Raw genomic sequence first — 57671 nt, 5'->3', positions numbered from 1 at the left:
TGGCCATCTGTTCGATGGCCTCCATCGGCCGAGTCTCGCCCTGAGCTGTGTAAACCACGCAGTCGGCACCGCGACCGACCAGGGCATCGATGTCGTCGGTGGCGATTATGCCGGTGGGTTCGTCCAGCCCGCACAGCCGCGCGGCGTCCTGGCCGATCTTCTGGCTGCTTGCGGCGTGGACGCCGACCAGCTCGAGATCGGGTCTGCCGATGATCGCTCGCAACGAATGCCGGCCCACGTTACCGGTGGAGAATTGGATGACTCTGCGCATGGTTACCCTCGTCCTTCCGGCTGTGGGCGATGACCCATCATGGCGTGCGCACTCGCGGCGCAGGTCAGTAATCGGGTATCGGCAGTGGCGAATTGTTCGAGTCGATGCCGCCATCGACGTGGAACGTCGCGTTGGTCGCATAGCAGTCGCGCGTGCACAGGTACACCGCGAGCCGTCCGAGATCCTCGACGTCGCCCAGCCGATGCAGCGGTGTGGCCTCCTGCATCTTCTCCAGCGAGCCGGGCATGAGATCCAGGCTGCCCTTGAGACCGTCGGTGGCGAAGGACCCCAGGGCGATGGCGTTGACGCGAATCTTCGGGGCGAGTTCCTGTGCCATGGCGCGGGTGAGCGCTTCCAGGCCGCCCTTGGCAACGCAATAGGCGGCCAGCGCCCGTATGCCGAATCGCGCCGAGCCCGACGAGATATTGATGATGGAGCCGTGTCCCGCGCTGAGCATGTGTGGCGCCACAAGCTGACTCATGATGAAGGCGGACGTCACACACCAGTCGAACGTGTGCCGAAAGTCTTCGTCGGTGATGTCGAGGAATCGCGCGTAGGTCGACCCGCCGACATTGTTGACCAGAATGTCGATGCGGCCGAGGCGCTCCATGGCCGTGCGCACGACCCGCTCAGAATCCGGACGTCTCATCGCGTCCGCGACGAGCGCCAGCCCCTTGCCACCCGCGGCGTCGATACCCTCAATCGTGCCAACGATATCCGCCTCGGTCCGCGCGGTCCCGATCACGGTGGCGCCCGCCTCCGCCAACACCCGGGCGATGCCCGCTCCCACACCCTTCCCGGCGCCGGTGACGATCGCGACCTGTCCGTCCAGCCTGAACTGCTCCAATGCCATGCTGGCTCCTCCGATGTGCGGTGTGGTGCGCGTTCAATCTATGAATGATGCTGACTAAAGTCAACGAATCGATGGGGTCGATATCCGACGAGGTCTGCGGCGCCCGACAATGACGGTTTAGGCAAGCCTTTTTCACGCAAACGCGGCATACTGGTTGGGTTAGCCTCGAAACCCTGACATGAGTCAGGTCAACCGTGAGGAAAGCAATGGCTGTGACGGACCGGCTGTCGGCACGAGAAGCTAAGCGCCTGCAGACGCGGGAGCGATTGATGGGCGCCGCGATCGGTGAGTTCGCCCGGGCCGGGATGGCCGAGGCCGACGTGGGGGCCATTGTGGCCGCAGCGGGCGTCGCCCACGGGACCTTCTTCTTTCACTTCCCCACCAAGGAGCATGTGCTGCTGGAGTTGGAGCGCCGCGAAGAAGACCGCATCGCCAAGCAGTTCGCGCAATTCCTCAAATCAACACACGACCTCGCTGCGGCGTTGAACGAGGCGGTCCGATTGGTCGTCGGATTGGAACGCCGCCTGGGCGATCGGCTCTTCAACGACTTTCTCGCACTGCACTTCTCCCAAACCCGTCCGCAAACGGAAGACGGCAGGGATCACCCGCTGATCGTTTTGGTCGCCCAGGAGATCGCGCAGGCCCAAGAGCGCGGCGAGACGGACGCGGACGTCAATCCCATGAACAGTGCGGTGTTCTTCCTGCTGGGCCTGTACGCGCTGTTGATCACCACCAACCACTGGCCGACTGGCAACACGCTGCTCGAAGACTATGTCGCGAGGACGTTGCGGAGCCTACAACCATGACACGCCGGCGTCAGGGCCGTATGACGCCACGCAGCGGCATCAGCCCGAGTTCGTTGTGGGACATGAACCCAGGCGGAGCGTCGCAGACCGGGGAATGGCGTTCGCGGGACCCATCGCGGTCCAGGTGTAGCCGGGCAGCGCGTATCCGCCATTCGGATCCTGTGCACCCTGCAGGATCAGCTCGGTAGACGAGTCACCCTCGATCACGATGCGGTAGTGGTAATGCTGAGGCCAATCCTCCTGCGGTTCAATGGCATCGAACGTGTCCATCGTGTATATCTCATGAAAGATCATCAGGGGCCTACCCTCCACCCAAGCCGTCCACTTGTGATGCTGGCGGGCGACGGTGCCCTTCGTGATCACGCCCTTGAAGCCCGGCATGTCGCTGGTCTTTCCCCCTTCGAAGGGAATGTCGCGCGTGGCGTACCCTAGCTCCACCTCAGTCGTATATTTTTCGACCGTCTTACCCATTCCCTCCACAACCATTGCCATCGACTGTGCGAACAACGGCCATGCCTGTCCCAACAGGTTCGGGCCGTCCTCGAACTTGGCCGGATCGCTGCCCATTCCCATCTCGTACAGGTACTTCAACGTGTCCCGGCCGAAATTCACCACCTCGTAGATGTGAATGGTGTCGATCTGACTGACTATTCGGGCCAACGTCAGCACGAGTAGGTCTCCGGCAAAGCCGGGGTTCACACCGCCCGCATGAAACGAGGTCCCACCCGCGTGGCAGGCGGCGTCAATCTTGTCGATGTCCGCCTTGCTGTGTTCGGTTCGATACCACCAAGCGCCGCCGGAGGCGACGACGTTTTTGCCCCCGCGCAGCAAGCGGCACACCTCATCGGGGTCGGACCACAGCGGGGCATAGAACACGCAATCGGCGTCGAGCGCCTCAATGGCGGCCTTGTCGGTGGTCGCCCGCACCCCGGCCGGCGCTTTGCCGCAGAGCTCCCCGGCGTCCTTGCCCACCTTCTCCGGACGATTGCACAGCACCCCGACCAGTTCATAGGCAGGGTTGTGCACGAAATGACGAAGCGCTATGGTGCCGACATTTCCTACGCCCCACTGGATTACGCGATACTTCTCGGCCGGCGGCTTTGGCGTCATTGCTACTCCTTTGCATGCACCGACATCGCTTGGGACGAGCGAACCGTTTTCCGCCGCCGGCACACGATGCCGCACGTCTGAGCGCTCGCTGAGCGTGGCAGTCCCCGGATGGCGTGTCAACGCTTTACAGCTGACTTATGTCAGTAATATCCAGCGGGTGTCGGCAACGGAGGCTGCCACGCCACAGGCGGATTGTCCTGTTCCACCGCGATTTAGCACTGCGAGGCGGCAGAGCTGTGGCGAACCGCGTCGACACCAGTCAAAACCCTTTCGGTACCTTATGCTGACTAGAGTCAGCCTGTTATAGTGCACGGGCCGACCGAATCAGCAGACGGGGAGGGCTCGTGAATCTGCCGAGGCTGCATCAGCGCAACGGCGGCAGCCAGGGCGCCGCCGCCGGGGCAAGCAACGCTCTTCCAACGGGTCTGAGCATCGACGAACACCTGGAACGGTCGCACCTCGCGCAACGCCGGGCGGACAACTGGCTCATCTCCGGCAGTCTGCTGATCGGCACCGCTGCCCTGGGCGTCTTCGGATTGCCGCTGTTCCTCTGGGGTGTGCGGTTGCTGCGCCAGGCCCAGCGCGATGGCCTCTCCGTTCGGCCGATGCTGGTCACGCTGCTCGGCTATCTCGTCATCATCGACGCCGCCATCAACACCGTCGGATGGGCCCTTGACCTGGTGGCGAACCACACGATTCTGGCCCGGGTGCTTCTCAACGGGTGGGGCAACATGTTCGACGCCGGCTACTTCTGGCACTACAACGAGCTGTGGGTCGGCGGCGCTGCCGGCCCGGGCGAAAAGGCCCTCGAAGTCGGCCTCATTCTGACCGTCTTCACCATGCGCATCGCGGCGGCCATCGGTTTTCTGCAGATGAAGCGCTGGGGCCACCAGTGGATGGTCGTCACCTGCTGGATGGGCGTGGTCATCTGGATCACCTACGTCTTCAACATGACCATGTTCGCCGACGTGCGTTTTGCCGGCGTAGTGTTGCCGGTCGTCGGCTGGTGGCTCTACGACATCTTCTACATCACCCCGTTCCTCGCCATCCCCTATCTGCACACCGTCAACCGCGAACTCTTCTCCGATTGACATGCGCGAGCCGAAACCCACTACGCCACCGAGGAAGTCACATCATGGGCTATCTATGGGAAATACTTCGCTACGTCGCCGCCTGGGGCGGCACCGGACTGATCATCTGGTTCTGGTACTGGCTGTTCTCCAACATCGGCACGTTCTGAACCGCTGCCCGGACAACCGGAACACACGGAATTCGGCCCATGATTGACCATTCCGACGGCCACGCGATGGCGCTGGAACGGAGCTGCTCCGTGACGGCGGTCGCGCTCAGTGAGCAACGTCGCGAAGGCGTGCGGCTGGTCACCGGCGAACGACGCGGCTTCGGAGTGAACGCGGCCCTGACGTTCGTTCATGTCCCCTACCCCGCAATGGCCGACTGGACACGCAGAACCCTGACATGCGGCGTGGCCCTGCAGTGTTCGCCGTCGAAAGAACGCGTCACGCAATATCGCCTCAACGAGCTCTCCGCCCGCGAACTGCGTGCGCTCACCCTGGTCGAGGCCGGCGTCGCCCTTGGCTGGATCGCGTCGCAATGGCCGGGACTGCTCCCCGAGGTCCGGCGGCTACTTCCCGAAGTCCGCACCGAGGCCGGCGACATGGCTGCCGTCGAAATGCTCAATAGGGCAATCGCATTGGCGGCCACGAGCCAGGAATTGACGGTTCACCCGCTGCTAGGCTCGTTGCCGCTGGCACACACGGCGCCGCACGGATTGGCCGACAAGTTGCGCCGCGGCTTCGGCAGGATGCCATGGACCACAACGCAGAGGCGTCTGCCGCGCCCGTACTCGGTTCCGGTCGGCGGCGACGGCGGAGTCCGCAACCCCAACCTGCCGCCCCCGAGCCGGCCACAAGACAACGATCTCGACGTCACCCCGCAACACCGGCCCGGCATTCCCTACCCCGAATGGAACATGTGGACACAGCAATTCATGCGGGACCACGTCGCCCTGATAGAGCGGGCCGAGCGTACCGACGGCCGGCACACCCGCCGGCCGGTGCCGATCGCCGTCGACGTGCGTAAGTGGTTCGAAAAACACACCCACCGTGCGATGACCAACCGCCTCGAAGACGGCTCCGACCTCGATATCGACCAATACGTCAACCACTACATCGATCTGGTGACCGGCGAGGCGAAGGAACCGAAGGTGTTCCGCGACCTGCTGCCCAGCAGCCGCGACGTCACCACCGCCTTGCTGCTCGACGGCAGTTCGTCGCTGGGGGTGCACGGTGGCCGCGTGTTCGGGCTGGAGTTGTCTTGTGCCGATGCACTTTCGCGCGCCATGACGCTGGCGCGCGAGCGTCATGGCGTCTTCGTATTCACCGGCAACACCCGTCATCGAGTCGAAGTCCGTTGCCTGAAGGACTTTGACGATCGCCGATTCGTACCACCGAGTGGCCTGGGATTGTCCGCCCGCGGATACACCAGACTGGGTGCGCCCCTTCGCCATCTGACGAGCCGACTGCTGGAGCAGGCCTCCGAGCGCCGCCTGCTGATCGTCATCGGTGACGGACTGATCTCCGATGAAGGCTACGAGGGCCGGTATGCCTGGGCGGACGCCGCGCACGCCGTGGAGGAGGCCGACGAGGCCGGGGTGTCGATGTACTACGTGGGGGTGGGACCGACCCGCATCGATCCCCTCCCCGAGGTGTTCGGGCCCCGCCGGTCGCAACGGATTCGGCGCATAGAGGAGCTGCCCCGGGTACTGGCCCACGTCCATCGCGAACTGGTCGCGGCATGAACGCGTCCCGCTGAGGAAGAGATGACCACCGAGACATATTTCGCCAACGGCAACGAAGTTCGCCTGTTCGAGCAGGCCTTCCACCGGCACATCCCGGTGATGCTCACCGGCCCAACCGGGTGCGGCAAGACCCGATTCGTCGAGCACATGGGCTCACTGCTGCAGCGGCCCGTGGTCACCATCAGCTGCCACGACGACCTCACCAGCTCCGATCTCGTCGGCCGCTTCATGGTGTCCGGCGGCGACGTGGTCTGGACCGATGGCCCGCTGACCCGGGCGGTCAAAGCCGGTGCGATCTGCTATCTCGACGAGGTCGTCGAGGCCCGCCATGACTCCTTGGCCATCCTGCATTCGCTCACCGATCACCGCCGGTCGCTGTATCTCGATCGCGCCGGTGAGGTGGTGAAAGCGCCCGAGGAGTTCATGCTGGTGTGTTCGTACAACCCCGCCTATCGCAGCTCGCTCAAGGAGCTCAAACCGTCGTTCCGTCAGCGGTTCGCGACGCTGACGATGCAGTATCTGCCGCCGGACCGGGAGGCCGAGGTGATCGTCGACGAATCCGGAATTCCGTTGGCCACGGCGAGGCGGCTGGTCGGATGCGCGGTCGCCATCCGCACCGCGGACCGAGCCTTCCATTTTGAGCCGCCCTCGACCAGGGTGCTGGTCACCGCCGCCCACCTGATCGCCGCGGGCGCAACCGAATTGGATGCCGCCGACGCGTGCATACTCGCGCCACTGAGCACCGACGGCGCCGTCACCGACGGCCTGCGCGAGGTCGCGGCCGCCAGCCTCGGGACCTCGGATACCTCCGCCGCATCGAGTAGTTCTTAGAAAGGAGCCACGGCATGGACCGACAAGAGGAGAAGCGCAAGAGAGCGCTCATCGTCTTCCAGATCTTCATCTACGGCTACTTGCTGGCGATGTTCGGGATCCAGCTCTACATGTCGTTCGCGCGGGGGTGGTGGGACCTGTGAATCTTCCTTCCCTGAAACGACATTCGGACTGCGCCGAGGCACCGGTCAGCCTCGAGGACCACCACGACGAATCCCGCCGGGCGCAGCGTCACGCCGACAAGTGGATGATCGTCGGCGCGGCGCTGATGGGCATGTGGGCGCCGGGACTGATCGGATTCCCCATCTTCATGCGCGGAGTATGGCTGCAGCGCCGGGCCCTGCGTGCCGGCCTGTCGGTTCGGCCCATGATCGTCACGCTGATCGGCTATCTGGTGCTGATCGACGGAATGCTCAACAGCCTGGGGTGGGCGTTGGACTTGGTCGCCAACCACACCCTGATCAACCGCGTGCTGATGGTCGGCTGGGGCAACATGTTCGACGCCGGTTATTTCTGGCACTACAACGAGCTTTGGATCGGCGGCGCGGCGGGGCCGGGCGAAAAGGCCTATGTGGCCGGCCTGATCCTCACCGTGTTCTCCATGCGGGTGGCCGCGGCCATCGGCTTCCTCCAGATGAAGCGGTGGGGGCATCAGTGGATGGTGGTCACCTGCTGGATGGGCGTGGTCATCTGGTCGGCCTACGTGTTCAACATGACGATGTTCGCCGACGTTCGTTATGCCGGGGTCGTCTTCCCGGTCATCGGCTGGTGGCTCTACGACATCTTCTACATCACCCCCTTCCTCGCCATCCCCTACCTACACACCGTCAACCGCGAAATCTTCTCCGACTAACAAGGAGTGGGACCATGAACAGTCTGTCTGCCGCTTCGGCCACCGATGACCAGGACCCGGCCACCGATCTCGAACCGGGGACGACGCCGTACTACGCCCGGATGCACAAATGGATCAAGCGTGCGGTGTTGGTGTGCCTGGTGGCCCTGGTGATCGAGGGTGCTTTCACGTTGCCGTTCATGGCGATCTACTACGGCTACCCCACCCTGAGTCTCACCCAGATCTGCAGCGAGCTACTGAAGATCCGTTATTCCAACGACACGTTGGAGTGCAAGTACCCCTATCCGCCGTTCGGGCCGCCCGAGGGCGCCGAAGGCAAAGCCACCGCGCAGGACGTCTGGGGCATTCAACCGATACCGAAGTATCACCGGCTGGGGTTCCGCGAACTCGTCAAGATCCACAACGACAGGCTGGCCCGCCAAGCCCAGCCGGCGCCCCACCCATGAACGGACCGAACCGTTGATCCATCGTGTCGTTCAGTGGACGACGGGCAACGTCGGCAAGAGTTCGGTCAAGGCCGTGGTCGCCAACCCGACACTACAGCTCGTCGGGTGCTACGCCTGGTCACCAGAGAAGGCCGGACGTGATGTCGGTGAGCTGTGCGGGATCGAACCGCTCAATGTCAAGGCGACCAACGATATTGAGGCGCTGCTCGCGCTCCAGCCGGACTGTGTGATCTACAACCCGATGTTCGCCGACGTCGACGAGCTGGTGCGCATCCTCGGCGCGGGCATCAATGTGGTGGGCACCGCCGGGTTTATCACCGGGCACTACCTCGGTGCCGGACGCGAACGCATCGAACGGGCCTGCGCGGCCGGCGGATCAACCATCTTCGGCAGCGGCATCAACCCCGGCTTCATCCAACTCTTCGCCATCGTGTCGGCGGGGCTTTCGGACCGGGTGGACAAGGTTTCCATGCTGGAATCCGTCGACACCACGATCTACAACTCGCCGGCGACCGAGATACCCATGGGCTTCGGCTATCCCATCGATCATCCGGACCTTCCGGCCATAACGGAGAAAGGCTCCGGCATCTTCGCCGACGGCGTGTTGCTGATTGCCGATGCTTTGGGCGCCGAGCTCGACGACGTGTGCTGCGAAGTCGAATACGCCCACACCATTGAGGATCTGCACCTGCCCGGCGACTGGACGATCCAAAAGGGATGCGTCGCCGGTGTCGATGTCCGCTGGAAAGGGATCGTTGACGGCCGAGAGGTCGTCGAAATCCGGGGGCGCTGGCGCAAGGGCCGATCGCTGGACCCGGATTGGCCGCTGGACATGGGTTACACGATCGAGGTGCAGGGCCAACCGACGATCAAGACCACGCTGAGTTTCCTTCCGCCACCCGACTTTACGGGCCAGACATTGGACGACTACATCATGTTGGGACTGACCATCACCGCGATGCCGGCGATCACCGCGATACCCGCCGTCGTCGCCGCCCCTCCTGGCATCGTCACCTACAACGATCTGCCGCTGCTACTGCCGCGCGGCGTGCTGCGCGCCGATTCTCGATAGGAGACACCAGATGCTTGAAGAACCCGCGCTTCATCACGTCGTGTTCGCCGTGGCGCCGGAACGTCATGCCGCAGCGGCGCAAATGTTCATTGATCTCGGATTTTTCTTCGAGCCCCTGCAACTGGCCGAGCTGGGCCTTGACATCCACCTCGACTGGAATCGGGGTATCGAATTGATCAGCCCGATTCCCGGGTCGACCGGCGAGGTCGCCGTCTCGGTGACGGAGTTCCTCGAGCGTCACGGCGACGGCGTGTTCACCGTGGTGATCGGAGTTCCGGAAGCCGCCAAGTCCGACGCCGTCGCCGAGCGCTACGGCGCGACAACGCGATTCCGGCAACGCATGGAGGGCCAGGGTACTTACCTCGATGAGAACGACGTGTCGATCCTGGGACTGCCACTGACTTTCCTGGCGACCAACATCCCGTGATTGCAGAAGGCATGGCTCGGCTCAAGGAGACACGATGACCGTCGACACCGCATCACCCGGCGTCTTCGACGCCGACCTCCCGACGCTGCACTACGACATCGCCGACACCGTGCACGAGGTCGGTCCGCGCATCCACGAGGTGCGCACGCGGTCGCCGATAGCCATCGGACCGCTAGGACCCGAGGTGCTCGGCTACGAACTCGCCCGCGGGATACTTCGCGACCCCCGGTTCGTTTTCCCGCCCGGGCTGCACATGACCGCTCGCGGGATAACGTCCGGCCCGCTCTATGAGCGGGTCCTCGGCACCATCCTGGGCATGGAAGGAGAGGAACATCGACGGCTGCGCGGTCTGGTATCCAAGGCCTTCACGCCGCGAGCGTCGGCGCGCATGGAAGACACCGTCGAAACGGTGATCAACGAACTGATCGACCGGGTCGCCGATACCGGCCGATGCGATTTCGTCACCGACATCGCTCGGCCGTACCCGATCCCGATCATCTGCGCGCTGTTGGGCGCGCCTCCCGAGGACTGGGAGCAGTTTTCCCTATGGGCCGAGGACATCTTTGAAATCGTCAGGTTTGACGCCGACCTGGCGAACGAGCAGCACATGGTGATGCGGGCGTGGGACGAGTTCGACGCCTACATCGACGACATGATCATTGAACGGCGGAGCCGGTTGACCGACGACTTGATCTCCGAACTGATCCGCGCCCAGGACGACGGCGACCGGCTGAGCAACGCGGAGATGCGCATGCTGGCGTTCAGCATCCTCAGCGCCGGGACGGACACCACTCGCAATCAATTGTCGGCGTGCATGCACGCGCTGTGTGATCATCCGGATCAGCTGGCGATGCTGCGCGATGATTCCGGCCTCGCTGTGCGAGCCGTCGAGGAATGCATGCGCCATTCGCCGGCGGTCTGTACCACCCTGCGCACCGTCCTGGACGACGTCACGTTCGCGCAGTACACGTTTCCGGCCGGCACCTTCATTTCGGTGAATACTTTTGCGGCCAACTGCGATCCAGAGGTGTATCCGGAACCGGACCGGTTCGACATCACCCGGAAGGACCCGCCGCCCATTTTGACGTTCGGCGGGGGCGCCCACTATTGCCTTGGCGCCAATCTCGCCCGAACGGAACTCGCTGGAGCCCTCAAAGTCATCGCCCGGCGCATGATCAATCCGCGCCGTGTGGCAACGGCGCGCTGGAAGCCGATGCTCGGACTGAGCGGGCCGGTGGAGCTGCAGATGGAATTCGACTAGCTCAGCGCGTCGTGCGAGGCCGGCCCGAGCAACCGGATCTCGCCGGTGGCACCGTCGACCTCCACCATGGCTCCCTGGGGCAGCGCCCTGGTGGCGCCCTGAACGTCGACGACGCACGGAAACCCGAATTCGCGGGCCACCACCGCGGCGTGCGACATCGGGCCGCCGAGTTCGGTGATGACGGCGGCGGCGTAGCAGAACGCCGCGGTGTATCCGACGTCGGTCACCTCTGCGACAAGGATCTCACCGGGTTGCAGGTCATCGATCGTCTCGGGCCGCACGATCCGCACCCGCCCGCGCACCCGTCCCCCGCATACGCCGACCCCACGCATGGTGTCCCCGCTGACCAGCCCGTCCGATGAGGTCGCGGTCGGCCGCCAGCTTCCGCTGAAGACCGTCGGCGGCGCCACGGCGACCAGGCGGCGTTGTTCGGAGCGGCGCCGGGCCACCAGCGCGCCCACCTCGGCGGGGAGGGCGTCGAGTTCGTCGATGAGTAGATAGAAGACGTCATCGGCGGTGGCGAAGAGCCCGGCCTCCACCGATCTACGTCCATATTCGCGAAGCAGCGTGCGGAGCACCCAGTTAGCCCGCACCACCTTGTCGCGGCGGACCTCGCGGTCGCGCAGTTGCCGGGTGGCCAGGGCCGCAATAGGCTTGGCATGCAATGGAATTCGGGGCTGCCGCGGCTGCGGCGCGGATGTCGCGGTCATAGCCCTGGTGACCATCCGCACGAGCAGCTCGGGATCGTCGGCGTAACTCGTCGAACGCATTTCGAGCTCCGCCGGACCACGGTGTCCGATGAGCGTCAGCTCGTCGCGCAGGGCGGCATAAAACTCCGGCGCCTCGACGGCGAGCTTGTCCAGCCGGTCGCCTGGTTCGCTCAGCAGCGCCGTCGCTTTCGGGTCCCGCTGCGCGGCGACCACCAGCCGCTGCATCGCCTCGACGGAACGCGCGCTGACCAATTCCGGTCCGCCGGGCGCGACGACGTCTCGCCCGCATAAACCGCGCAGCAGCACGTTGAACGCCGCGCACAGCAAAAATGATCCCGCCGCCAGCACCCAGCCGTGCACCACCTGGTCGCGCGCCAGCGAGATCAGGCTCAGCAGCCGACGATCGTCCAGCCCGGAGAGGTCACCGTCGGTCAGGCGTTCCAGGCGATCGACATCGGCGACGAACTCGCGGGTGTCCAGGGGCGCGCCGGCGGACAGGCCGATCAGGTTGACGCCGAATACCCCGATATTGCGGACGGTCCGCAGTTGCTTGCGAATTCGGCCGGTGTCGGAGTGCGGATGTTCCTCATTGAAGATCGGCAGGGCGGCCATGCTCGGGCCGAAGAACCCGCTGTTGCTCACTACCGTCGTGGGCTTGACGAACGGCACCGTCTCGGCCATGAAGTGCGCGGTCGTGATGGCGCCGTAGAGGCGGTGAGCAAAGACCGCGACCATGCGCATCGCGATTTCACGCTGAATCGTCCCGCCGGGCCGCAACCGCTCGGCGACGCACACGGCGCTGGCCCGCAGTCCGCGAACCGTCGCCGACGCCGACGCCGGCGAAAAGGGGCCAGGCAGCGCCTCAGACAGATTCGTGGCCAGGAAGGTGGGAAATCGCGGATCGATCGGCGTGTCGAATTCCCCGTTATCGCCCTCTGCGCCCGCCCAGATGGGCTTGACCCCGTCGCTGCTGGGCGCGTCGACCGCGGGTAGGTCCCCGATGTTGGCCAGCCGCCACGGCAGCGATACCAGCCGATTGCCCACGGTCACCCGGCCGCGCACGGCCAGCGCGAAATCCTGGACACATTCGCCGGCTTCCCACGCCGGCTGGAATGCCCATTCGTCTGTCAGCCGCGAGATCTCCATAAGCGCGGCCCCCCGCACCAGTCGCAGCTCCGCCCGCTCGCGGCCCAGGCGCACGACTGGGCGGCGCAGCGCAGCGGCAAGTTGCCGGAAGGTCAGGTCGCCCGAAGCGGCGAGATTCACCGGACCACCCGGGGTTTCGGCATCGACGATGGCGCGGTTGAACAGCCGAAGCGCGTCGTCGAGGTGGACGACCTGCATCTGGCGATCGGCCGACCGGTCGGGGAACGCCGGCGATGCCAGCAGGCGACGCACCCAGTTATCGACGCTTCGCCCCAAGATCAGCGCGGAGCGGACCGCAACCCATTCCGCGCCGGATTCGGCGAGCATCTGTTCGACTCGGGCCTTGAACCGGCCTTCGGCAGTGACCGGAGTCGTGACCTCGTGTTCGGCCTTCGGCACGGCCGCCCCGCCGTACACATGGGCCGACGACGCGAAAACGATCCGCCTGGAACCGGTCTCGGCCATCGCGTCGAGCACGTTGCGGGTGCCACCGATGTTCACCTGGTCGTCGTGCCCGGAACCCTTCGCCCATGCGAAGTGCGCGACGACGTCCGCGCCGGCCAGGGCGCGGCGGACGGCGTCGGCATCACGGATGTCGGCTGCGACGAAATCCGCTGCACTCGGCCAGCTTTCGGGACGATGGCGGGCAATCCCCGCGACGTCGTGGCCCTGGCTGAGCAGCCGTGCGGCGAGGCCGCGGCCGAGCACGCCGCTGGCCCCCGTGACCGCGATTCTCACGTCACGCCTACTCGTCGTCGTCGCGTAATGCCGCGTTGACCAGAGCGTCGAGATCCATGTCCGCGATGTCCTTTTCGGTGGTCACCGTGGCGGCCCGCGCTGCGCCGTCAGACTCGCTCGCCAACGCCAGCAACAACTCCAGCACACCGGCCTGCCGAAGGCGCTTGACGGGAATGGACCCGACGACGCGCTGGATCTCGGCTTCGCCCGGCGCGGCCGCCGCCGCGGGTTGGTCCGACGATCCGACCAATTCGCGGTACATATAGCCGGCCAGCGCGGCGGAGTTCGGGTAGTCGAAGATCAGCGTCGGCGAAAGCGCCAGTCCCGTAGCGGCTTTGAGTCGGTTGCGCATCTCGACGGCCGTCAGCGAGTCGAAACCGAGTTCCTGGAACGCCCGGTCCGGGGGGATCGCCTCCGGGCTGGAGCTGCCCAGCACGGTGGCGATGTTGGCCCGCACCAGGTCCAGCAGGACCGCCTGCTGCTCGTCCTCGGGGAGACCTTCGAGGCGTTGCAGCAAAGCGGATTTCGACTTGGCGGCGGCCAACGAGTCATCGACCTGGCGCCGCGTCGGGGCGTTGATCAGATCGACGAACATCGGTGGCAACGTGCCTGCATCGAACTTGACCCGCAACGCCGCGAGGTCGATGTGGGCGGGCAGCATGAACGGCTCATCGACGATGAGCGCGGTGTCCATCAGCTCCAGCGCCTGGTCCGAGGACATGGCGACGATTCCGTCACGCCCGAACCGCGCGCGGTCGGCGGCGCCCAACCCACCGGTCATGGCGCTGGCCTGATCCCACAGACCCCAACCCAGCGAGATCGCCGGCAGCCCGTGTGCCCGTCGATGGGCGGCCAACCCGTCCAGGAACGAGTTGCCGGCCGCGTAGTTTGCCTGACCCGACGCGCCCGCGAGCCCCGCGATCGACGAAAACATCACGAAGGCAGACACGTCCAGCTCACGGGTCAACTCATGCAGGTTCCATGCCGCGTCGACCTTGGACCGCAACACCGATTCGATCCGGTCGGGGGTAAGCGACGTCACGACCGCGTCGTGCAGGACGCCGGCGGCGTGGATCACCCCGGTCAGCGGACGCTGCATCGGGATTTCGGCGATCACCTTGGCCAGGGCCTCGCGATCAGCGGCATCACAGGCCACCGCCTCCACTCGCGCACCAGCCGCGCTCAGCTCGGCGACCAACTCCGCGGCACCCGGTGCATCCAGGCCACGGCGACTGAGCAGCACCAGATTCCGTGCACCGTGGCGGGTCACCACGTGTCGCGCGACCGCTGAACCGGCCATGCCGGTGGCTCCGGTGATCAACACGGTGCCGGCCGTCCACGCGTCGGGCATGGTCATCACGACCTTGCCGACGTGACGGGCCTGGCTCACGTAGCGCAGCGCCGCGGGCGCGCGTCGCACGTCGAACCTGGTGACCGGCAATGGCTGTAGCACATCCTCGCCGAACATGGCGGCTAATTCGTCAAGCATCTGGGCGATGCGATCCGGTCCCGCCTCAAACAGGTCGAAGGCGCGGTAACGCACGCCCGGGTGGTCCCGGGCGACGACCTCGGGGTCACGGATGTCGGTTTTGCCCATCTCCAAGAACACGCCACCGGGCGCCGTCAAGCGCAGCGACGCGTCGACGAAATCACCGGACAGCGAGTCGAGCACCACGTCCATGCCCCGCCCACCGGTGACCGCCCGGAATTTTTCCTCGAACTCGAGGCTGCGCGAGTCGCCGATGTGGTTGTCATCAAAGCCCATGTCGCGCAACGTATCCCACTTGCCGCGGCTGGCGGTCGCGAACACTTCCAGGCCGATGTGGCGGGCCAGCTGGACCGCGGCCATGCCCACTCCACCGGTGGCGGCGTGCACCAGCACCCGCTGGCCCGGCCTGGCGCCGGCCAGGTCCACCAGCGCGTAAGACGCCGTGGCGAACACCACCGACGCCGTCGCGGCGCCGGTTTGTGACCAGCCGGGTGGCACCTTGACGAGCAGGCGCTGGTCGGTCTTGGCGATGGTCCCGGTTCCGTCCGGGAACAGTCCCATGACGCGGTCTCCGACGGTGAAACGCCCGTCTGGCGCAGCGGTTTCGATTACCACACCGGACGCCTCGATGCCCATGATCGCCTCGGGGTCGGGATAGAGGCCCAGCGCGATCATGACGTCGCGGAAGTTGGCCGCGATGGCCGACAGCGCGACGCGCACCTGACCGGGGCCCAGCGGCGCATCGGCGTCGGAAATGGGCTCTATCCGCAGATTTTCGATCGTGCCGTAGCTGCTCATGTCGAGGCGCCACGGTCCCTCGTCCGGGGGCAGCAGCAGGCCGCCGACGGCGCGGCTGCCGAGCACTCGGGCGGTGTGGACCGTGCCGTTGCGCAGTATCGCCTGGGGTTCGCCGAGCGCCAGCACCGCCGCTATCGCGTCGGAGTCCGGCGGGGCGTCCGTGTCGACGAGCACGATTCGCCCGGGGTGCTCGGTCTGCGCCGACCGCACCAGCCCCCAGACCGCCGCGCCGGCCAAATCGGCGACGTCCTCGCCCGGTAGGGTCATCGCGCCCCGGGTCGCCACCACCAGGGTGCCGGCGCCGTCGCGGGACAACCACGACTGCAGCACGGGCAGCACCGCGCGGGTCGCCGCGTACACGTCGGTGATCACGTCGCCGGACACCGGCGCCGATTCGAACAGCACCGCTGATCGCTCGGCCGCGGGATCATCCAATTCCGTTGCACCCCAGGCCGACACCGACACCGGCTGTGCCGCCTGCGGCAGCTGAGCGGACCAGATGACCTCGAACAGCCGGTCCGGCCCGGAATTCGACACGGCGGCCAGGAGCTGCTTGTCGGTGACCGGGCGGGCCACCATCGACTCCACCGACAGCACCGGAAGCCCCAGCCCGTCGGCCAATTCGATCGACACCGCCGACGGGCTCACCCGCACGATCCGCGCGCGCACCGCCCCCGCCCCCGCGGCGTGCAACGACACCCGCTGCCAGGAGAACGGGACCAACATCGAGCCCTCGGGCAGTTCGTCGCCGTCGGACGCCAACATGACCGCGTGCAGCGCGGCGTCGAGCATCGCCGGATGGACGCCGAACCCGGTCGGCGATACCCCGGCGTCGGCGGGCAGCGACACCTCGGCGAAGACCTCGTCGCCGCGGCGCCACATCGACGTCAGGCCCCGGAACGCGGGCCCGTAGCCGTAGCCCCGCTCGGCCAGTTGCTCGTATCCGTCGCCGACATCCACCGGGACCGCACCCACCGGCGGCCACGCCGACAGGTCCGCGCCGGGCTGCACCGAGCCGGCCCGCAGCACGCCCTCGGCGTGCAAGGCCCAGCCCGAGCCCGCTTCGGCGCGCGAAAACACCGACACCGCACGGGCACCCGAGTCGTCCGGGCCACCCACGACGACCTGAACCGCGACCGATCCGTCGGCCGGCAACACCAACGGCGCGGCCAGATTCAGCTCGTCGACCACTCCGCAACCCACCTCGTCGCCAGCGCGGATCGCCAACTCGACGAATCCTGCGCCCGGGAACAGCACGACACCGCCGATGGCGTGATCGCTCAACCAGCCCTGCCTGCCCGGCGACAGCCGGCCGGTCAACACCACTCCGCCGGTCGCCGGCAGTTCCACGACCGCGCCCAGCAGCGCGTGTTCACTCGCGGCCAGGCCCAGGCCCGCCGCGTCGGCCGGGGCGCCGTCGCCGGCAAGCCAAAAGCGGCGCCGGTCAAAGGCATACGTAGGCAGCTCGACCAGAGCGGCATTGAAACTAGGACTTCCGAGTGCGCCGCGCCAATCCACGTCCATCCCGGCGACGAATCCCTGCGCGACGGCGTTGAGCAGGGCGACCGGCTCCGGTCGATCCTTGCGCAGCGCCGACATCGTGGTCACCTGGCCTGCCGACGGGTCGAAGGCCAGCGATTCTTCGATCGATGCCGTCAGGCCGCTGCTCGGTCCGACCTCGAGAAAACGGTTTGCGCCGGCCGAGTGCACGAACTGGACGCTGTCGGCGAACCGCACCGCCTCACGCACGTGTCGCTTCCAGTACGCCGCCGAAGCGAAGTCTTCACCGGCCAGCTGACCGGTCACGTTGGACACGATCGGGATGGTCGGCTTGCCGACAGCCAACCCGGCCGCGACGGTGCCGAATTCGTCGATCATCGGATCCATCAACGGGGAGTGGAAGGCGTGCGAAACCGAGAGCCGATGCACGCGGTGGCCGTCGGCGCGGAGCCGGTCCGCGATCGCGATCACCGCGTCTTGGGCGCCCGAAATGACCACCGAGGTAGGCCCGTTGACCGCGGCGATGCCGACGCCGGCTTGTTCGGAGGACGTCAGCAGCGGCCGCACTGCGTCTTCGGTGGCCTGCACCGCGACCATCGCGCCGCCTTCGGGCAGCGCCTGCATGAATCGACCGCGGGCCGCCACCAGCACCGCGGCGTTCTCCAACGACAGCACGCCGGCGACATGGGCGGCCGACAGCTCCCCAATCGAGTGGCCCATCACGAAGTCGGGGCGCACGCCCCAAGATTCCAGCAGCCGAAACAGGGCGACTTCCACCGCGAACAGCGCGGGTTGCGCGAATTCGGTGCTGTTGAGCAGGTTTTCGTCGTGCCCCCACATCACCTCGCGCAGCGGGCGAAGCAGGTGCCGGTCCAGTTCGGCGACTACGGTGTTGAACGCCTCGGCGAAGACCGGATAGCCGGCGTGCAATCCCATCCCCATACCCAGGATTTGGGACCCCTGGCCCGGGAACACGAAGACGGTCTTGCCTGGGGTCGCGGTGCCCCGGATGACCGATCCGGTCGGGTCGTCGTTCGCCAGCTCGTCCAGCCCGGCCAGCAACCGGTCGCGATCTTCGCCCACCACGACGGCCCGGTGCTCGAAGGCCGACCGGCCCGCCAGCGTCCACCCCACATCGGCGATGTCCGACTCCGGTCGGGCGCGCAGGTGGGCCGCCAACCGGATGGCTTGAGAGTTCAACGCCGACAACGATTTCGCCGACACCGGCCACGGCACCACCGGCGCCTTGGGTCCAGCCTCGCACGGCGGTTCGGCCGGGGCGGCCTCGACGATGACGTGCGCGTTGGTGCCGCTGATGCCAAACGACGACACCCCCGCCCGCCGCGGCCGCTCGGCCCGCCAGGGCCGCGCCTCGGTCAACAACGACACCGCACCCGCCGACCAGTCAACATGCGGACTCGGCTCATCAACATGCAACGTCGCCGGCAACAATCCGTGGCGCATCGCCAGCACCATCTTGATCACGCCGGCCACCCCCGCGGCCGCCTGCGTGTGACCCATGTTCGACTTGATCGACCCCAACCACAACGGCTCACCACGATCCTGCCCATAGGTCGCCAACAACGCCTGCGCCTCGATCGGATCACCCAACGTGGTTCCCGTGCCATGCCCCTCAACCACGTCCACGTCGGCCGCGCCCAACCCGGCATTGGCCAACGCCGCCCGCACCACCCGCTGCTGCGAGGGACCATTGGGCGCGGTCAACCCATTCGAGGCACCGTCCTGATTGACCGCCGACCCCCGCACCACCGCCAACACCGGATGCCCCAACCGCCGCGCATCCGACAACCGCTCCACCACCAGCATGCCGCCGCCCTCCGAGAACCCGGTGCCGTCGGCCGCGCCCGCGTAGGCCTTGCACCGCCCGTCGGCGGACAGCCCGCGCATGCGGCTGAACTCCACGAAGATATCGGGGGTGGCGTTGACGGTGACGCCGCCGGCCAGCGCCAGGTCGCACTCCCCCGAGCGCAGCGACTGCACGGCCATGTGCAACGCCACCAACGACGACGAACACGCCGTGTCCACCGACACCGCCGGGCCCTCCAGCCCCAACACATACGACACCCGTCCCGACGCCACGCTCGACGACTGCCCGGTCAACCGGAAGCCCTCGGCGGCCGGCGCGGCGCCCATGCCGTAGCCCTGCGTGTATATGCCGGCGAACATTCCGGTGGCGCTGCCGCGGAGCTTGCCGGGTTCAATTCCTGCCCGCTCCAACGCTTCCCAGGACAACTCCAGGAACATGCGCTGCTGCGGATCCATCGACAGCGCCTCGCTCGGCGTGATCCCGAAGAAGGCGGGATCGAAGTCGGCGACACCGTCAACGAAGCCGCCGGTGCGGGTGTAGCAGGTGCCCGGCACGTCGGGATCCGGGTTGTACACGCCGGCCAGGTCCCAGCCGCGATCGGTCGGGAAATCCGAGAGCACGTCGCGGCCCTCGGCCAACATGTCCCACAGGTCGTCCGGCGAATTCACCCCACCCGGATAGCGGCATGCCATGCCGACGATCACGATCGGGTCGTCGCCGGTGGCACGCGCCACCGGCGCCTGCCTGACCTCTTCCGGAACCCCGGCGAGCTGGGTGCGGATGTAGCCGGCCAGTCCGTTGGGCGTCGGGTAGTCGAAGATCAGGGTCGGTGAAAGCGCAAGGCCGGTAGCGGTTTTGAGCCGGTTGCGCATCTCGACCGCGGTCAGCGAGTCGAACCCTAACTCTTGGAACGCCTTGTCCGGATCGATCGCCTCGGCGGTGGTCTTGCCCAGCACGGTGGCGATGTGCGATCGCACCAGGTCCAGCAGCACGGCGTGCTGCTCGGCCGCGGACAGCCCGTCCAGGCGATGCGCCAGAGCCGATTTCGATTTCGCGGCGGCCAGCGAGTCGTCGACCCGGCGGCGCGTCGTGGCATTGACCAGATCGGTGAACATCGGCGGCACCGCGACCGCATGGGCCCGCAGCGCACCGAGGTCAATGCGGGCCGGTGCCAAGAACGGCTCGTCGACGATCAATGCGGTGTCGAAGAGCTCCATCGCCTCGTCAGAAGACAGCGCCAAGACCCCGTCGCGACCCAGCCGGGCGAGGTCGGCGGCGTCCAGCCCGCCGGTCATGGCGCTGGCCTGATCCCAGAGACCCCACGCCAGGGAGACCGCCGGCAGCCCGTGCGCCCGCCGGTGTGCGGCCAACCCGTCCAGGAACGCGTTCGCCGCCCCGTAGTTGCCCTGGCCCGACGAACCCACCAGCCCGGCGAGCGACGAAAACATCACGAACGCCGACAGATTCAGGTCGCGGGTCAACTGGTGCAAATTCCACGCCGCGTCGACCTTGGCGCGCAAAACCGCGTCGATGCGCTCCGGTGTCAGCGACGTTATCGTCGCGTCGTCCAGCACGCCGGTCGCGTGAATCACGCCCGACAGCGGCCGCTGCGCCGAAACGTCGGCAATCACCTGCGCCAGTGCCGCCCGATCGGCTGCGTCGCACGCGACCACGCGCGCGCGGGCTCCGGCGGCTTGCAGCTCGGCGATCAACTCGGCGGACCCGGGAGCGTCCGGACCGCGCCGGCTCAGGAGCACCAGGTCTTCCACGCCGTGGCCGGCCACCAGGTGGCGCGCCAGCGTCGAACCCGCCATGCCGGTGCCGCCGGTGATGAGCACGGTGCCGGACGCGAGTCCGCAAGGCAGGGTCAACACGACCTTGCCGACGTGGCGGGCCTGGCTCAGGTAGCGCAACGCGGTGCGGGCGCGTCGCACGTCAAAGGTCGTGACGGGCAACGGTTCCAGCACCCCGGCATCGAACAGCCCGGCGAGCTCCCGCATCCACTGATGCATCCGCGGACGGCCGGGCTCGAACAGGTCGAAGGCGCGGTAGCGGACACCCGGGTAATCGTGGGCCACCACGCCCGGGTCGCGGATGTCGGTCTTGCCCATCTCCAGGAACACGCCGCCGGGAGCGACGAGGCGCAGTGAGGCATCGACGAATTCGCCCGCCAGCGAGTCCAGCACCACGTCCATGCCCCGCCCACCGGTGACCGCCCGGAACTTCTCCTCGAACTCGCAACTACGCGAATCCGAGATGTGATCGTCGTCGAAACCCATGGCCCGCAACGTGTCCCACTTGCCGCGGCTCGCGGTCGCGAACACCTCCAGGCCCAGGTGCCGGCCCAGCTGAACCGCGGCCATGCCCACACCACCGGCGGCGGCGTGCACCAGCACCCGCTGCCCGGGCCTGACGGCGGCCAGGTGGATGAAGGCCATGTAGGCGGTGGTGAAAACCGCTGAGATGCCGGCCGCTTGGGCATAAGACCAGTCGGCGGGCTTGCGCTGCAACAGGCGGACGTCGCCAGGCACCAACGTGCCGCTGCCGTCGGGGAAGAAGCCGTACACCGAATCACCGACCGCGAATTCGGTGACCCCCGGCCCGACTTCGACCACCACGCCGGCGCCTTCGCCGCCGAGTAGGGCGTCGTGGGTGAACATGCCCAGGGTGATCATGACGTCGCGGAAGTTGGTGGCGATGGCACGCAGTGCCACCCGAACCTGCCCCGGTTCCAGCGCGGCACCGGCGTTGGGAACGGGCTCCAGTTGCAGGTTTTCAAAGGTGCCCGCGCTGCTGATGCCGAGCCGCCAGGGCCCGTCTGCCGGGGGCGTCATGATGGCGTCGACCGCGCGGCTGCCGCGCACCCGCGCGGTGTACGCCTTGCCGTCGCGCAGCAACACCGCGGGCTCGCCGACGGCGAGAACGGTCGTTATCGCGCTATCGTCAAGCGCCGCATCCGAATCCACCAGCACGATGCGGCCGGGATGCTCTGTCTGCGCCGAGCGCACCAGCCCCCACACGGCCGCGCCGGCCAGATCGGGGACATCCTCCCCCGCCAATCCCATCGCACCACGGGTCGCGACGATCAGCACCCCGGAGTCATGCTCGGTCAGCCACGACTGCACGGCCGCCAGGGCCCGATGCGTGCGTTCATACGTTCCGGAGACCGGATCGTCGTCGGCCGCAACGGATTCGAAAACCTCGTGGACCGGCGGCTCGGCATCACCGGCCGTGACCGCGGCCGGTGACCACACGGCCTCGAACAGCCGGTCCGGGCCCGTCGCCGACACGGCCGCGCGGAGCTGCCGCTCGCTCACCGGCCGCGCGACCATCGCGCGCACCGACAGCACCGGCAAGCCCAATCCGTCGGCCAGCTCGATCGAGACCGCCCTGGAGAGTGCCCCTGCCGCCTGCGGTGCCGATGCCGGGGCGATGCGCGCGCGCACCGCGGACGCGCCCGCGGCATGTAGCGAGACGCCCTGCCAGGAGAACGGCAGCACCACTTCATCGGACTGGCCGGCTATCTGGTGGCTGACCACCAGCGCGTGCATGGCCGCGTCCAGCAACGCCGGGTGGACGCCGAACCCGTTGACGCCGCCGGCGGCATCGGGCAGACGCACCTCGGCGAACACCTCGTCGTCACGGACCCACGTCGCGGTCAGGCCCTGAAAGGCCGGGCCGTAGCCATAGCCGCGCGCCGCCAACTGCTCGTAAGCGTCGGCCGCGTCGACCTTGACGGCTCCCGCCGGCGGCCATGCCGACAGGTCCGCGCCCGGCTCGACCGAGCCGGTGCTCAGCGTTCCTTCGGCATGGCACATCCAGCCTGAGCCGGTGTTGTGCCGCGAGAAGATCGACACCGCACGGTGGCCGGATTCTTCGGAGGGACCCACCACCACTTGCACGGCAACCGATCCCGAGCCGGAATCCTTGGCCGGCAACATCAACGGCGCCTGCAGCGTGAGTTCGTCGACCGTCGAACAGCCGACTTCGTCGCCGGCGCGAATCGCCAGCTCCACGAAGCCGGATCCGGGGAACACGACCGTCCCGGACACGGCGTGATCGGTCAGCCAGCCCTGCAGGCTGGGCGACAAGCGGCCCGTCAGGACCACCCCGCCCGAGGCCGGCAGCTCGACGACCGCGCTCAACAGGGGATGCTCGCTGGTGTCGAGCCCCAGGCCCGACGCGTCCGCCGAGATGCCCTCGCCGGAGAGCCAAAACCGCCGCCGATCGAAGGCATACGTCGGCAGCTCGACGAAGCCCGCGCCGTCCAGCGCGCCGCGCCATTGCACGCTGACCCCCGCGGCGAACGCGGTGGCGGCCGAAGTCAGGAATCGCATCAGTCCCCCGTCCTCGCGGCCCAGGGTGGGGATGACGATGGCCTCGGTGTCACCCGGCAGGCTGTCGTTGGCGGTGTCCTCGATGCCGGCGACCAGGGCCGGATGGGGACTGGATTCGATGAACGTCCGGTATCCGTGCTCGCAGGCGCTGCGGACCGCCTGGTCGAACTGCACGGTCTGCCGGATGTTGCGGTACCAGTATTCGGCGTCCAATCCGGCCGTATCCAAACGGTTTCCGGTCACCGTGGAAAAGAACGCGATGCGGCTGGAACGCGGTTCGATGCCGGACAGCACCTGCGCGAGATCGGTGCGGATCGCCTCGACCTCGACCGAGTGCGAGGCATAGTCCACGTCGATGCGCCGGGTCCGCAGCTCGAGGTCGGCGCAGAAGCCGACGAGCTCGTCGAGCGCGGCCCTCTCACCCGACACCACGACGGCCGAGCGACCGTTGACGGCGGCGATGCTGACTCGATTCCCGTACGGCGCCAACAACTCGCGCGCCCGTTCGGTGCTGCAGGCGATAGACAGCATCCCGCCTGGGCCGGCCAGTGACGTCAGCAGCTTGCTGCGCAGCGTTACCACCCGGGCGGCGTCGTGCAGCGACAGCGCGCCGGCGACGTAGGCGGCAGCGATTTCCCCTTGCGAATGGCCGATCACCGCGTCGGGGTTCACCCCGACCGACTTCCACAGCTCGGCAAGCGACACCATCACCGCGAAGAGCACCGGCTGCACGACGTCGACGCGGTCGAGTCCCGGAGCGCCGGGCGCGCCGCGCAGCACGTCGGTCAGCGACCAGTCGACGAATTCGCCGAACGCCTCTTCGCATTCCTGGATCTGTCGTGCGAATACCGGTGCGGTGTCCAGCATTTCGATCGCCATGCCCAGCCATTGGGAGCCCTGGCCGGGGAAGACGAACACGGTCTTGCCCGCCGGTGTCGCGGTGCCCCGGATGACCGATCCGGTCGGGTCGTCGTCGGCCAGCTCGTCCAGCCCGGCCAGCAACCGGTCGCGATCTTCGCCCACCACGACGGCCCGGTGCTCAAAGTTCGCGCGGCCCGCCAATGACCACCCGATGTCGGCGACGTCCAGGTGGTCGTGCGCGCGCACGTATTCGGCCAACCGGGCCGCCTGCGCCGCCAACGCCGAGGGGGACTTCGCCGACACCGGCCACGGCACCACCGGCGCCTTGGGTCCAGCCTCGCGCGGCGGTTCGGCCGGGGCGGCCTCGACGATGACGTGCGCGTTGGTGCCGCTGATGCCAAACGACGACACCCCCGCCCGCCGCGGCCGCTCGGCCCGCCAGGGCCGCGCCTCGGTCAACAACGACACCGCACCCGCCGACCAGTCAACATGCGGACTCGGCTCATCAACATGCAACGTCGCCGGCAACAATCCGTGGCGCATCGCCAGCACCATCTTGATCACGCCGGCCACCCCCGCGGCCGCCTGCGTGTGACCCATGTTCGACTTGATCGACCCCAACCACAACGGCTCACCACGATCCTGCCCATAGGTCGCCAACAACGCCTGCGCCTCGATCGGATCACCCAACGTGGTTCCCGTGCCATGCCCCTCAACCACGTCCACGTCGGCCGCGCCCAACCCGGCATTGGCCAACGCCGCCCGCACCACCCGCTGCTGCGAGGGACCATTGGGCGCGGTCAACCCATTCGAGGCACCGTCCTGATTGACCGCCGACCCCCGCACCACCGCCAACACCGGATGCCCCAACCGCCGCGCATCCGACAACCGCTCCACCACCAGCATGCCCCCGCCCTCGGACCAGCCGAGGCCGTCGGCCGCGCCCGCGTAGGCCTTGCACCGCCCGTCCGGCGCCAATCCGCGGTGCCGGCTGAACTCCACGAAGACGGTCGGGGTGGCGTTGACGGTCGCGCCGCCGGCGAGCGCCAGGTCGCACTCCCCCGAGCGCAGCGACTGCACGGCCATGTGCAACGCCACCAACGACGACGAACACGCCGTGTCCACCGACACCGCCGGGCCCTCCAGCCCCAACACATACGACACCCGTCCCGACGCCACGCTGGAGGTCATGCCGGTCAACCGGTAACCCTCGATCTCCTCGGCGAGCATGCCGTAGCCCTGAACGATGAGCCCGGCGAACACCCCGGTGGCGCTGCCACGTAGTCCGCTGGGGTCGATCCCGGCTCGCTCCAACGCCTCCCACGACAGTTCGAGCAGCATCCGATGCTGGGGATCCATCGCCAGCGCCTCGCTCGGCGTGATGCCGAAGAATCCCGGATCGAAGTCAGCGACACCGTCGACGAAGCCGCCGGTGTTCACATAGCACTTGTGCCGGGCGTCGGGGTCCGGGTCGTACAGGGCCGCCACGTCCCAGCCGCGGTCGGTGGGAAACTCCGAGATGACGTCGCGGCCCTCGGCGACCATTTGCCACAGCGCCTCCGGGCTGTCCACGCCGCCCGGGAAGCGGCAGGACATACCGACGATCGCGATCGGCTCGTTGGACCGCTCCAGCAGAGCGCGGTTGGTGCGCTTCAGGCGCTCAACCTGGACCAGCGCTTTACGCAGCGCTTCGGTCGCATGCTGGAGTTGATCAACCATCACAAACCTCGCCTAACCTTCACCTGACGACGTGCGGCCGTCTTCCACCGCCGGATGCGGTTCTCGCCGAGTCATGGAATTTGCTGCACGAGGCGACGCCGTTTCCCGTCCGACCAGCGTCGTGCCGCTCTCCGACCCAAGAATGTTGCTGGTGAGTATGGCCAACTCCGACAGGATTTCAAAACGTCCGCTGCTCCCGGCCGCTACGCCAGGACCGGCCTGGACAGTGGCGCCGCGCCGCGCAGAAAACATGTGACACGAGCTGCCCGGTGTGCACGCCGGACTTCGGTGCGCTGAAGACGCGGCCCGAGGTCCATGGCGTGACTGTACCCGGCCCGCCATAGCCGGTGGTCAGGCCCATGTCGGAAACGTCCGGTGCAGCGTCGAACACGGCCGGTCCGGTGCGGACGACGCGGTCACACACCCGCTCGGCGCCAGCCGTCGGCGACCCTGACGGCCTGGATCAGCGTGTCGCATAACTGGCGCAGCTCGGTGGCGCCGGCGCCTTCGTCGACGGCCGTTGCGACGTCCTCGGCCGCGCAGCGCACCTGGTAGACGCGATCGGACAGGTCGGCCGCTTCGTCGGCCGACAGCACCACCGCGTCAGGAGCCAACGCCGACGAGAACTCAGTGCCGTTCCGGTTCAGCAAGGCCCGTTGCTCGTACGCCCGCTGCCGGCACGACTGCCGGCAGTATTGGCGTCGACGGCCCATTCCCACGTCGGTGACGTCTCGACCGCACCAGCGACAAGGTTGCGGGCGGCGGGTACGGCGGCTCACGCCTGCCGACTTTAGTCGGGTTTTCCCGGAGACCCCGGTATCATTGAAGGTCGCGTCGCGTATGCCCGGCTTCGGCTGGGGAACTGCGCAGATGGCCGCAGCGTTTGCTAGATGAAGAGTGCACTGATTGCAGTAAGGGAGCCGAGGAGCTCCGCGAAGACCTGAAGGAGTAGCAGCCATGGCTGATCGCGTACTGAGAGGCAGCCGCCTCGGGGCCGTGAGCTACGAGACGGACCGCAACCACGACCTGGCCCCGCGTCAGCTCGCTAAGTACCGCACCGAGAACGGCGAAGAGTTCGAGGTTCCCTTCGCCGACGACGCCGAAATCCCCGGCACCTGGCTGTGCCGCAACGGCCTGGAAGGCACCCTGATCGAGGGCGACCTGCCCGAGCCGAAGAAGGTGAAGCCGCCGCGGACGCACTGGGACATGCTGCTGGAGCGCCGCTCGGTCGAGGAACTCGAAGAGTTGCTCAAGGAGCGCCTCGAGATCATCAAGACCCGCCGTCGCGGCTGATCCGGCGACTCAGCCGGGCGACTAGCTGGGTTTGTCGGCCCTGCTCGTCCGGGCGCCCGACCGTCGGCCCTCGATACCCCAGCGGGTGACTTTGACCAGGGCCTCGCGGATGTTCGATCCACTCATCTTGGACACGCCGAGTTCGCGCTCGGTGAAGGTGATGGGGACCTCGGCGATGGTGAAGCCGTTGCAAATGGTGCGCCAGGTCAGATCGATCTGGAAGCAGTAGCCCTTGGAGTCGACGCCGTCGAGGTCGATCGCTTCGAGCACTTCGCGGCGGTAGGCGCGGTAGCCGGCGGTGATGTCGTGCACGCCGATGCCGAGCGCCAGCCGGGCATAGGTGTTCGCCGTCCAGGACAACGCCCAGCGCCGCCACGGCCAGTTGCGCACCGTCCCGCCGTCCACATAGCGCGACCCGATGGCCAGATCGGCCCCGGCGTCGACGGCGTCCAGTAGGCGGTGCAGCTGTTCGGGCGCATGGCTGCCGTCGGCGTCCATCTCGACCAGCACCGAATAGTCACGGCTCAATCCCCAGGCGAAGCCCGCCAGGTACGCCGCGCCCAGGCCGTCCTTGGCGGTGCGGTGCATGACGTGCGTGCGGCCCGCGTCGCCGGCCGCCAGCTCCTCGGCGAGCCGGCCGGTGCCGTCCGGGCTGCTGTCGTCCACCACGAGCAGGTGCACGTGCGGGCACGCCTCTTTGAGCCGCCGGTGGATCACCGGGAGGTTCTCCAGCTCGTTGTAGGTGGGGATGATCACCAAGACGCGCTGGCTGGGACGGTTGCCCGAAACCTGGGGCGCCGGCTGGCCGGTGGTCATGTAGCTCCTCTGTGTCGCCCGAATCCGAAGAAGTCGGCCGTCCTGGTCGGACGGAGTGTCATCAGTCGCCGTCGTCTGCCGGCGTGCGGTCCCGGGAGTCGGGCGCAGTGTCTGAGTCGTGCTGGTCGGGCGGGGGTTTGCCCGGGATGGCGCCGGACCCTGTCGATCGACGTGTGGACCGCAGACGTATCGAACGCGGGAACCATCCATTGTGCCGTATCCCGACCAGGATGACCGCTCCGGCCGCCAGGGCCATGGCCCATTGCACCAGCGGTCCCCACCGGGTCGCCGGCGTCAGCCTGGTCTTGAGGCGCACCTGCATGTCCAGATACGCGGGCTGGAAGAAGTCGGTGCGTGCCAGTTCGCCGCCGTCGGGGGCGACCGCGGCGCTGATCCCGGTGGTGCCGGCGACCACCACGTATCTATCGTGTTCGACGGCCCGGACCTTGGCGAACGCCAGCTGCTGCTCACTCATCGTCTTGTTGAAGGTGGCGTTGTTGGCCGGCACGGCCAGCAGTTGGGCACCGTCGAGCACCGCGTGTCGCGGCACCCGGTCGAAGATCACTTCCCAGCAGGTGGCGACGCCCAGGGGCACCCCGGCGATGTGCACCACACCGGATCCCCGGCGGGGCACGAAGCTTCCGGCGCGGTCGGCGTAGCCGGACAGGTGCTTGAACAGCCACGGCATCGGCAGATACTCGCCGAACGGCTGCACGATTTCCTTGTCATGGCGATCGGCCGGGCCGGTGGCCGGATTCCACACGATCATCGTGTTGGTGTAGTTCGAATCCTGCGGTGAACGTCCCGGGACCTCGAGCACGCTGCCGATCAGGATCGGCGCGCCGATGGCCGCCGCAGCCTTGGAGATCTGCAGGGCGGCGTCGCCGTTGACCAGCGGGTCGATGTCCGACGAGTCCTCCGGCCAGATCACGAATTGCGGTTGCGGAGCGGCCCCGGCGCGCACGTCATCGGCCAGCCGCAGAGTCTCCAGGACGTGGTTGTCCAGCACCGCCCGCCGCTGTTCGTTGAACTCGAAGCCCAGCCGCGGCACGTTGCCCTGCACGGCCGCGACCGTGACCGGCGGCTCGCCACCCGACCCGGTACCGGCGTGGCGCACCTGCGGCCAGACGATGAGCGACGCGAAGAGCACCAGGCAGATGCAGACGCCGGGCAGCACCACCGCCGGCGGCGCGGCAGCGGGCTGCGCGGGATCTTCGGCGCCGCTGCCGCCCCCAGCGCGAGGGGCGGGGTGACCGGACTGCCACCACTTCACGATTTCGAGCGCGATGGCCGTCGCGCTGAAGCCCATCATCATGATCGCCATGGACAGCAGCGCCACGCCGCCGAGCTGGACCAGCGGCAGGAACGGACCGTGCGTCTGACCGAAGGCCACCGAGCCCCAGGGAAAGCCGCCGAACGGGACGCTCGACTTGAGCCACTCCTGAGCCGCCCAGATCAGCGCGAACCAGATGGGCCAGCCGGGCAACCGGCGCACGATGACGGCGCACAGGCCGAACAGGGCGGGAAACAACGCCGAGACGGTCGCGAGCGCGATCCATGGGATGGGGCCGACCAGCAGCCCGACCCACGGCAGCAGCGGCAGGTAGAACGCCAGCCCGAATAGGAACGCGTAACCCAGGCCGCCCGCCGGTGTGGTCGCGGGGTGCGTCAGCACCCACGCCAGCAACGCAGCGGCCAGTACGGCGCCCCACCACCAGTTCAGCGACGGAAAGCTGGCGCAGAGCAGGAGGCCGCCCACGATGACGCAACTGAGTCGGGTCAGGCGGGGCAGCATGACGGCCTGGGCACCGGGCAGCCGCGCGATCACCGCGGCCCCCAGTCCGGTCAGCGCACCGCGCGCCGCCGTCCCCAGCCCATCGGCCAGGGTGGGCCCGGAGGGCCGGCGGTCGTCGCCCGTTTCCGATTCCATGGAGCCTTCGTCGCGGTCGCAGGCGTTTGGCTCGGGGTGCACTTCTGCGGGCTGCTCTTCGCGGTCCGATTCGGCCTCGTCGCTGATGGGGTCGGTGTCAGGCCGCCGGGGCGGGTCGTCGTCCACCGCGTCGGCCGCACCGGCGCGGTCGGCGGGCTCGTCGTCGCCCGGCCGGTTCCTAATCATGGATGACAGCGCCCCGATGCACCGTCCGCCGGCACCGCGGGAGGGGGTCGTCCGGGCCCAATCGGGGCAACGCGGGCACCCGGGAACGCGGGTCGGTCGACCAACGCTGGACGGTGTCTTGCGGGGCGTGCACCTCGAGGTCCCCGGCATCCCAGATGGCGTACGAGGCGGGCGCGCCGGGCACCAGGGTGCCCGTCTTGCCGTCGCGGACACCGGCCGCCCGCCAGCCCCCGCGGGTGCCCGCAGCAAACGCGGCCCGCGCCGAGACCCCGCTGCCGGGGGTGCGGTGATTGACCGCCGCCCGCACGCTCAACCACGGGTCGAAGCCCGTGACCGGGGCGTCGGAACCTAGCGCGAGGGGCACGCCTTGGGATGCTAACAGCGCAAAGGGATTGAGCCGACTGCCTCGCCGGGCACCGAGCCGCTGCGCGTACATGCCGTCGGCGCCGCCCCAGAGCGCGTCGAAGTTGGGCTGCACGCTGGCGATGATCCCCCACCGGCCCAGCTTGCCAGCTTGATCGGCGCTGACCATCTCGACGTGCTCAAGCCGGTGTCCGCAGCGCGCGACGGCGACGGGCCCGAGGTCGGCGACGACGCGCTCGAGGGCATCCACCACGGTGGCCACCGCGGCGTCTCCGATGACATGGAATCCGGCGGTTACCTCGGCCCGCGTGCAGGCCAGCAGGTGTGCCTGCACGGCCTCGGGTTCCAGGTAGCAGGTTCCGGTGCGGTCGGGCGCATCCGCGTACGGCTCGTGCAGCCAGGCGGTGCGTGACCCCAGCGCCCCGTCGACGAACAGGTCGCCGGCCAGCCCATGGGCGCCGGTCGCCGCCATCAGTTCTTGTGCCTGGGCGGGGCTGCTGACCGGCTCACCCCAATAACCGACCACCTCGACACCCTGATCGAGGGCGCGCAACTGCAACCACTCGTCGATCCCGCCGATGTCGGGCCCGGCGCATTCGTGCACCGCGACGATGCCGGCCGCCGCGGCCGCCCGCAGAGCCGTGGCGCGGGCTTCGGCGAGCTGTTCGGCCGTCAACAGGTTCCGCGCCGCGGCGCGCACCCGATGGTGTGCGTCCCCGACCAGCGGTCCCTCGGCGCTGTAACCGGTCGCCGCCGGAAGTTCGGCGACCAGCCGCCGCAGGCCCGTCGACGCGAGCGCGGAGTGCACGTCCACGCGGGCCAGGTACGCGGGCCGGTCGGCGACGACGGCATCCAGGTCGGCGGTGCTGGGCGGGCGGTTTTCCGGCCACGACGTTTCGTCCCAGCCATGTCCCCACACCGGCTGGCGGGGATGGGCGGCGGCGTAGTCGGCGACCATCTGCAGGCACTGGGCGCGCGAGGCGGCGCCGCGCAGGTCCAGCCCGCTCAGCGTCAGCCCGGTGGCGGTGAGATGGATGTGGCTGTCGACGAATCCCGGGGTGACGAACCCGCCGTCGAGGTCGTCGACGACAGCATCGGGGAACATGCGACGGCCGACGTCGTCGCCGCCCAGCCATGCCACCACGCCGTCGCGGACGGCCATCGCGGTCGCGTCGGGTTGGGCCGGGCTGTGCACCCGGCCATTGATCAGCAGGGTCACCGGTGCGGAACTAACGGTCACGATCGGTCACGTCCCGCGACGATGCAGGCCGTGCAACGGCCTGAGGAGGAGTGGGACCATCGGTCACGTCCCGCGACGATGCAGGCCGTGCAACGGCCTGAGGAGGAGTGGGACCATCGGTCACAGACCAAAGCTACGTTGAACTGTCCGGGCGGCAATAACGGTCGGCGGGTTCCCGCGTCAGCGTCCGTCGAATGGGTGCGGCCGCGCCGGCGCCTCGACAGCGTGGACATCGATGACCTCACCGTCGATGTAGTCGCCACGGCCGCGGCCGGCATCCGGGTAGTAGCCGCTAGCCGGGCGGGGCTGCGGGCGAAGGGCGTTCGCATAGCCGAGTCCGGGCATCTGGCGCTGCAGTTTGCGCACCGCCAGTGCGGTCAGCCCGGGGCCGACGGCCGACCGCACCGGCGGGATCAACAGCAGCAGGCCCAGCGCGGTGCTGACCAGTCCGGGGACCAGAACCAGCAGCGCGGCCAGGCTGACCAGCGCACCGTCGCCGGCCGCGGAGCGTTGCTCGGCCAGGCCGGAGCGCAGTCGCCCGATCCGGCGGATGAGGTGCGAACCCGCCATCGGGGCGACGAGGCCCCAACCGAGCAAGACGGTCGCCAACAGCACCAGCAGGGTCCAGCCCCATCCAATCGTCGACACCAGTGCGAAGATCACCGCGAGTTCGACGACGGCGTAGATCAATAACAGCCGCGACACCATGCCAGACCAACGTCCGCGGGCCGCACCGAAGTTCCCGTGGTGTTCGGCGGTGCGATTGCAGTTAGATGACGCTATGACGACGATTCAGATCGACACCCCCGACGGACCGATCGATGCGTTACTGAGCACGCCCTCGGGGCACGACCCGTGGCCTGGTGTGGTGGTGATCCACGATGCGATCGGCTACGGACGAGACAAGCAATCGATCAACGACCGCATCGCCGCGGCGGGTTATCTGGCGCTGACCCCGAACTTGTATGCACGCGGTGGCCGCATCCGCTGCATCACGCGCGTCATGAAGGAGCTGCAGACGCAGCGCGGCCGCGCCTTGGACGACATCCTGGCCGCGCGGGACCACCTGAAGGCCATGCCGGAGTGTTCCGGCCAGGTCGGTATCGCGGGCTTCTGCATGGGCGGCCAGTTCGCTCTTGTCATGTCTCCCAGAGGTTTTGGTGCCTCCGCACCGTTCTACGGCGCTCCCCTGCCGCGCAACCTCGACAAGACGCTCGACGGCGCGTGCCCGGTGGTGGCGAGCTTCGGCGGCCGGGACCCGCTGGGGCGGGGGGCGCCCGAAAAGCTGAGCAAGACCATCGCCGCAAAGAACATCACCGCCGATGTGAAGACCTACCCGGGCGTCGGGCACAGCTTCGCCAACGAGCTGCCCGGCCAACCGCTGCTTCGCATCGCGGGTTTCGGCTACGACCGCGACGCCACCGAAGACGCGTGGCGGCGGGTATTCGCGTTCTTCGGCGAGCATCTGGGGACCGGCGCCGCGACGTAGTCGTCAGCGGGTCGAAGTCGCTTCGAATCAGGCCACTTTCAGCTCGAGGCCAACGTTGTTCTGCATGCCGCCGCGCAGCTTGCTGAAGAGGTTGAACACCTTGCCCACGATGCCGTAACGCTTGCCGATCGCGTCGTAGACCGCCGCCGTTTCCGACTTGTCCAGGATGGCCGCGGTCGCCTCGACGGCCTCGCTGGTGGGGCGACCGTTCATGGTGCAGGTGGCCAACGTGACCCGCGGGGTGTTGCGGATTCGCTTGACCTTCCACGACTTTTCCTGCGTGATGACCAGGAGGCGGTCGCCGCGCTGTGTGTCCACGGCCGCCCAGATCGGCGTCGGCTTGGGCCTGCCGTCCTTGGTGAATGTGGTCAGCAGGAGGTACTGGGCCCTGGCGAGGTCGGCGAAAGTCGGCGTCACGGTGTCAACCTACGCCGGGCGGGGGCGGAAGTCAGCCTTCCAGATCGCCCTCGGTTTCCAGCAGCGCCTGCCGCAGCCCGTCCAGGGTCTCCGGGCGCGGCTCCGCCCACATGCCGCGCCGGCCCGCCTCCAGCAGCCGCTCGGCCATGCCGTGCAGCGCCCAGGGATTCGACTCCGACATGAACTTGCGATTCTCGGGGTCCAGCACGTAGCGCTCGGTGAGTTGTTCGTACATCCAATCGGCCATCACCGCAGCGGTGGCGTCGTAGCCGAACAGGTAATCGACGGTCGCCGCCATCTCGAACGCGCCCTTGTATCCGTGCCGGCGCATCGCCGCCATCCAGCGCGGATTGACCACGCGCGCCCGAAACACCCGGGTGGTCTCCTCCGACAGGGTGCGGGTGCGGATGGCGTCGGGGCGGGTGTTGTCGCCGATGTAGGCGGCCGGCGCGCGGCCGGTCAGCGCGCGCACCGCGGCCACCATGCCGCCGTGGTACTGGAAGTAGTCGTCGGAGTCGGCGATGTCGTGTTCGCGGGTGTCGGTGTTCTTGGCGGCCACCGCGATGCGCCGGTACTGGCGGTTCATGTCGTCGACGGCCTCGCGGCCGTCCAGGTCGCGGCCGTAGGCGAAGCCGCCCCACGCGGTGTACACCGCGGCCAGGTCGGCGTCGTCGCGCCAGTTGCGGCTGTCGATCAGCTGCAGCAACCCGGCGCCGTAGGTGCCCGGCTTGGATCCGAAAAGCCTTGTGGTGGAACGTCGTTGATCGCCATGCTGGGCCAGGTCGGCTTGGGCGTGGGCACGCACGTAGTTATCCCCGGCGGGCTCGTCCAGGTCGGCGACCAGCCGCACCGCGTCATCGAGCATGGTCACGACATGCGGGAAGGCGTCGCGGAAAAAGCCGGAGATGCGCACCGTCACGTCGATGCGCGGGCGGCCCAGCTCGGTCAACGGAATCGGTGCCAGCTCGACGACGCGCCGCGACGCGTCGTCCCACACCGGCCGAACGCCCAGCAGGGCAAGGACTTCGGCGATGTCGTCACCGGCGGTGCGCATGGCCGAGGTGCCCCAGACCGACAGCCCGACCGACTGTGGCCAGCGCCCGTGGTCGTCTCGATAGCGGGTGAGCAGCGAATCGGCCAGCGCCACACCGGCTTCCCAGGCCAGACGAGACGGCACCGCCTTGGGGTCGACGGAGTAGAAGTTGCGGCCGGTGGGCAGCACGTTGACCAGGCCGCGCAGCGGTGAGCCCGACGGGCCGGCCGGGATGAAGCGGCCGTTTAGGGCGCGCAGCACCTGCTCGATTTCGGCGGAGGTGCCGGCAAGCCGTGGCACCACTTCGGTGGCCGCGAAGCGCAGCACCGCGGCCACGTCGGCATTGTCGGTGATCCGTTCGGCCGCATCGGCGTCCCAGTCCGTCGCCTGTAGCGCGGCAACGAGCTCGCGGGCCGCGGCCTCGGTTCGATCGACCGCGGTGCGGTCATCGGTGCCGTCCTCGGCCAGGCCGAGGGTCTGCCGCAATCCGGGCAGGGTGCGCTCGCCACCGAACAGTTGGCGTGCCCGCAGGATCGCCAGCACCAGGTCCAGTTCCGCTTCCCCCGTGGGCTTTTGGCCCAGGATGTGCAGGCCGTCGCGGATCTGGACATCCTTGATCTCGCACAGCCAGCCGTCGACGTGCAGCAGCATGTCGTCGAAGGAGTCTTCTTCGGGCCGTTCGGTCAGGCCCAGATCGTGGTCCATCTTCGCGGCCCGCATCAGCGTCCAGATCTGCTGGCGGATGGCGGGCAGCTTGCCGGGATCCAGTGCCGCGACGTTGGCGTGCTCGTCGAGCAGCTGCTCCAAACGTGCGATGTCACCGTAGGATTCGGCGCGGGCCATCGGCGGGATGAGATGGTCGACCAGGACGGCATGCGCGCGCCGCTTGGCCTGGGTGCCCTCGCCGGGGTCGTTGACCAGGAACGGGTAGATCATCGGCAGGTTGCCCAGCGCGGCGTCGGGCCCGCACGCCGCCGACATGCCCAGCGTCTTACCGGGCAACCATTCCAGATTGCCGTGCTTGCCCAGGTGCACCACCGCGTGCGAGCCGAAACCGGTGTCCAGCCAGTGGTAGGCGGCCAGGTAATGGTGGCTGGGCGGCAAATCCGGGTCGTGGTAGATGGACACGGGGTTCTCCCCGAAGCCGCGAGGCGGCTGCACCATCAGCACCAGGTTGTCCGATTGCAGTGCGGCGATCACGATTTCACCGTCGGGGTCGTTGCTGCGGTCCACGAACAGATTCCCCGGCGCCGGGCCCCAATGCTCGGTGACGGCGTCGGTGAATTCGGCGGGCAGGGTGGCGAACCATGCACGGTAGTCCTTGGCGGACACCCGGATCGGGTTGCCGGCCAGCTGGCCTTCGGTGAGCCAATCGGGGTCCTGGCCGCCCCGCTCGATCAGCGCGTGGATCAGGGCGTCGCCGTCATTGGCATCGACGCCGGGCAACTCACCGATCCGGTAGCCGTGCTCGCGCATCGCTTGCAGCAGCGCGACGGCGCTCGCCGGCGTATCCAGGCCGACGGCGTTGCCGATGCGGGCGTGCTTGGTGGGATAGGCCGAGAACACCAGGGCCACCCGCTTGTCCGCCGGTGCGACATGTCGCAGCTGCGCATGGCGTACCGCCAGTCCCGCGACGCGGGCGCAGCGTTCCGCGTCGGCGACATAGGAGATCAGCCCGTCCTCGTCAATTTCCTTGAAGGAGAACGGCACCGTGATGATGCGGCCGTCGAACTCCGGCACCGCAACCTGACTGGCCACGTCGAGCGGGCTCAGGCCGTCATCGTTCTCGCGCCACGAGGAGCGCGCGCTGGTCAGGCACAACCCCTGCAGGATCGGAATGTCCAAGGCGGCAAGGTGTTCGACGTTCCAGCTGTCGTCATCGCCGCCGGCGGACACCGTGGCCGGCTTCAGTCCCCCGGCCGCCAGCACGGTGACCACCATGGCGTCGGCGTCACCCAACCGTTGCAGCAGTTCGGGTTCGGCGGTGCGCAACGACGCGCAGTAGATCGGCATCGGGCGTGCGCCGGCCTCCTCGATGGCCCGACACAGCGACTCGACGTAGCCGGTGTTGCCGGCCAGGTGCTGCGCGCGGTAATACAGCACGGCGATCGTGGGGCCGTCGGCATTTTTGGCGTTCGGTCGCGACAGCTCACCCCATGTCGGCGTCACCACCGGTGGGGTGAACCCGAACCCGGTCATCAGCACCGTGTCCGACAGGAACGCGTGCAGCTGACGCAGGTTGTCGACGCCGCCGTGGGCGAGATAGATGTGTGCCTGCACCGCTATGCCGGCCGACAGCGTGGACAGGCCGGTCAGCTCGGCGTCGGCGGCCTGCTCGCCGCTGACCAATACCGAGGGCACCCCACTGGCGATCACCGCGTCGATACCGCTCTGCCAGGCGCGGTAGCCGCCGAGGATGCGCACCACCACGATGGCGGCATCGGTCAGCAGGTCGGGCAGTTCGGCTTCGGACAGCCGAGACGGGTTGGCCCAGCGATAGTTTTTCCCGCTGGATCGGGCGCTGATCAGGTCCGTATCGGAGGTCGACAGCAGCAGGATGGTCGGCTCAGCCACTTACCATTCGTACCGCAGCGGGCCGCGGCCGCGCTTACTGGGCCGCGCCGCACCGCTCAACCGCCCAGCATCGCCGCGATCCGGTCGGCAACCTGTTGGGCCACGATCCGGGCCGGCCCGTCCTTGGCCGGTTCGTAGCGGTCCGCGACGGCGTCGTAGTCGGCACCCGCGATCGAGCCGTGATCGGCCGCCAGCTCAACCATTTCCACCGGCCAGCCGGCCCGTTTTAGGCGGGCGGCGAAGTCTCTGCTCGCGTCGACGGGGACGACGTCGTCATCGACTCCGTGCAGCAACGTGAACGGTGAACCGACTTCGGCACCGTTCAGAACGTCGGCCGGGGGCGCCCCGAAGATCGGGTCGGGGACCATGAAGGCTCCGGCGAGGCAAACCGTGTGTGCGGGGACGAAGTCGAGCCGCCCCGCGTGCAGCGTGACGCCGGCGGCGGCGGCACCCCCCATCGACCACCCGACGAGCAGGATGCGCTCGGCGTCGGTGGCCAGGTTGCGGACGAACTCCAGCGACGCTAACAGGTCCGCGCGTCCGCCGTCCTCGGCATGGGAGTTCCAGTCGGGCGCGACCACCACCGCGGCGCGACCGGCCAGCATGCCGGCCAGCGGGCCGACGGCCGCGCGGGCGTCGGTTTGCGCCCCGTGCCAGAGCAGGATCGTGGATGGCGCCGGCTCACCGAAGACGTCGGCCAGCCGGCCCGGGGCATACTCCACCGTTCTCACGGGCACCAGGATGCCCATACTGTCGCGTGTTCAATCCTCTCGGGCGCGAGGGCTTGGCGCAGCGCCGTCACGGCCGCCGGTGGCGGCTTGGCCCCAAACTTTCGGTGCGCGAAGCCCATTCCGGTAGCCAGCACTGCGACCGTGGCGGCCGGCGCGACGAAACCGCTTGCTCAAAGCCGCACGCCAAGACGGTTCAACAGCTCCGCGCGGTGCCGCTCGGTGTGGGGGCCGGGGTCACCGGGTGCGCGGCGCGGCTCGTCGATGGCCAGCGTCTGGATGATGCGGCCTTCCTCGAGCACCAGCACGCGATCGGCGAGCGCCACCGCTTCGTCGACGTCGTGCGTGATCAGCAGCACCCCGAAACCGTGCCGGCGCCACAGATCTAGCAACAGTGTGTGCATGGTCAACCGGGTCAGCGCGTCGAGCGCGCCGAACGGTTCGTCGAGCAGCAGCAGTTGCGGTTCGGCGACCAGTGCCCGGGCCAGCGAAACACGTTGCGCCTGACCGCCGGACAGGGTCAGGGGCCACGCGCCGGCGCGGTCGGCCAGCCCGACGTCGGCCAGGGCGCGCTCGGCGCGCTCCCGCACCTGCTGTCGCGGGAGGCGGCTGCGGGTCAGGCCGTAGCCGACGTTGGTGCGCACATCGCGCCACGGAAAAAGGCGCGGCTCCTGGAATGCCAGCGCCGGGGCGCCGGACACCACGCGCTGCCCGCTGTGGTCGCGCGACAGACCGGCCAGCACCCGCAGCACCGTCGATTTGCCCGAGCCGCTGCGTCCGAGCAGTGCGACGATCTCGCCGCGTTTCACGCGCACCGATACGTCGTTGAGCACCAATCGGTTTCCATACCACTTATCGACGTGGCGCAGCTCGCCGGCGACGTCGGTCCGCCCGCGGGTGGCGGCGTCCGATTCAGCGATGAGAGTCAAACCGGAACCTTTCACTGTCGGTAGCGCAGTGTGCGCCGCTCGATGAGTCGGACGATCGCATCGGTGATGATGCCGAGCAGGGCGTAGATGGTCAGCCCGAAGATGATGATGTCGATCCGCAGGAAATCGCGGGCATTGTTGATCAAAAACCCGATCCCCTTGTCGGCGTTGATCTGCTCGGCGACGATCAACGTCAACCACGCGATGGCCAGCGACTGCCGGAGACCGACGAGCACCTGCGGCGCGGTGCTCGGCACGATGATCCGGGCGAACCGCTGAGTAAACGAAAAGCCCAGCACCTGAGCGGTCTCCAGCATCTTAGGGTCGACCTGGCGGATGGCCGAGAAAGTGTTGAGGTAGAGCGGGAAGACCACGCCCAGCGCCACGAGCAACACCTTGGGCAGCTCGCCGATCCCGAACCAGAGGATGAACAGCGGGATCAGCCCCAGGTGCGGCAGCGCCCGGACCATCTGCATGGGCGGGTCCACTGTCGATTCGACCCAACGGGACAGGCCGACCGCCGCGCCCGCCACGATCCCGATGACCCCGCCCAGCAGCAGCCCCTCGACGACGCGGACGGTGGAGATGTGCAGCGCGTCGCCGAGCTGACCGTTGCGGGTCACCTCCACGCCGGCCTCGAGGATCAACGAGGGCGCCGGCAGCACGTCGGCGGGAATGATGCCGATCGCGCTGCCCAGCTGCCACAGCGCCAACAACGCCAGCGGCGACACGACGCGCACGATTTCCCATTTGCGGCGCCCCCACAGCCCGCTCGCCCCGGCGGCCGCGGCGTTGGCCGGCTTGCTCGACGCAGCGTCGAGCGCGGTGGCAATGCTCACTGTGCCGACGCTAAGGCGCCGGCGGGGGTTGGGGTAAGGGTTTGCGTCTGGCTGAAGGCAACCCCGGCCGGCGCGTGGCGCCGGGGCCGTACCGTGGACGGGTGGCCAGGACGCGCGACACCGACGCATGCCCGGGTGCGCTGCAGGTGCACCAGGCCGCCGATGGCGCGTTGGCCCGGGTCCGGCTGCCCGGCGGCGTGATCACGGCCGCCCAACTGGCCGCGCTGGCCGCCGTCTCCACCGCGTCGGGTTCGGGAACGCTCGAGCTGACCGCTCGGGGCAATGTGCAGTTGCGCCGGCTGACGGACGTCACCGCGGTCGGTGAGGCGCTCGCCGCTGCGGGCCTGTTGCCGTCGACGACGCACGAGCGGGTCCGCAATGTCGTGGCCTCACCGCTGTCGGGGCGATCCGGCGGTCACCTCGATGTGCGGCGCTGGGTCGGCGAGCTCGACGCGGCGATCTGCGGCGAGCCCAGGCTCGCCGAGCTGGGCGGTCGATTCTGGTTCGGCCTGGACGACGGGCGCGCCGACGTATCGGGGCTGCGCGCCGACGTCGGCGTGCACGCGTTTCCCGACGGCTGCGCGCTGCTGCTGGCCGGACGCGACACCGGCGTCCGGGTGGCGGCCGATGAGGTGGTCGAGACGCTCGTCGCTCTCGCGATGCGGTTCGTCGATATCCGCGGAACCGCTTGGCGCGTCCAGGAATTGGACGACGTGCGGCTGCTGCTACCCGATGCCGAACCGCGCGCCGCCTCGTTTCCTGCCGTCACCAAGGCGCCGGTGGGCTGGATCGATCAGGATGACGGCCGGGTGACGCTGGGTGCCGCGGTGCCGTTGGGCGTGCTGCCGGCGCGCGTCGCGGAGTACCTCGCGGCGATCGAGGCGCCGCTGGTGATCACGCCGTGGCGCTCGGTGCTGGTGTGTGACCTTTCCGAAGAGGTCGCCGACGTTGCGTTGCGCGTCCTGGCGCCCCTGGGCCTGGTGTTCGACGAGAACTCGCCCTGGCTGACCGTCAGCGCCTGCACCGGCAGCCCCGGCTGCGCGCGCTCGGCCGCCGATGTGCGGGCCGACGCCGCGCGGTCGCTGGATCCCGATTCGACGGTGCACCGTCACTTCGTCGGCTGCGACCGGGCGTGCGGCAGTCCGCTCGCCGGTGAGGTGCTGGTGGCCGGCCCGGAGGGATACCGGCGCCTGTAGCCGGGTGCGGCGGGTCGCCGCGCGGGAGAGCCTTATGGTGGGCGGGTGCTCGACTACATCCGCGACGCGGCGGAGATCTATCGCCAGTCGTTCGCGACGATCCGCGCCGAAGCCGATCTGGCGCGATTCCCCGCCGACGTGGCACGGGTGGTGGTCCGGCTGATTCACACCTGCGGGCAGGTCGACGTGGCCGAGCACGTCGCCTTCACCGACGACGTCGTCGACCGGGTCGGCGCCGCCCTACGCGGTGGCGCCCCCGTGCTGTGCGATTCGTCGATGGTGGCGGCCGGGATCACCGCCGCGCGATTGCCGGCCGACAACCGGGTGGTGTCCCTGGTGGCCGATCCCCGGGCTGCCGAACTGGCCGCGCGCCGCCAGACCACTCGCTCGGCGGCCGCCGTGGAGCTGTGGGCGGACCGGCTGCCCGGCGCGGTGCTGGCCATCGGCAACGCCCCGACCGCGCTGTTCCGGTTGCTCGAGCTGATCGATGACGGGCTGGCCCCGCCGGCCGGGGTGCTGGGCGGGCCGGTGGGTTTCGTCGGGTCGGCGCAGTCCAAGCAGGAACTCATCGACAACCCCCGGGGGACGTCGTATCTGGTGGTGCGCGGCCGCCGGGGCGGCAGTGCCATGGCCGCCGCCGCCGTCAACGCGATCGCGAGCGACCGCGAGTGAGCGCAGGGGGCACCGCGCAAAGCGCCTACAGGGGGACGCTGTGGGGCGTCGGGCTGGGCCCGGGTGACCCGGAATTGGTGACCGTCAAGGCCGCACGGGTAATCGGCGAGGCCGACGTGGTGGCCTACCACAGCGCCCGGCACGGCCGCAGCATCGCGCGCGGCATCGCCGAACCGTACCTGCGGCCGGGTCAGATCGAAGAGCACCTGGTCTATCCCGTCACCACCGAGACGACCGACCATCCCGGCGGTTATGCCGGTGCGATTGAAGACTTCTACGTCGAGGCCACCGAGCGCATCGCGGCGCACCTCGACGCCGGTCGCAATGTGGCTTTGCTGGCCGAGGGCGATCCGCTGTTCTACAGCTCCTACATGCATCTGCACACGCGGCTGACGGAACGGTTCGACGCGGTCATCGTGCCGGGCGTGACGTCGGTGAGCGCCGCCTCGGCGGCCATCGCGACCCCGTTGGTGGCGGGCGACGAGGTGTTGTCGGTATTGCCTGGCACCCTGCCGGTCGAAGAGCTGACCGGTCGGCTCACCGACGCCGACGCCGCAGTAGTGCTCAAGCTCGGGCGTTCGTATCATGCTGTGCGGGAAGCTCTTTCGGCATCGGGACAACTTGACGACGCGTTCTACGTGGAGCGAGCCAGCACCGCCACGCAACGCATACTGCCCGCCGCCGACGTCGACGAGGCCGACGTTCCGTACTTCTCGCTGGCCATCCTGCCGGGCGGCCAGCGCGGACGGCGCGCCCCGGCCGCCGGCAGCGTCACCGTGGTGGGTCTGGGCCCCGGCGACATGGATTGGATGACGCCGCAGACCCGACGCGAGCTGGCCGCCGCGACCGACCTGATCGGCTACGGCGGCTATCTGAACCGCGTCCCGGTGCGCGACGGACAGCAGCGTCACCCCAGCGATAACCGCGACGAGCCCGAACGGGCCCGGTTGGCGTGCGCACTGGCCGAACAGGGTCGCGCCGTGGCGGTGGTGTCGTCGGGCGACCCGGGCGTGTTCGCGATGGCGACGGCGGTGCTGGAAGAGGCCAAGGAGTGGCCGGGTGTGCAGGTGCGGGTGATTCCGGCGATGACGGCGGCCCAGGCCGTCGCCAGCCGGGTCGGTGCGCCCTTGGGGCACGACTACGCGGTGATCTCGCTGTCCGACCGCCTCAAGCCGTGGGAGGTGATCTCCGCGCGACTGCAGGCCGCCGCGGCCGCCGACCTGGTGCTGGCGATTTACAACCCAGCCTCCAAATCGCGAACTTGGCAGGTGGGGGCAATGCGCGACATATTGCTGGCCCACCGCGAACCCGGCACCCCGGTGGTGGTCGGCCGCAACGTGTCCGGCCCCGACGAGGACGTCCGCGTGGTCAGGTTGGCCGATCTCGAGCCTACCGAGATCGACATGCGCTGCCTGCTGATCGTCGGGTCGTCCCAAACCCAGTGGTACTCACACGATTCCACCGACCGAGTGTTCACCCCCCGGCGCTACCAGGGCTGAGCCCGATTGCCCTACTCCTCCTCACCCCGCTGCGCGGGCTGCATCGTCGTAGGGCTGAACCCGGTTGCCCTACTAGTCGCTGTCCCAGGTGCTCGGCATCATCGGCAGGGTGGGGCCGTCACCGCTCAACCCGTCGCGGGTCAGCGTCGCCAGCCCGGCAGCTTGCGCGGCATCGGATTTGGTTGCGACACCGGCGAACCCGAGCGGACCCGCACTCTCCTCAGACGGGCGGGCGCCGTACGGGTCTTCGGCGTCACCGGCGGCAGTAGTCCCCTCGTCGAAGTCCATGAATTCGTAGCGGTAGGCGCGCTCGGTGGCGGTACCGCCGCGACGCCGGCGGGCCCGCGCCCTCTTCTTTGCGTCGGCGGCCGCGGCCGCGGCGGCGGGCGTGTCGAGGTCGTCAGACGACGGTTCCTCGGACTTGCGCCGCGACCGGCTGCTCGCGCTGCCGCGCGCCGATAGTCCCGAAAGACCCACGGCATAAAGGGAGTTGGACAGATTCGCCCCGATTCCGTCGGTTGCCGTGGGACCGAAGCCGACACCGGGTCCACCACCGACCGGTCCGCCGCCCGCCGACCCGGCGACGGTCGTCGCGGGCGCGGTGGATGTTGTGGGCACGTGACTTACACTCGCGGGCGCGGTGGCGATTGCCGGGGCCGGGGCGACCACCGGCGCGGGCGCCGCCGCGACCGCCGGCAGGGGCGCGGGCGTGGAGAGCGGGACCGCGACGCTGATCGCGGTGACCGCCGCGGCCGCCCCGCCCGCCGCGGCCGCGCCGACTGCGGCCACAACGACAGGCGCCAGCACCACCGCCATTTGGATCGCGAGCTGAATGAACGGCCAGAAGATCATCAGCGTGTGGAAGATGGCCCAGCCCAGCGCGGTCGACAGGGCCGGCGAAAAGCCCAACTGGCTGAAGAACGAAGCGAGGCCATTGACGAAAGGCGCCGGCGGGAAGGGCCACCCGCCGGGGTTGAGGTCCTTGGAGACCGGCCAGGCGAAATTCTGGGTGTACTGCTGCAGCCACTGGGTGAGCTGGTCCATCCAGGATGGATAGGTCTGCGTCGTCGCCTGCTGCTGGGCGCTCGAGGTGTCGGCGTTGTTGAGGTTGGAGCCGGAATCCGCGGCCGGCGCGACCGCGGCCGCCTGCACCGCCGCGACGCCGGCCGTGCCGGCCTCGGAACCCGGCGCGACGATCGTCGGCGCGGGGGTGGTCGCCGGGACCGCCGCCAGTGCGGATTCGCTGACGGCCTGGTAGGTGGTCATCGTCGTGGCGGCCTGGACCCACATCCGCGCGTAGTCGGCCTCGTTGACGGCGATCGGAATTGTGTTGATGCCGAAGAAGTTCGTGGCGACCAATGCGCCGTGCACCGCGTGGTTGGCCGCGAGTTCGCCCAGCGTCGGCATGGCGGCCAGCGCGGTGGTGTAGGCGGTGGCCGCGGTCTCGTGCAGGGCCGCGGCCGTCGTGCTCTTGGCCGCGCTTTCCAGCAACCAGGCCTGGTAAGGGGCGTGTGCGGCAACATACTGATCCGCGCTCGGGCCGTCCCACGAACCCGCCTGCACCGCGCCCAATACTCCGCTGAGCTCGGCCGCCGCGGTGGCATAGTCGGTGCTCAGCGATGACCATGCCGTGGCGGCGGCCAACAGCGGCGCGGGGCCGGGGCCGCTGCTGAGCAGCGTCGAGTGCACTTCGGGCGGAAACGCGATCCAGATCGGGGCGGTCATCGTCGGGGGCCTTCAAGCGCGAACACGAACACCTCTTCGGAGCATCTCGTGGGTGGGCTGGCGATGCGTACGACCAGAGGTCGGTTGTCGGCGCGGTTTAGTTCCCGGCAATTTCGTCCCGAGCCAAATGTGGCGAGTCTTTGCGCGGGGCCGGGCCATGCGCAACGATGCAGGGATGCGGTGTGAGATTGCGCGCGAAGCGCTGTCGGCTCGATTGGACGGCGAGCGTCCCCAGGTGCTCGCGCAGCAAGTCGATGCCCACCTCGAATCGTGCCGCAGCTGCCGCTCCTGGTTGATCGGAGCGGCGGTGCAGACGCGCCGCCTGGCCTCGGTGACGCCCAGCGAGGGACCCGATCTGGTCGACAAAATCATGGCCAGCATCGGCGACCAGGCCACCGGCCACCAGGCCCGGATGCGTTGGCTGCGGTCGCACTACCGGCGCTGGGGCCTGATCGCCGTCGGCCTTTTCCAGGTGGCGATCGCCGCCGCCCAGATCAGCGGAATCGATTTCGGCATGGTGTCCGGCCACATGCACGGCGCGACGTCGGGCGAGCACCTGATGCACGAGTCCACGGCATGGTTGCTGGCGTTGGGCCTGGCGATGATTGCGGCGGGTGTCTGGCCCGCCTCGGCCTCGGGGGTGGCGGCCATCACCGGGGTCTATTCCGTTGCGCTGCTCGGTTATGTCATCGTCGACGCCTTCGACGGCGAGGTGACCGCCACGCGCATCGCCAGCCACATGCCCCTGCTGTTGGGCGTGGCGTTCGCGTTGCTGGTGGCGCGGGAACGGATGGGCCCGCACCGACGGCGGGGCTCGGACGCCTCGGACGATGCCGACTTTCCCGCCTGGGGCGCGGACGCGCCCGGTGGTCGGAGGCGTGGGCATCTGCGGCCCATCAACCATGCGGCCCTCCACCCCACCGCACCGTCTACGACGGGGCGTCGTAGAATCGAAAAGTTCGCACAACAAAGGTGGTTGGGCATGATCGCGCCGAGCGATGACGAGGCCGTGACCGAGCTCGCGTTGTCAGCCGCGCGCGGAAACGCGCGAGCGCTCGAGGCGTTCATCAAGGCCACTCAGCAAGACGTGTGGCGGTTCGTCGCCTATCTGTCGGACGCGGGCAGCGCCGACGATCTGACGCAAGAGACTTTTCTGCGCGCCATCGGCGCCATCGAGCGGTTCTCCGGGCGTTCGGGCGCCCGGACCTGGCTGCTCTCGATCGCGCGCCGCGTGGTGGCCGACCACATTCGTCATCTGCAGTCGCGGCCCCGCGCCGCCCTGGGCGCCGATCCCGAGCACGTGGTGCGCGGGGACCGGCACGCCCGTGGGTTCGAGGACTTGGTCGAAGTCACGACGATGATCGCCAACCTGAACGCCGAACAGCGCGAAGCGCTTTTGCTCACCCAATTGCTCGGCTTGCCCTACGCCGACGCCGCCGCGGTGTGCGGTTGTCCGGTGGGCACCATCCGCTCCCGCGTTGCCCGCGCCCGCGACGCGCTGCTGGCGGATGGCGAGCGCGGCCACCTAACCGGCTAACGCGCCAACCCATTCGGCGGCCTCGGCCACCGTGTCAACGGTCAGCACGCCGGCCGGTAGCGGCGGCCGCGCCACCATCACGACCGCAACGTTGAGCGCCGCGGCGGCATCCAGCTTCGCGCGCGTCATGTCCCCGCCGCTGTTCTTGGTGACCAGCGCGTCGATGCGATGGTCACGCAACAGGGCGAACTCGTCGTCGTAGCCATACGGTCCGCGGGAGAGCATCACCCGATGATGGCGCGGCAATACCGACGGGTCAGGGTCGGTGACCGCGCGAATCAGAAACCACGCGTCGCTGCCGGTGAAGGCCCGCACGCCCGAACGCCCGGTGGTGAGAAACACCCGCGAATAGCCCTGCCGGGCAACGGTTTCAGCGGCCTCGGTGTTGGAGTCGACGACGATGGCGGTGCCTGGGTCCCAGGCGGGACGCGCCAGGATCAGATGAGGAATCTGCAACTCGGCGCAGGCGGCGGCGGCATGCGCCGTCATGGTGGCCGCGAACGGGTGGGTGGCGTCAACGACGGCCTCGATGCGCTCATCGTGCAGCCAGCGCCGTAATCCGTCGACGCCGCCGAAGCCCCCGATGCGCACGGGGCCGACCGGCAGGGCAGGGTCGGGCACCCGGCCGGCCAGGGAGCTGACGATGTCGATGCGCGGATGCAGCGCTTTCGCCAATGCGCGCGCCTCACCGGTGCCGCCAAGCAGCAGGACCCGCATCAGTGCCGGCTCCCCCGCGCCCGCCCGGTCGAGTACAGGTAGCTGTCGGTGAATCCCCCGGCGGTCAGCGCGTCACCGACCACGATGACGGCGGTTTTAGTGATGCCGGCCCGATGCATCTGCTCGGCGATGTCGGCCAGAGTGCCACGCAGCACCGCCTCTTGCGGCCAGCTGGCGAAAGCCACCACGGCTGCGGGTGTTTCGGCACGGTAGCCGCCTTCGACGAGTTGCGGAACGATGGCATCGATCTGCGCGGCGGCCAGGTGCAGGACCAACGTCGCGCCGGAGTGGGCCAGGGTCTTCAGATCTTCGCCGGGCGGCATGGCGGTGGACAGCGTGGCCACCCGGGTCAGTGTCACCGTCTGTGCCACGCCGGGGACGGTGAGCTCGCGCTTCAGTGCGGCCGCGGCGGCGGCGAAAGCCGGGACCCCGGGCACGATTTCGTAGTCGACCCCCAGGGCGTCGAGCCGGCGGCACTGCTCGGCCAGCGCGCTGTACAGCGACGGGTCACCGGAATGCAAGCGCGCGACGTCGTGGCCGGCGGCGTGCGCCTCGCTGATCTCGGTGATGATCTGCTCCAGCGTCAGCGGCCCGGTGTCAACGACTTTCGCGCCCGGCGGGCACAGCGCGAGCAGGTCGTCGGGCATGATCGATCCGGCGTACAAGCACACCGGGCAGGATTGCAGGAGCCGCTGGCCGCGCACCGTGATGAGGTCGGCGGCACCCGGCCCGGCCCCGATGAAATATACCGTCATTTGGTCACCACCCATTGGGTGACCGGATACTGCGGGCGCCAGCCGGTGAAGGCGCCCAGCGGCTCGCCGTGATAGTGCTGGAAGCGCCGCAGGTGACCCCCCAGGCGCTGATGCGCGTGCGCCAGAACGGCTTCCGATTCGATGGTCACCACGTTGACGACGAGCCGTCCGCCCGCGGGCAGGTTGTCCAGGCATGCGTCGAGCAGACCGGGCTGGGTCAGCCCGCCGCCGATGAAGATCGCCGACGGCGGCTCGGCACCGGCAAATGCTTCGGGGGCCTCGCCACGCACCTCGATGTCGACCCCGAAGGCCGCGGCATTGAGTTCGAGGTTGCGCCGGCGCCGCTCGTCGCGCTCGAAAACCACTGCGCTGCAACCGCGCCCACTCATGCACCACTCGACAGTGATGCTGCCCGAGCCGGCGCCGACGTCCCACAACCGCTCTCCCGGCCGCGGCGCCAGGGCGGCCAGCGTCACCGCGCGGATTCCCTGTTTGGTGATCTGCCCGTCGTGGGTGAACGCGTCGTCGGGCAGGGGCGAGACGCGGTCGTCGGGCAGGTAGCGCACGGCGATCACGTTGAGATCGTCGAGGTCTCGGTCGCCGGCCCACTCGCGGGCGGTGGAACCACGACGGCGCTCGTCTGGGCCGCCGAGGCGTTCGAGAACGGTGAATTCGGAATCTCCCCGGCCATGCGCGGTGAGCAGGGCGGCGAGTTCGGTTGGGGTGGACTTGTTCTGTGACAGCACGATCGCTTGGCCGCCGCGGCGCACCGCGGTGCGCGACTGCGCGGTGACCAGGCTGATCACCTCGGTGTCGTGGACGTTCCAACCCATCCGCGCGCACGCCAGCGTCACCGAGGACACGTGCGGCAACACCCTGACGTTGTCGCGGCCGTGCAGGCGGATCAGGGTGCCCCCGATGCCGTGCAGCAACGGATCGCCGCTGGCCACGACGTGGACGTCGCCCGTGTGCTCGTCGAGCAACGTTTGCAGCGCGGGCAGCATCGGTGACGGCCATTGCCGCCGCGGCGCCGACACCGTGTCGTCGAGGAGGTCGAGTTGCCGCTTAGAACCGTAAATAACTGCGGCACCGCGGAGTTCGACGCGTGACGCCTCGCCGAGTCCGGGCATGCCGTCGGCGCCGATGCCCACCACGATGATCATGAGCGCCGCTCCTCATCACGGCGCTCGTCGTGAGCGCCGCGGATCATCGCGGCATCCTGCGCCAGAGGAACTGCGGCAGCAGTCGCATCACAACCGCCGCGGGCCCGAGCGCGCCTGGGATCCACACCGTGCGTCGGCCCTTTGCGAGCGCACGCGCGGTCGCGGCGGCCACCTGCGCGGGTGTGCTCGCCAGCGGTGCGGGCGTCATTCCTTCCGTCATGCGCCCGATGACGAATCCCGGGCGGGCGATCAGCAGCCGGACCCCGGTATTGTGCAGCGCGTCGGCCAAGCCGCTGGCGAATCCGTCCAGGCCGGCCTTGGCCGAGCCGTAGACGTAGTTGGCGCGGCGCACGCGGGCGCCGGCGATCGAGGAGAACACCACCAACTGGCCTTCGCCGGCCTTGCGCATGGCGGTGGCCAAATGGGTGAGCAGGCTGACCTGGGCGAGATAGTCGGTGTGCACGACGGCGACCGCGTGCGCGGCATCGGTTTCGGCACGGGCCTGATCGCCCAGGATTCCGAACGCCAACACCGCGGTGCCGATGGGACCGTGCTCGGCGATGATCGAGTCGACCAGCGGCCCGTGCGCGGCCAGGTCGTCGGCGTCGAATTCCCGGGTATCGACCGCCGTGGCTCCGGCGACTTTGAGCGCATCGACCTGCTCATCGAGTTGATCGGAGTGGCGGGCGGCCAGCACGACCGTCGCGCCCGGCGCCAGAAGCCGCGCCAATTCGATCCCGATCTCGCTGCGACCGCCCAGGATCAGTACTGGACCTGCGCCCGTGTCGTCCACGGCTGCGATTATCTCCTGCGCTAGCGTGGGCGGTGATGGCGAATACCACTACCCGGCTCACCGACGACGCGCTGGCGTTCCTGTCGGAACGGCATCTGGCCATGCTGACCACGCTGCGAGCCGACAATTCGCCGCACGTGGTGGCGGTCGGATTCACCTTCGACCCCAAGACGCACATCGCGCGGGTCATCACCACCGGGGGTTCGCAGAAGGCGGTCAACGCCGATCGCGGCGGGCTGGCCGTGCTCAGCCAGGTGGACGGCGCGCGGTGGCTGTCGCTGGAGGGCCGGTCGAAGGTCAACAACGACCCCGATGCCGTGCGCGACGCCGAGCTGCGATACGCCCAGCGTTACCGCACGCCGCGCCCCAACCCGCGACGCGTGGTCATCGAGGTTCAGATCGAGCGGGTGCTCGGGTCGTCGGGTCTTTTGGATCGTGGCGCGTAGTAAGGCGACGGAGCTTTCCGTCCTGTCTTGGTGCGCTTGCTCACCGCTAAGGCTTGTCGGTTAACGAAGGTTCCATCCGACGCATCGACCGATCTCGTGCAATGCTTCTCCGGACAAGTCTTGATGTTTCTCGCGGAATCGCCGCACGAGGTCGTTCACGCTCCCAACTACCGTCGTGTCGCCCCATTCGATTGCCATACTGGCCGCCTCTTGCACCAGATCGGAAACGCGCAGTGCGAGCGCTTCGGCTTGCGATGGCCCGTATACCTCTCGCATCTTCTGCACATCCACATGAGGAATAGCAGTGCCACCGATAGCTACGACGATGGCGGCATTGATGGTTGCCGGATTCATGCTCGTTACTCCATCGCTTCGGAAGATGTTGTCTCAGTGATCATTTCGGGCCAAGTGGTTGCCCACCTTGGCGACAGTGGAATGTGCGTTGGTCGTGGAGATTCGACCGACTTTCAAACGGGCGTTCCGCGATTATTTCCGGGTTGCTGCAAAAGTAGATCGTCGTGCTCATGCCGACGGCAGGTTTCAATGAAGTCGACCGCCGCTTGTCTGTCGGCAAGGAACCGGTGGTATTGGTCAGGTGTAAGTTCGTAATATTCTTCGTAGTCGACAATTCCGTTGCTTACCGGTATCGACGCGTAGTAACGGCCCGAAATTGACTCCACGCCAATCGAGTACCTATCTTCTCGCGAAAAATATGTGTCATCAAATCTCATAACATTTCTTTCTACTCGAAGACATCGGATACAGTGTAGTGATCTGGCGGTATCAGTCCCCCATCTATGACCGCCTCCGACGCGCCATTAGGTAAGATCCCTCCGGGATTCCACTGCTCGTTCGCACCCGCTTCGTTGCCCGATGGAATCCGCAGATTGAAGTCTTCTGGGTCAGAGATATCTATCCTGACAATCTTATTGGAGTCCAGAAATCCTCGAGGTAGTCCCAGCTCGTTCTCCATTTCCCGCAGGTCTCCACCGGTGGCTGCTTTCATTGCATCGGCTTCGTGACTGGGCATCACAAATGACGTCCCGTCCCGCTGAGCGATACCGTATTTCTCGAGATTGCTTTCAGGCATGAACCGCGTGGCGCCGTCGCTGAATTTTTGCAGATGACTGTCGATATATTTTGGTGACAAGTACTCCGAAGGATCGGGCCGAGTCCCTTTGGGCATAGCAATGATTTCGTCGCGCCTCTCCGCGGTTAGCCCGTTGGCCGACCCATCGTCGCCGTGCGGCCCTTCGGGCGTGTGTCCACCCGGCGGCCCGCCGTCGCCGGGGCCATGCGCGCCACCGCCACTCGGCGTTAACAATTCTGCCGGGCGCCCGCCTGGAGTCTCGAGATGCGGACTCGCCGCCAGCGCGGACGGCGCCGGTTGGTGGGCGCCGATCGGGGCGACCTCACCAGCAGATCCGCTCGGCGACGCCGGCCCCGGCGAATGTTCGAATAATTGGGGAGTTGCCGACGACAACCCGTCACCCGCCGCCTGCACAGAGGCAGGGCGTGAACCGGCGGCCGGCACCGAAGCCGGCTCGTGCGGGCCACCCGACGGCTCGGCGACTGGGTCGTGGGCGCCACCGGCCGGCACGGATGCCGGCTCATGCGGACCCTCCGCCGGCACCGCGGTGGGTTCGTGCGGCCGGCCGGATGGCACGGACACTGGGTCGTTGGGGCTCCCCGGCGATCGCGTCGCAGGCGTCGACCCGTGCGCCGCGCCCGGGGCGCCGTCGGTCGACCGCGGCGCCGCCTCGACCGGCGGCTCAATCGGCTTGCCGGGCGGCATCGCCACCGGACTGCCACTCGCAGGAGGCTTGATCTCCGGCAAATCCTTGGTGGCACCTTCGAGGTTATTGGGCAGATCGGCGCTTGATTTGGCGATGTCGGTCAGCGCACCGCGGGCACCTGCGATCCCGCCGAGCCCGTCGACCCCTTTCCCGCCGGCAAGCCCAGCCGAGCCGGCGGCGTCCACCTCTGTCTCGGCGCCGCGCGCGGCCGCGCCCGCACCGTCCGCCGCCGCGCCCGCCTCACCGAGACCGGGGGCGAACAGGCTGCCCAGGTCGAACGCGACTTCGCCGGCTCCCAAACCCGGCCGATCCCGACTCCAATCCTCGGCATGCACAAGGCTTTTGAGCTCCTGCAGTCGCGCTTGCGCGAATTCCTGCGGATTGATGGCGGCGTTGAAGAAACTTTCTCTCCATGCGCTCTTGGCCAGGCCACCCCAGGTCGCGGCAGCACCCTGGGGATCGACGGCGATCCAATGCGGGCTCAGGTCGACGAGGCTTAACCCCATGCCGACCGCGCCTTTGACAACGCCCTCCTGGACGTTTATCCCGAAGTCCAACGCGGTTGCCACCGGATTGCCGACGTCTTCACCCAGAAATTTGATGAGTCCGAGGCGCGCATACTTCTCGCAGGTGACGATCTCGCGATCGGCCGCTTGCATGAGCAGCCTGATCGCCTCCTCGAAGGCCCGGGCTTCCTGTCCGAGATGCTGCAGCACGGCGTTGATGTCCTTGGCGATCTTTTGGATCTCGTCCCACGCGTCGCCGTCGATGATGAGCATGATGTCGTGACCGAGGTCGCCTAGCGCTTCGATCCGGTGCAGCAGATCCCGGATCGCGTGTTGCGCGTGGTCTACACTTCGGGCGAATTCGTCGATCTTGGTGGCCAGTCTGTCGCACTGCGCACCGATAGCCGTTGTGGCAGCGCCTATCTCGGTCAAAGCATTGTCGATGTTCTCGCCTTCGGGAATATGCTGGCTGTCAAACAGCGTCTTCGAGGCGTTGAGAGTTCCCTGCACCCCGCGGGCCGCCGCGGCGAAGCCGCGCCAACGGGACGCGGCCGCGCGCAGACCCGCCACGTCACCATCGGGCCATAACTCGAAGACGAACGCCTGCACGACCGCCCACAGCAGCGGCGGCGGCTCCCCTTTACCCCACGTCCCCGGGGGGCCGGGCGCGGCAACCTCAACGGGCGGTGACGGTGCCTCCAACACGCCACTTCCGCCACCCAGCGTCGAAGCCGCCTCGACGTTCGAATAGTTCGATGCCCCCTGCTGGATGACGGCCTCGCATTTCTGGCACGCGTTGACGGCGGCGGCCGCAGCCTCCAACAACGACTTGGCCGTGTCTTGATACGCCAAGCCGAACACCTCGCCGGCGCGGTCGACACCGGTGTGCGCCGAGAAACCAGCCGCCAGGACCGTCAGGCTCGCCGCTAGACCACCGCCGGCGGCTCCCACGGCGCTACCCGCGGCGTACATCGCCTCCGGATCGACAGCCAAGAAAGCCACGTGCGAAAGTTTCGCTCAGGGCCGCCCGTCGCCGCTATTCACCCACGGATCAATTCGCCAAGTTAGCGACGATCACCTAGCGCCACAACTCACCGATTAACAGCCGCCGCGGCCGTCAACGTGATGCGGTGTCGCCCAGGCGACACCGCGACCGTCGCCCCGGCCGGTTCACCATCGAGTTGCACGTCAACCGCCGCAGGCAACCCACCGAGCGTGATCTCGGCGGCGACATCGGTGGCCACCGTGATGGTCGACGTCGGCAACGCGGCCAGCCCGGCTCGCGCGATATCGACCCTCAAACTGGCAACTCCGGTGAGGCGCAACGTCAAATACGGCAGCGGGCCGACCGGGCGTCCCACTTGCCAGTCCAGCTCGCTGTACACCCCGGGCGTCGGCTCGAAATGTGGGATGAAGCCGCGATGGTGCCGGACGGTGTGCGTGGGGTCCGGCCGCGCGTACGAGCGCGCGTCGACCTCCGCGACGGCCCCACGCCGCGCGGTCACCCCGGGATCGGCGGTCAACTCCGACAACCACCACACCTGGTGCGGCCCGATGCCCAGATCGGCGCGCACCAGTTGCGGATACCAGGCGAACGTGATGTGTCCTGGATCCGCTTGGCGCAGAGCGGTTCCCATATGGGCGATCGGATCCTCGAACTTGTCTTGAAACACCCAAGCGATGTGATCCTCGAGCGGGTAAACGCTGAACCGGTGGCGGTAACCCAGCCGGTCCAGCTCCAGCACCTGCTCCGCGGCCGAGGCGAACGGCACCAGTTCGTCGAGCAGCCCGTGAGCAATGACGTACGGCAGCCACCGGGCGTTCACCAGCAGCTTCCAGGTGTCATCCTCACGGGCGCAGGGCGATTCGAGGTCAAGGTCGGCGGGAAGGTCAACGTGGGGCGCCAGCCGCACACCGCACGTCGGCGGCCCGGCCAGCACCACGGCTTGCGAGAACACCTGCGGGTAGCTCAGTCCCAGCTTGTAGGTCGCATAGCCGCCCATCGAATAGCCGCAAATCACAGTGCGATTGGGATCGGTGCCCAGTTGTTCGGCGACTCGCGCCCATACTTCCCAGACGTCGAGTTCACCGGTGTCGAAGTACCAGGTGGACGGTCCCCGGGCCAACGGCGTGACCACCACCGAGTCGCGGCCCTCGCACACCTGGTGCAGCAGGTGCGGGTCGATCGCGGCGAATTGGCTCTGTCCGAGGGACAGCGAGTGCAGCAGCAGGGTCAGCGGCAGCGTGCGACCCGGTGCGTAGCTCGAGGGCAAGCAGATCGAATACGGCTGCACCCGGCCGAGGAATTGCGGCTTGGTGCTCAGGATGTCGTTGGCGGCCCAGCCCTGTTCCAGGCCTTGGCCGAGTTCGACCGACGACATATACCAGCGGGTCGACGGGCCGGTGATCACCGGCCCGGGGACGGTTTTGCGGGCCGCTAGCTGAGCCCACGACACCGTCAGCGCGAATTCGGAGATGTCGCCGTGGGTCAGGGCGGCGGCCTGGGCGGCGTCCGACCAGAAGTTCAGGTGCACCGGCTCCTGCTCGTTGGTGCGGAATGCCACGTTGTACACGTTGGGTTGGCCGGGCAGAGCACCGTGCAGGGCGGACACGTCGGCGAACCCGTCCCCCGTCGCGTTGGCCAGCCCGGCGACCAGGCGGACCGTCCAGCTGCCTGTGGGTTCCGCCAGCGACCGCGGTACCTGCGCCACGAACGACCGCGACTGCATGTCGACGCTGTGCTCGACCGGCGTCCTGACCTGGGTGGTCAGGTCGATCAGCGCCGCGCCGGTGCCCGATACCAGCAGGGCCAGGTCGATGCCCTTCGAGCGCACGCCGGCGCCGGCGGGCAAATGTTCGTCCGCCGTTCGGGCGGGGTCGGTGTCGAAGGTGAACAGCGCGATGGGCACCGACGCGTCCAACAGGGTGTTCCAGTCGATCCGCCACCAGGTGTGGGTCTCCGTCAGCCCGATGGCGACGCGAAAGATGTCGGCGCCGTTGCCGGCCGCCGGACCGTCGGGATAGACGTAGGTTCCGCGCGGCGGCGCCTGAATCTTCAGATCGCCGATCGGGATGCCCGTCGCGCCGTGGTCGTCGTAGAGGAAGTCGGTCCAGAACAGGGCGCCGCCGGCTAGCCGCCCCGCGCCGCACGTGCGCGGGAACTCCTCGCCGAACGGCCATCCCGCGGGCGCGGGCAGCTTGGGCTCGGGGCGCCGCGCGGCCGGCGGCACGCTTTCGGGCATCCCGTCGACCACGATCAGCTCGGCCGGCGGCGCCGGTGCCGGCGGGGATGGGGGTGCCTTGGGATGCAAGACCGCGCCGACGACGTGGCGTGCAATGCGAATCGGAAGCCGCGGGAGATCCAGAAGTGACATCACGCTTAACCTACGCACACCCGGTGACACTTCGGGTCAGTCCACCGGAACCACGATCAGTTCGTGCGGCCGGTTGTTGACGGCCATGGCACCATCGGGGGTGACGACGACGATGTCCTCGATCCGAGCGCCCCAACGGCCGGGGAAATAAATGCCCGGCTCGATCGAAAAGGCCATACCCTCGGCCAGGGGCAGAGCGTTTCCGGCGACGATGTAGGGCTCTTCGTGCACCGACAACCCGATGCCGTGCCCGGTGCGGTGCACGAAATACTCGGCGAGCCCCTCGGCGGCCAGCACGTCGCGGGCGGCGGCGTCGACTTGCGCGGCCGTCACCCCGGGACGCACCGCGTTATAGGCGGCGCGTTGGGCGCGTTGCAGCACCGAATACTGTTGCGCTACTTCTTGATTCGGCTCACCGATGCTGTAGGTGCGCGTGGAGTCGGAGTTATAGCCTGGTTCGTACGCACCGCCGATGTCGACGACGACGATGTCGCCGACCTGCAGTTGGCGATCGGAATACCCGTGGTGCGGGTCGGCGCCGTGCGGCCCGGATCCGACGATGATGAACGCTACCTCCGAATGCCCTTCGGCCACAATGGCATCCGCGATATCGGCAGCCACGTCGGCCTCGGTGCGACCCGGGACCAAAAACTCCGGCACCCGGGCGTGCACCCGATCGATGGCCGCGCCGGCCTTGCGAAGCGCGTCGATTTCGCACTCCTCCTTGACCATCCGCAGCCTGCGCAACACGTCGGTGGCCAGCACCGGCAGCGCCCCGAGCACACCGGCCAGCGGCAGCAGGTGCAACGCCGGCATGGCATCGGTGACGGCGGTGGCCGCGGGCGGAGCGCCCAACACGGAGCCCACCAGATCGTAGGGATTGTCGCCGTCGACCCAATCCCGCACCGCGAGGCCAAGTTCGGCGATGGCCGACTCCTTCAACGAGGCCAGCTCGAGGCGCGGCACCACCACCGTCGGATCACCTGAGGCGGGCAACACCAGCGCGGTGAACCGCTCCAGGGTCTGTGCGCGCGAACCGACCAGGTAGCGCAGGTCATATCCCGGTGTGATCACCAGCCCGGCCAGACCTGCGGCGGCGGCCGCACTGGCCGCGGCCGCCAGCCGGCGTTCATACACTGCTGCATCGAAGCGGTGAGACTCCATGTGTTTCTCCTATGTCAAGCCGCTGCCGGTTGGCAAGGCTGAGTTGGGTTTTGATGGTCGGTGTGGAGGTGACCGAAGACGACGCGGGCGAAGCGGCGTTTGAGGCAGCGCAGCGCTTCGGGATTGGAGTCTCCGGCGGCTAGTCGATGACGGTAGTAGGTCTGCCCGAGGCCCTGGAGGCGGATTTGGGTGACCGCGATGCGGTGCAGAGCGGCGTTGAGTTGTCGGTTGCCTGAGCGGGTCACGCGGATCCGTCCGGCGGTGTTGCCCGACCACACTGGTATTGGAGCCACCCCGGCATGCCGGGCGAAGGCGGCTTCGCTTTTGAATCGGGTCACTCCTGCGGTCTCACCGACGAGCTTGGCCGCGGTCAGTTCCCCGCACCCGGGCATCGCCATTAAGACAGGCGCGATCTTGGCGACACGCTCACCGATGCGTTTGGCCAATGCGTTGATCGTTTCGGTCAGGCGGGCGATGGCAGCGAGCTCGTCGCTAGCCAGCTCGGCGACTAGATGTTGCGGGTCATGACGTTGTAGACGCCGGCATGGTCGGGATGTGAGGAGGACGGGTCCTTCGGCGGCAGGATGAGAAATCGCCAAACCCCTCGTCCTGAGCAT

Annotated in this window: 39 protein-coding genes and 4 pseudogenes (1 of these 43 running past the window's edge); 18 read left to right on the top strand and 25 right to left on the bottom strand. The window is 68.2% G+C overall.

The window, feature by feature from the left end; genetic code table 11:
- Together BST14_RS09700 and BST14_RS09695 are read right to left on the bottom strand one after the other, a co-directional pair.
- Positions 1-271, bottom strand: the beginning of a protein-coding gene (locus BST14_RS09700; RefSeq protein ID WP_083064298.1) for an NAD(P)H-dependent amine dehydrogenase family protein. It extends 812 nt beyond the left edge of the window; the window shows 271 of its 1083 coding nt (coding positions 1-271); it begins with the start codon at positions 269-271; its stop codon lies beyond the left edge, outside the window.
- A 64-nt stretch (positions 272-335) separates the two neighbouring features.
- A complete protein-coding gene (locus tag BST14_RS09695) occupies positions 336-1124 on the bottom strand; it encodes an SDR family NAD(P)-dependent oxidoreductase (protein WP_083064297.1) in 789 nt (262 codons plus the stop codon).
- A 206-nt stretch (positions 1125-1330) separates the two neighbouring features.
- Here BST14_RS09695 and BST14_RS09690 point away from each other — a divergent pair, with 206 nt between their 5' ends.
- On the top strand, positions 1331-1930 hold the full coding sequence (locus BST14_RS09690) for a TetR/AcrR family transcriptional regulator (protein WP_083064296.1): 600 nt from the start codon (positions 1331-1333) through the stop codon (positions 1928-1930).
- 10 nt (positions 1931-1940) lie between these two features.
- On the opposite strand, the pseudogene BST14_RS09685 reads toward BST14_RS09690, so the two are convergent.
- Positions 1941-3040: pseudogene (locus BST14_RS09685) on the bottom strand (NAD(P)H-dependent amine dehydrogenase family protein).
- A 359-nt stretch (positions 3041-3399) separates the two neighbouring features.
- On the opposite strand from BST14_RS09685, the gene BST14_RS09680 reads away from it, so the two are divergent.
- From BST14_RS09680 to BST14_RS09645, 9 genes are all read left to right on the top strand, one after another.
- On the top strand, positions 3400-4131 hold the full coding sequence (locus BST14_RS09680; protein WP_083064333.1) for a hypothetical protein: 732 nt from the start codon (positions 3400-3402) through the stop codon (positions 4129-4131).
- 188 nt (positions 4132-4319) lie between these two features.
- Positions 4320-5858 carry a nitric oxide reductase activation protein NorD gene (locus tag BST14_RS09675; RefSeq protein WP_083064295.1) on the top strand — a complete coding sequence of 513 codons (1539 nt, stop codon included), beginning with the start codon at positions 4320-4322 and terminating at the stop codon, positions 5856-5858.
- Positions 5859-5879: 21 nt separating this feature from the next.
- Complete coding sequence (locus BST14_RS09670; protein ID WP_083064294.1) at positions 5880-6689, top strand: CbbQ/NirQ/NorQ/GpvN family protein; 810 nt, start codon at positions 5880-5882, stop codon at positions 6687-6689.
- A gap of 14 nt (positions 6690-6703) precedes the next feature.
- Positions 6704-6832 (top strand): hypothetical protein, encoded by a 129-nt coding sequence (locus BST14_RS31400; protein WP_255360762.1) that lies wholly within the window; start codon positions 6704-6706, stop codon positions 6830-6832.
- A 104-nt stretch (positions 6833-6936) separates the two neighbouring features.
- Positions 6937-7542, top strand: a complete 606-nt coding sequence (locus tag BST14_RS09665) for a hypothetical protein (RefSeq protein WP_245845355.1) — start codon at positions 6937-6939, stop codon at positions 7540-7542.
- A gap of 14 nt (positions 7543-7556) precedes the next feature.
- The gene (locus BST14_RS09660; protein WP_083064292.1) at positions 7557-7988 is read left to right on the top strand and encodes a hypothetical protein; all 432 of its coding nucleotides are present in this window, start codon (positions 7557-7559) and stop codon (positions 7986-7988) included.
- 13 nt (positions 7989-8001) lie between these two features.
- A complete protein-coding gene (locus tag BST14_RS09655) occupies positions 8002-9060 on the top strand; it encodes an NAD(P)H-dependent amine dehydrogenase family protein (RefSeq protein WP_083064291.1) in 1059 nt (352 codons plus the stop codon).
- Positions 9061-9070: 10 nt separating this feature from the next.
- Positions 9071-9487, top strand: coding sequence for a VOC family protein (locus BST14_RS09650; RefSeq protein ID WP_169926067.1), 417 nt, complete (start codon positions 9071-9073; stop codon positions 9485-9487).
- 34 nt (positions 9488-9521) lie between these two features.
- Entirely contained in the window at positions 9522-10748 is a 1227-nt protein-coding gene (locus tag BST14_RS09645; protein WP_083064290.1) for a cytochrome P450, read from the top strand.
- On the opposite strand, the gene BST14_RS09640 is transcribed toward BST14_RS09645, so the two are convergent.
- The 3 genes from BST14_RS09640 to BST14_RS30560 form a co-directional block, all read right to left on the bottom strand.
- A complete protein-coding gene (locus BST14_RS09640; protein WP_083064289.1) occupies positions 10745-13342 on the bottom strand; it encodes a sugar epimerase family protein in 2598 nt (865 codons plus the stop codon). The two genes, BST14_RS09645 and BST14_RS09640, sit on opposite strands and share 4 nt — an antisense overlap.
- A gap of 7 nt (positions 13343-13349) precedes the next feature.
- The gene (locus BST14_RS09635) at positions 13350-25874 is read right to left on the bottom strand and encodes a type I polyketide synthase (RefSeq protein ID WP_083064288.1); all 12525 of its coding nucleotides are present in this window, start codon (positions 25872-25874) and stop codon (positions 13350-13352) included.
- Between the two features lie 416 nt (positions 25875-26290).
- Complete coding sequence (locus tag BST14_RS30560; RefSeq protein WP_083064287.1) at positions 26291-26653, bottom strand: hypothetical protein; 363 nt, start codon at positions 26651-26653, stop codon at positions 26291-26293.
- Between the two features lie 178 nt (positions 26654-26831).
- On the opposite strand from BST14_RS30560, the gene BST14_RS09625 reads away from it, so the two are divergent.
- The gene (locus BST14_RS09625) at positions 26832-27167 is read left to right on the top strand and encodes an RNA polymerase-binding protein RbpA (protein WP_007770897.1); all 336 of its coding nucleotides are present in this window, start codon (positions 26832-26834) and stop codon (positions 27165-27167) included.
- A gap of 21 nt (positions 27168-27188) precedes the next feature.
- On the opposite strand, the pseudogene lnt reads toward BST14_RS09625, so the two are convergent.
- The 3 genes and pseudogenes from lnt to BST14_RS09605 all read right to left on the bottom strand — a co-directional run bounded on the left by lnt (position 27189) and on the right by BST14_RS09605 (position 32410).
- Positions 27189-29778: pseudogene (lnt, locus tag BST14_RS09615) on the bottom strand (apolipoprotein N-acyltransferase).
- 313 nt (positions 29779-30091) lie between these two features.
- On the bottom strand, positions 30092-31681 hold the full coding sequence (locus tag BST14_RS09610; RefSeq protein ID WP_083064284.1) for an amidohydrolase: 1590 nt from the start codon (positions 31679-31681) through the stop codon (positions 30092-30094).
- 201 nt (positions 31682-31882) lie between these two features.
- Entirely contained in the window at positions 31883-32410 is a 528-nt protein-coding gene (locus tag BST14_RS09605) for an FxsA family protein (protein WP_083064283.1), read from the bottom strand.
- Positions 32411-32483: 73 nt separating this feature from the next.
- Here BST14_RS09605 and BST14_RS09600 point away from each other — a divergent pair, with 73 nt between their 5' ends.
- Positions 32484-33191 (top strand): dienelactone hydrolase family protein, encoded by a 708-nt coding sequence (locus tag BST14_RS09600; RefSeq protein WP_083064282.1) that lies wholly within the window; start codon positions 32484-32486, stop codon positions 33189-33191.
- Between the two features lie 27 nt (positions 33192-33218).
- Here BST14_RS09600 and BST14_RS09595 read toward each other — a convergent pair whose 3' ends face one another.
- The 5 genes from BST14_RS09595 to BST14_RS09575 form a co-directional block, all read right to left on the bottom strand.
- The gene (locus BST14_RS09595; RefSeq protein WP_083064281.1) at positions 33219-33608 is read right to left on the bottom strand and encodes a PPOX class F420-dependent oxidoreductase; all 390 of its coding nucleotides are present in this window, start codon (positions 33606-33608) and stop codon (positions 33219-33221) included.
- 31 nt (positions 33609-33639) lie between these two features.
- Positions 33640-37215 carry a cobaltochelatase subunit CobN gene (gene cobN, locus BST14_RS09590; protein ID WP_083064280.1) on the bottom strand — a complete coding sequence of 1192 codons (3576 nt, stop codon included), beginning with the start codon at positions 37213-37215 and terminating at the stop codon, positions 33640-33642.
- 56 nt (positions 37216-37271) lie between these two features.
- Positions 37272-37946, bottom strand: a complete 675-nt coding sequence (locus BST14_RS09585; protein WP_083064331.1) for an alpha/beta hydrolase — start codon at positions 37944-37946, stop codon at positions 37272-37274.
- A 170-nt stretch (positions 37947-38116) separates the two neighbouring features.
- Positions 38117-38872 (bottom strand): ABC transporter ATP-binding protein, encoded by a 756-nt coding sequence (locus BST14_RS09580; protein WP_083064330.1) that lies wholly within the window; start codon positions 38870-38872, stop codon positions 38117-38119.
- Positions 38873-38883: 11 nt separating this feature from the next.
- The gene (locus BST14_RS09575) at positions 38884-39711 is read right to left on the bottom strand and encodes an ABC transporter permease (RefSeq protein WP_083064279.1); all 828 of its coding nucleotides are present in this window, start codon (positions 39709-39711) and stop codon (positions 38884-38886) included.
- 101 nt (positions 39712-39812) lie between these two features.
- On the opposite strand from BST14_RS09575, the gene cobG reads away from it, so the two are divergent.
- From cobG to BST14_RS09560, 3 genes are read left to right on the top strand one after another with little or no spacing between them, the layout of a single operon-like run.
- Complete coding sequence (cobG, locus tag BST14_RS09570) at positions 39813-40907, top strand: precorrin-3B synthase (RefSeq protein WP_083064278.1); 1095 nt, start codon at positions 39813-39815, stop codon at positions 40905-40907.
- A 45-nt stretch (positions 40908-40952) separates the two neighbouring features.
- Entirely contained in the window at positions 40953-41579 is a 627-nt protein-coding gene (locus tag BST14_RS09565) for a precorrin-8X methylmutase (RefSeq protein ID WP_083064277.1), read from the top strand.
- On the top strand, positions 41576-43078 hold the full coding sequence (locus BST14_RS09560) for a precorrin-2 C(20)-methyltransferase (protein ID WP_083064276.1): 1503 nt from the start codon (positions 41576-41578) through the stop codon (positions 43076-43078). The genes BST14_RS09565 and BST14_RS09560 overlap by 4 nt, the downstream gene beginning before the upstream one ends.
- Positions 43079-43150: 72 nt before the next feature.
- Here the strand turns inward: BST14_RS09560 and BST14_RS09555 are convergent, their stop codons facing one another.
- Positions 43151-44803, bottom strand: coding sequence for a PPE family protein (locus BST14_RS09555; RefSeq protein ID WP_083064275.1), 1653 nt, complete (start codon positions 44801-44803; stop codon positions 43151-43153).
- Between the two features lie 127 nt (positions 44804-44930).
- Here BST14_RS09555 and BST14_RS31395 point away from each other — a divergent pair.
- Together BST14_RS31395 and sigC are read left to right on the top strand one after the other, a co-directional pair.
- Positions 44931-45665, top strand: a pseudogene (locus BST14_RS31395) (DUF2275 domain-containing protein); the annotation flags it as partial.
- A 120-nt stretch (positions 45666-45785) separates the two neighbouring features.
- Positions 45786-46340 carry an RNA polymerase sigma factor SigC gene (gene sigC, locus BST14_RS30850; protein ID WP_245845354.1) on the top strand — a complete coding sequence of 185 codons (555 nt, stop codon included), beginning with the start codon at positions 45786-45788 and terminating at the stop codon, positions 46338-46340.
- On the opposite strand, the gene BST14_RS09545 is transcribed toward sigC, so the two are convergent.
- The 4 genes from BST14_RS09545 to dprE2 are packed head-to-tail and all read right to left on the bottom strand — an operon-like array spanning position 46329 to position 49768.
- Positions 46329-47057 carry a cobalt-precorrin-6A reductase gene (locus BST14_RS09545; RefSeq protein WP_083064273.1) on the bottom strand — a complete coding sequence of 243 codons (729 nt, stop codon included), beginning with the start codon at positions 47055-47057 and terminating at the stop codon, positions 46329-46331. The two genes, sigC and BST14_RS09545, sit on opposite strands and share 12 nt — an antisense overlap.
- Positions 47057-47812, bottom strand: a complete 756-nt coding sequence (cobM, locus tag BST14_RS09540; RefSeq protein WP_083064272.1) for a precorrin-4 C(11)-methyltransferase — start codon at positions 47810-47812, stop codon at positions 47057-47059. The genes BST14_RS09545 and cobM overlap by 1 nt, the downstream gene beginning before the upstream one ends.
- Positions 47809-48975, bottom strand: a complete 1167-nt coding sequence (gene cbiE, locus BST14_RS09535; RefSeq protein WP_083064271.1) for a precorrin-6y C5,15-methyltransferase (decarboxylating) subunit CbiE — start codon at positions 48973-48975, stop codon at positions 47809-47811. The genes cobM and cbiE overlap by 4 nt, the downstream gene beginning before the upstream one ends.
- A 43-nt stretch (positions 48976-49018) precedes the next feature.
- Entirely contained in the window at positions 49019-49768 is a 750-nt protein-coding gene (dprE2, locus tag BST14_RS09530; protein ID WP_083064270.1) for a decaprenylphospho-beta-D-erythro-pentofuranosid-2-ulose 2-reductase, read from the bottom strand.
- A 35-nt stretch (positions 49769-49803) separates the two neighbouring features.
- On the opposite strand from dprE2, the gene BST14_RS09525 reads away from it, so the two are divergent.
- Positions 49804-50214: a F420-dependent biliverdin reductase gene (locus BST14_RS09525; protein WP_083064269.1), complete on the top strand. Its 411-nt coding sequence runs from the start codon at positions 49804-49806 to the stop codon at positions 50212-50214.
- 60 nt (positions 50215-50274) lie between these two features.
- Here the strand turns inward: BST14_RS09525 and BST14_RS09520 are convergent, their stop codons facing one another.
- From BST14_RS09520 to BST14_RS09495, 6 genes and pseudogenes are all read right to left on the bottom strand, one after another.
- Positions 50275-50568: a hypothetical protein gene (locus BST14_RS09520; RefSeq protein ID WP_083064268.1), complete on the bottom strand. Its 294-nt coding sequence runs from the start codon at positions 50566-50568 to the stop codon at positions 50275-50277.
- A 113-nt stretch (positions 50569-50681) separates the two neighbouring features.
- Positions 50682-50945 (bottom strand): hypothetical protein, encoded by a 264-nt coding sequence (locus tag BST14_RS09515; protein ID WP_083064267.1) that lies wholly within the window; start codon positions 50943-50945, stop codon positions 50682-50684.
- Positions 50946-50956: 11 nt separating this feature from the next.
- A complete protein-coding gene (locus tag BST14_RS09510) occupies positions 50957-53518 on the bottom strand; it encodes a WXG100-like domain-containing protein (protein WP_083064266.1) in 2562 nt (853 codons plus the stop codon).
- A gap of 89 nt (positions 53519-53607) precedes the next feature.
- On the bottom strand, positions 53608-55890 hold the full coding sequence (locus BST14_RS09505) for a prolyl oligopeptidase family serine peptidase (RefSeq protein ID WP_083064329.1): 2283 nt from the start codon (positions 55888-55890) through the stop codon (positions 53608-53610).
- Between the two features lie 36 nt (positions 55891-55926).
- Complete coding sequence (locus tag BST14_RS09500; protein WP_083064265.1) at positions 55927-57054, bottom strand: M24 family metallopeptidase; 1128 nt, start codon at positions 57052-57054, stop codon at positions 55927-55929.
- A gap of 14 nt (positions 57055-57068) precedes the next feature.
- Positions 57069-57566, bottom strand: a pseudogene (locus BST14_RS09495) (transposase); the annotation flags it as partial.
- Between the last annotated feature and the right edge of the window lie 105 nt (positions 57567-57671).

It is taken from the genome of Mycobacterium arosiense ATCC BAA-1401 = DSM 45069, from assembly GCF_002086125.1.
In the GTDB taxonomy this organism is placed as follows: Bacteria; Actinomycetota; Actinomycetes; order Mycobacteriales; family Mycobacteriaceae; genus Mycobacterium; species Mycobacterium arosiense.
Note: the sequence above shows the minus strand (reverse complement) of the source record. Positions and strands in the feature narration are given on the sequence as shown.

Bases quoted from the DNA above. Each gene is read 5' to 3' on its own strand.
- BST14_RS09695 (WP_083064297.1), bottom strand. From the start codon at position 1,124: ATGGCATTGGAGCAGTTCAGGCTGGACGGACAGGTCGCGATCGTCACC.
- BST14_RS09690 (WP_083064296.1), top strand. From the start codon at position 1,331: ATGGCTGTGACGGACCGGCTGTCGGCACGAGAAGCTAAGCGCCTGCAG.
- BST14_RS09675 (WP_083064295.1), top strand. From the start codon at position 4,320: ATGATTGACCATTCCGACGGCCACGCGATGGCGCTGGAACGGAGCTGC.
- BST14_RS09670 (WP_083064294.1), top strand. From the start codon at position 5,880: ATGACCACCGAGACATATTTCGCCAACGGCAACGAAGTTCGCCTGTTC.
- BST14_RS31400 (WP_255360762.1), top strand. From the start codon at position 6,704: ATGGACCGACAAGAGGAGAAGCGCAAGAGAGCGCTCATCGTCTTCCAG.
- BST14_RS09665 (WP_245845355.1), top strand. From the start codon at position 6,937: ATGATCGTCGGCGCGGCGCTGATGGGCATGTGGGCGCCGGGACTGATC.
- BST14_RS09660 (WP_083064292.1), top strand. From the start codon at position 7,557: ATGAACAGTCTGTCTGCCGCTTCGGCCACCGATGACCAGGACCCGGCC.
- BST14_RS09650 (WP_169926067.1), top strand. From the start codon at position 9,071: ATGCTTGAAGAACCCGCGCTTCATCACGTCGTGTTCGCCGTGGCGCCG.
- BST14_RS09645 (WP_083064290.1), top strand. From the start codon at position 9,522: ATGACCGTCGACACCGCATCACCCGGCGTCTTCGACGCCGACCTCCCG.
- BST14_RS09635 (WP_083064288.1), bottom strand. From the start codon at position 25,874: ATGGTTGATCAACTCCAGCATGCGACCGAAGCGCTGCGTAAAGCGCTG.
- BST14_RS09625 (WP_007770897.1), top strand. From the start codon at position 26,832: ATGGCTGATCGCGTACTGAGAGGCAGCCGCCTCGGGGCCGTGAGCTAC.
- BST14_RS09605 (WP_083064283.1), bottom strand. From the start codon at position 32,410: ATGGTGTCGCGGCTGTTATTGATCTACGCCGTCGTCGAACTCGCGGTG.
- BST14_RS09600 (WP_083064282.1), top strand. From the start codon at position 32,484: ATGACGACGATTCAGATCGACACCCCCGACGGACCGATCGATGCGTTA.
- BST14_RS09555 (WP_083064275.1), bottom strand. From the start codon at position 44,803: ATGACCGCCCCGATCTGGATCGCGTTTCCGCCCGAAGTGCACTCGACG.
- sigC (WP_245845354.1), top strand. From the start codon at position 45,786: ATGATCGCGCCGAGCGATGACGAGGCCGTGACCGAGCTCGCGTTGTCA.
- BST14_RS09545 (WP_083064273.1), bottom strand. From the start codon at position 47,057: ATGCGGGTCCTGCTGCTTGGCGGCACCGGTGAGGCGCGCGCATTGGCG.
- cobM (WP_083064272.1), bottom strand. From the start codon at position 47,812: ATGACGGTATATTTCATCGGGGCCGGGCCGGGTGCCGCCGACCTCATC.
- cbiE (WP_083064271.1), bottom strand. From the start codon at position 48,975: ATGATCATCGTGGTGGGCATCGGCGCCGACGGCATGCCCGGACTCGGC.
- BST14_RS09525 (WP_083064269.1), top strand. From the start codon at position 49,804: ATGGCGAATACCACTACCCGGCTCACCGACGACGCGCTGGCGTTCCTG.
- BST14_RS09520 (WP_083064268.1), bottom strand. From the start codon at position 50,568: ATGAATCCGGCAACCATCAATGCCGCCATCGTCGTAGCTATCGGTGGC.
- BST14_RS09515 (WP_083064267.1), bottom strand. From the start codon at position 50,945: ATGAGATTTGATGACACATATTTTTCGCGAGAAGATAGGTACTCGATT.
- BST14_RS09505 (WP_083064329.1), bottom strand. From the start codon at position 55,890: ATGTCACTTCTGGATCTCCCGCGGCTTCCGATTCGCATTGCACGCCAC.
- BST14_RS09500 (WP_083064265.1), bottom strand. From the start codon at position 57,054: ATGGAGTCTCACCGCTTCGATGCAGCAGTGTATGAACGCCGGCTGGCG.